This window comes from Serratia sp. JSRIV004 (assembly GCF_019968705.1).
GTDB classification, from domain to species: Bacteria; Pseudomonadota; Gammaproteobacteria; order Enterobacterales; family Enterobacteriaceae; genus Chania; species Chania fonticola_B.
Map to the genome: position 1 here is coordinate 5,967,301 of NZ_CP074140.1, position 57,671 is coordinate 6,024,971.

Below are 57,671 nucleotides of genomic sequence, written 5' to 3' on the forward strand. Positions count from 1 at the left end.
TCCCGCCCTGACTATTGAGGGTCCATTTTAGGGATAAGAACATCTCTAGTTTTTCTCCTTGATGGATTTCATACCAGGCTGCCAATATAGGATCGTGTTGTTTTTTTCTTCAACTATTGTCAAAGATTTCAAACCTGCTTTATCCGCCATTGCAGCAATATCACCTTTGCAAAAACCACACACAGGCTCTAGTGATACTGTTAATGTCATATCACGACCTTTAGTGATACCTTGTTCAAAAGCTTGTTGAATAACACCAACTTCCGCATGAGCTGTCGCCATATTTCCATTTGGGAAAGTTCTACCTTCACTTTCAATTTTTGCAACAATCCTCCCGTTAATCAGTGTTGGTCGACTTGCATCACCCAGGAAAAAGTCAGGCCTACCGCCTTGGTTCGTATCCGTAAAGATTGTACCTGTTTGTGAGTCAGTTAACTCTGCTGTCACTTTAGGATTTGCAGAAGGTGTTTTGGGATCAAGTGGTTGAGAACTATTTGTCCATCCTGATTCTTTATTCGGAGAAAAAATGCCAGTTTCTCCTTTCGATATAACATTATTTCCCACAACACCACCAAAGATAGCCGCTGTCCCTAAGCCGATATTCAGTGCACCTTCGCCGTAGTTGCCATCAACTACCTGGCCGATCCCTGTACCGGTTTGATAACCCCCACCGGCTGCCAGCGTTGAACGAGCAATAATCCCCGGAGCACCAGGCAAAGCGAGTAAAGCATCGGTTCCTAATGCAGCCTGGCCGGATTGTACGCTATACCCTTTCAGATAACTCAGCGCCTCGTTGTACGCTTTGGTATCTCCTGTTGAGGCAACAAACGCCTTGCCTGCAACCAATGACTGAATAGCGTCAGCCGCTTGCTGTGGGGTATATCCGTACATAGACTGAAGTTCATAACCATACTGGTTAAGCAATCCAGCTAGCTCTTGCTTCTGGCCTTCTGTCAGTGGTTGGCCTGATTGGAACTGTTGCAGCAACACATTGCTGGCTCGATCTTCATTCGTCAGCCTGACGATATTCTGTGAAGCCTCTAGCAGGTTTTTACCAGCTTTCTGATCCTCAATAGACTTATTCAGCGTTTCAGCTTGTTGTGGGCTAAGGAAGTTATTCTCCACAACAACTTTATCCAGTGCGGAGTCCGCCATCGTTCGGCATTTTTCCTAGTACACTCAGCAGATTACAACCACTTTTTCCCTGTGCATTCTGGCCCGGGCAACTTTTTGCCCAGACACGCTTTTTCAGCCCGTTACGCCATTTTCCCCAACGCTGTTAAAGAGCAATCAACCATAGCATCATAAGTCAGAATCAGTCACACACCAAGCTAGCAAGACGACCATTCTCGGCTACCGCCCCTAATGGCGGCAAGCCCAGCCAGTTGCCACAGTTCACTCTCAATGGCAATTGGCTGAAACAGATAGGCTTTTATGCCAGTCGGGCGGCTATAATCAACATTAAACGCGACCAGTTATCTATTAGTAGCTAAATCTATAGCTATAGACAATGTTAATTTAGATGATTTATCTTTAACCTTTTTCGAGTATTCTTTTAATGGTTTTATATTTACATCACTTATTGAATCATCTATTCGAGATAACTCAAACTCGATAACGAACTCACCATTAACCAATAAGGTATATATATCCTCAGCTTGTTCTATAACTTGGCTCAAGCAATAGACACTATCAATTTCTGAAAAATTTCGAACTAATAAATCATGTATCACATTATTTTCAATAATAATGTTCTCATATTTTTCTAACCGCTCCCGTATTAAGCTTTCCGTTCTAGAGCCTATTAGTCTCATTTAATCCTTCCTGGTGTTGTTGTGATCAAGTTACCCTTACCATCAGTTAAAATTGTCATAGTATTTGTTGGCTTACCGCTAAACTTATCAATACCTATACTTTTGTCAAGTGTAATAACTCGTTCATAACGAGGGCCATCTGCACTATCAATTTTCCGACTAATTGGCACTTTTGAGACATCTTTACTTTGAAGGATCGTTTTTACCTCAGACTGACTAATGGTAAATTGGCTAGCATTTTTATCGGAAAAATGTCGTTGGACAACATGCTCCCAGCCTTGCTTTGAATTGCCGTTTTGAACATTGATACGAGACTGAACAATAGGATGCTCTAATTCTGTCTTAGCAACTACCTTATCTGCACCGTTAGAGACCTTATATCCATTGGTGGTTGTTCCCGTCGTCCCTTTTCCAACTTTGGAACCCTTGGCATTAATCAACGCAGGTATTGTGGCCGCCATCGCTGTCGCTGTATCCTTGTCTATCCCCAGCGCTTCGAATTTCTGCTGCCATCCTAAATTGGCAACTGTCCCTTCCGCCTCCATACCAGAAGAGTAGACCGCCGACAGGTAATTCTTGAACTCGTTAGGTAGCTTATTATCTGCATCTAACTGCTTGATAGTTTTATCGAATATATCCCATTGCTCAACAAGATAGCCATAATCATCAGCACACTGCGCTGGCTGGCTGCTACAGAGTTCCAGCATTTCCTTCTGCTGCTTCAGGTTGGTTTCTACCATGTCCTGAATCACTTGCTGACAGACTGCACCTTCACAGGTTTTGGCTTTCTGCGCGAAGTTATCAAGCTGAGTCACACTCAGGAAGTTATTCTCCACCGCATTCTTGCCGGCCTGAGCCCCCGCCAAAGCATTCGCAGTGCTATCGCCCGTCACGCCGCCAGCTAAACCTGCTGCCAGCGTCGACAGCGCACTGAGACTCTGCTTCTGCTCCTCACTCAGTTTAGCAATTTTTTCCGGCGTGTCTGCACCATATAACTTCTCTGCCAGATAACGCGCGGCCAATTCACCACCAGCAGCCCCCGCAGCACCAGCGGCGGCCGAGTTGCCACTCACTTGTGCCGCTATCGCCCCCCACACCGCATGGGCAAGCGCGTTGGCCGTTTCATTCGTGCCGGTATACTTCTTGATTTGCTCTGCCGCGTACGGGCTCAAACCACCAGTAAGAGCCTGGGAGATATTTCCCCCTGCCAGGCCCTGCAACGCAGCCGTTACCGCCTGCGCCGCTTTCTGCAAGTCACTGCCCGTACCATACTGCTTCATGGCCTCTTTATACGCAGTGGTGTCTTTCAGGATGCTGACATACTGATCAATCTCTTCCTGCTTGGCATTTTTTCCCGGCTCCGGCGGCAGTTTCCCATCTTTCGCCAGATCGGCCTTCGCCGCATTCAGACCGTTTATCTCACCCTGCGTGCGGATGATATCCGCTGCCTGCCCACCGATCTCGCCGATCAGCTGCGCCTGTTTCAACCGGTTCTGCTCTTTCTCCTTGTCGAAGATTGGCGCAATGCTGCCGTTGGCATTCTCCGTATCCCGGCTCAGGTCGGCGACATTTTGTTGCTGGTTGTCCTTGTCACGGACAGTGATGTTACCTTCGCTCACCGCCGCCTGCGTGGTGCCGCTAGCATGGCCGCTGCCGTTCAGGCCCGATAGCATCCCGCCCGCCAGGTTGCCCTGGAACTCCTTACCACCAAAGTCGCCGCCGCCACTTATCCCAACCCCGACATGTTCGACGTTGTAGTCCGCCTTATTGTGCAGGTCACTGAAGCCCAACGTCCCGGTATCCAGGCTGTTTTTGTCCGCCGTGCCCGTTGAACTGATTACCGCGCCATCCAGTTGGGTATGCTCGCCGACCTTAACGTCAAAGCCGCCCTTGCCCGCAAAGATCCCAGTCTGCTCCTGCACCGAGTCGTAGTTGCTGTGCATTTTGTCCTGGCTCAGGTTCAGGTAGCCAGAGCCGCTCATCGAGCCCCAAGTGAAGCTGCCACCCGCACTGGCGTTCTGCTGCTTCATGTCGTAGAGATCGCTGTCCTGCTGGCTGGAGAGCGTCAGGTTGCGCCCGACGTCAACATCCACCTTGTCACCGCTGACCTGTGCACCGGCCAGGGTGGTATCGCGCCCACTGTTCATGGCCAGCGTCTTACCGCTGTCGATGGTTGTCTCTGTCCACTGCGTACCGGTGCCTTTCTCACTGCCTTTGCCAGCGTTGACGTTGGCGAACACCTTGATACCCGTGTCTTTACCCAGGCTCAGGCCGATACCGATTTCACCGCCGCTGCTCTTGTTACTCCCCGTCTGCTGCTGGGAATTAGCAGCCCCGGTAAGCAAGATGTCGCGAGAGGCATCGATGGTGGTATCGCCACCCGCCTTCAACTGGCTACCCGCAATCACCACATCGCCACTGTTGGCACCACTGCCTTTGCCGGTTGCGGTCACCGACAAATTATTACCCGCCGTCAACGTCGAACCGGTAACATTATCAGAGACCTGTTTTTGCGTGGATGACGACTTTTGGGCCCCCAGGGAAAGGCTGATACCAATCGCATTACCCGCATCGCCCTTGGTATTATCCAACACCGCGGCCTGCCCTGCCTGCACCCCAGACAACGCGGCTTTGGTGCCCTGCAAGGCAGCCAAACGGCCATCGCTTTCACTTTTGGCACTCTGCGCTGCCGCTATTGCTGAGTTGGCCGCTGCACCTGCTGCACCGGACAACGCCACCGTCAGGCCACTCTGCTTCTGCTCAAACCGCTCTTCTACCGTACGCAGGTCATGCCCCGGTTCGATAACGACGCTGTCGCCAGTAACGCTGAGATTTTTACCGGCAATCAGATCCGCACCGCCAATGTGTGCCTTGCCGCCCGCAACGATATTCACATCGCCACCGGTCGAGCCGATAGTGCTCACACTCTGGCTCTGCGTGGTACCGTCTTCGTTCACCTGATGGCGAGAGCTTGAGCTACCAATCGTCACCCCGATACCACCGGTGCCCATCAGCCCGCTCTTTTTCTTCTCATCCAACCGGTAGCTGGACTGCTCTTCCGTCGCCGCTACGATCTCGACGTTGTTACCTGCTTGCAGGTTTACTTTGCCGTCACCAACAACCGAAGACCCCTTCACCGTCAGATCGTTACCCGCAGACAGAGACACGTTATCGCCGCTCAGCAGCGTGCCTTTTTCCTGCGTGGCGTAATCTTCCCGCACCGTATGGGTGGTGGTCTTCGACAGGAACCCTTTCTTGGTCTTGGTTTCTTCGAAGAAGGAGTAGTCGCTTTCGGTGGCGCTGTTGAGCGTCAGATCGCGTCCGGCGCTTACCGCCACATCACCACTAGCCTGCACCTGTGCCGCATTCAAGGTGGCATCTCGATCGGCGCGAATGGTGGTGTTGCCCCCGCTGGCGATCTCCGTTCCTTGCTGGCGAATGGACTCATCTACCTGCTGGCGTTTACCTTCCTTGCTCTCGCGGTATTCGCTGGTTTGCTGGGTGTTGAGGTTCACGTCACGCCCGGCGTTCAGGTTGACGTTGTTGTCTGCCACCATCGCTGCGGCCTGCGAGTTCACATCCCGGCCTGCATCCAGCGTTAAATCGCCGCCGCTGGTGAGGGTGGAGCGCGTGGCATCGTTACTGCGCTGTTCGGTGCCGTTATCTTTCTGCCGGGTGCTCGCTTCCTGCGTTTGCAGGTTGATATCGCGCCCAGCCATCACGGTAGTATCAGTCTGGCTGCCAACCTGGCTGGCCTTCACGTTGACATCACGGCCTGCATCGACCGTCAGCGGTCCACCAGCGCTAATTTCGCTGCCCTGGCTGCTGTGAGTTTCGCTCTCTCTTACGTTCCGCCAGCTCTGATATTTATCGGCGCTGTAGGTGGTGTTGGCCAGGACGTTGATATCGCCCCCCGCCAGCAAGTCCATCGCACCACCGGAAGTCAATTTGGCTCCCAGGATATCGATGTTGTTGCCAGCGCTCAGGCTCAAGCTGTCCAAGGCCTGGATGGTGCCGATATCGCCGATTTCCGTGCGTGACAGCGACAGGCTTTGTGGCATCCAGCCCCCCAGAGAACCCTGGGTATTCCACTGATTCGTCAGCGTCTGGTTGATGATGCTGCCATCAAGGCTTTCCAACTGTACCGTTTTGCCGCTGATGATTGAGCCGATATTGTTGATATCGCCAATCGCGCTCAGTTGCAGGTTGCCACCCGCATTGAGCAGGCCAGCATTGAGATTGCTGATGCTGTTCTGGCTATCGAGCGTCAGCGCGTTCTGTGCGGTCAGCGTGCTGCCGCTGTTGGTGATATTACCGGCGGTGAGCGAGACGTTTTTCCCGGCAATCACGCTGCCGTTATTGATAGTCACATCTTTTGGTGACAGGTAGAGCTTCGGTACCATCACCGTCTGGCCATTGATGCTGGTCGCTTCCCACCACAAGATGCTGTGATCCAAAGAGGCGATCTGCTGCGCCGTCAACGAAACCCCAAACTTCAGCCCCAGAGACTGTTGTGCCCTGGCGGCGTTGTCCATCAGGGTTTGCATCTGCTCCAGGTCTGAACCTATCCCGTTCAGATAACGGCTGCCCGTCTGATTCAGCATGGCATTGCTGACGTAACGGGTATCAAAGGCCGCATCCCCCAGGAAACGGTAGTCGTAATCCGGGTGGAGGTTCAGGCGGTCAAGGAAATAGGAAGAGCCAATAAATTTGTCTTCTACCGTGAACTGTTCGTTGGTTTCACGCGGGCTCTGGCCTGGTTTGATCCCCAGCAATGCATAGAGTTCGCCAAACAGGCTCGGATCGAGTTGCCCCAGCCCGTTAAGTTTCGGGTTGGTGGTGATCAGATACGGGCTGTCCGGATCGGTGGATGCGACAAAATAGCCGTTCTCGCCCGTAGGCAGAGGATATGCACTGGTATCAACCGTTTTGCCTTGATACTGGTTTAAGGCCTTACCATCCGTGCCGATCAGGTCCTTCCCATCGGTGGTGGTGTTTTGTAACTTGGCTCCATCACCCAGATTGGCGTTACCCTGGTCACCTTCGCTGTATTTTCCTAACCCGGTGAGCTCAGGCGTAACGTTATCCAGGCCGCTGCCCCCGTTAATCTGTTGCAAGGCATTTTGCAGGCTGTCTTGCCATTCAGGCGAATTGACCGCCGCCTTATCACCGGCTGACAGCGCCTGTTTCTCTACGGCACCGCCGATAGTCTGTTGGCTCAGGGTACTGAGAGTAGGCGTAGCAAGGGTGTTGCTTACTCCACCCGCGTTAGCCAAGGTGTTGGTATTACTGATGTCATTAGCAAAGTTTGCCGAGACGTTACCGCCAGCCTGAATAACGGCGCGGTAGATTTCACCTTCTCCACGTTCATAGCGTACCTCGCCCGTCGCCGTGTAGACGATGTAGTTGGATGTAATCTCCCCTTTAGAAACGCTGGTTTCTGGTACCGGAACTGTGCTCAGGCCATAACCATACTGATACGTTTGATAGCGGGTTTCACTGCCCGAGAACCAGGATTGGTTATTCAGGTTACTCCCTGAAAGATAGGCATTGTTGTTGGCCAAAATATTGCTGGCCTGATTGTCCAGTTGGCCGGCATAAAGGCTGAGATCGCGCCCGGCCGCGATACGGGCTGCGCCACCGTTTGCCGTGACGGTGACCATCGAAACGCCAGAGGCAAACTCCTTAATCCGTTGATTAAGATAAGGCGTTGGCGTTGAACTGTAATACCTTGTCGGAGACGCTCCGTGGCCAGGGCTGCCGCCGCCGGATTCCCAAGACTTGATGACATAGCCGTAGTCGCCTTTGTTGAAGAAGGTTAACGGGATTTTGGCCTCAAAATCTGTCACCCAGGAATACTGCGGTGCGCTACTTTCAGAGCTAACCACACTCAGCCCATCACGCTGATTCAGCAAATGGGCGGTGTTAATGGTGAGATCACCATTTTGTGTCTCAATGGTGCCAGAGCTGTTCACCACCTCGGCGTTAGCATTGCCCGCCATATCACGCTGCATCCACAGGCTATTGCCCGCCAGGATGTCACCGCGCAGGTTTTTGATGCTGTTGGCCAGCAAGTACAGGTTGTTACCGGCATACAGCAAGGCGGTGTTAATCAGGCTGCCAGCCGCATTCAGCGTCATTGAGCCCAGCGTGCCGGTAAACCCGTCCACGGTGATATCGCTCTGGCTGTTCAGGGTCACGTCGCCCCCTGATTGCAGGGTTCCGGCCGCGTTCATGGCAATAGCACTGCCACTTAGGGTGCTGGCCCCACTTCCACCAGTGATTTGCCCATTGTTGGTCAAGATGCCGTACGCCGTGAGGTTGACGCTCTGCCCCTGCAGAGTGCCCTGGTTGGTCAACGCCCCTTGGCTGTTAAGGTTCAGGCTCTGGCCTGCGGCAATCACGTTCTGGTTGGTAAAGGCGTTCACCAGTTGCAGCGTCAGGTTGCCCAACGCCACGACCTGGCCACGTTGGTCAAAATCGCCACTGCTCAGCAGTAAATCGCCCCCGCTGAACATTTTTCCTGTCTCTTGAAGCGCCACCTGACCGGCATTGATGCCAAGCCCGGAGGTGCCAAGCAGCGTGCCACCGTTAGTCAGTTGCTGGGTATTCAACGCCAGGTTGCTTCCCTGGACCGTGCCCTGATTGTTCAGGCTACCTGCGGTCAACGTTCCCTGCCGTTCTGCCAGCAAGGTACCGCTGTTGTCCAACGCATCCGCATTCAGTAACAGGGAGCCTGCCTGCAACCAACCGGTGTTGGTAAATTGCGAGCCATAGAGTGACAGATCGGAGCCAGCAAGCAGGCTACCGTCATTACGCCCTGATATCGTCCCCTCAAACCGGGTGTCAGCACCGCTTTGCATCAGGCCGCTGTTGACCCAGTACGGCGAGGTAATGGTGAGTGCGTTCTGGCTGAGAAGGGTACCCGTAGCGTTATTGGTCAATCCACCGGTAAGGTTCAGCGTTAGACCTGTTTCACCTTGCACACGACCGCTGTTGGTTAGCGTACCGCTGTTAACCCACACGCCGTTCCCCTGGATACGCCCAAGGTTGGTGACCGAGGCCGCATCCAGTTTCAAGTCCCCCGCCGTCAGCAGGGTTTTATCTTGCTGCTGGGTGAAATCTCCGGTCAGCGCGACCGTCAGGCCGTCAACGCCGCTGATTTCGCCCTGATTATTCAGGGTGTCAGCGCGTAGGGTGAGATGTTTTGCCAGCCACTGCCCGGCGTTGGTCAACGACTGTGCCTGTAATACAGTTACACCATTGGCGGTAATTTTGCTGCCAGCCGTCGAATTCAGTGCCCCAGACAGAGCCATTTGCAGCGCATCCGCACTCTGGATTGCGCCACTGTTATTCAACGTCTGAGCATTCAGCAGGATCTGTTGTCCCTGCCAGCGGCCGTCATTGGTCACCGTACTGCCATTCACAGAAAGCGTTCCCTGCGTCAGAAGTGAGCCCTGGCTGCGGTTCACCAGCGTCAACAACGGGACGGAGAATGCCTGAATGCCTAACGTCAGCGACTGCAGTCCGATCAGCGTACCGGCGTTATTCACCAAGTTCTGCGTCAGGTTGAGGATGTTACCCTGTACGGCACCTTGGTTGTTCAACGTAGCGCCCGCCAAAGACAGACTTCCGTCGCTCAGGACGGCACCGTCATTGGTCAGCGTCTGCGCCTGTATTTCGCTGTTACCTTTGCTAAGCAGTGACCCTTCATTCACCAGTTCATCGGTGACGTTGACGGTCAGAGAATCGCTCCCCAGCAGGCTGCCACTGTTCATCCAGCTAGTGGCCGTGACGTGGGTTTGTCCACCCTGAACCAGCCCATCTGAGGTCAGTTGCCCGGCATTCAGCGACAACGCGCCCCCAGCCAACGTACGGCTTGACGTACCCAGCGTCAGCACATCACCGTGGGCATTCAACCACTCGCTACCTTGCCATAATCCCGTGTTATTCAGCGTGGCGGCATCCAGCGTCAACCGGTTGGCCACCAGCTTGCCGCTGTTGGTCAGATAGTCGCCGCTCAGGTTCAGCGTCCCCAGGCTGCCCATCTGCCCGCTGTTTTGCAGCGTGTTAGCCACGGTGCCAGTCAGGCCCGCAACCGCGTTTATCGATCCGCTGTTATCCAGGCTATCGACGCCAAAGGTCAGGCTATTCCCCTGCCAGGATCCGGCGTTGGTGACTGCGCCACCTTTGATTGCCAGCTCCCCCCCGCTCAGCAGTTGTGCACCGGCCAGCACGTTCAGCGCGGTGCTGTTCAGAGTCAGCCCGGCATTGCCCTGCATGATGCCGCTGTGAGTCACGGTGCCACTGTCCACCGCCAGCGTATTACCCGCCAACACCCCGGCATTGTTCACCGATTGGCTGCGGAAGGTGGCATTTTCACGGGCCACCAGTTGGCCGCCTTGCTGGTTTACCAAGGCACCCTGCACATTCAGGTTCAGGTTGTTCGCCAGGATGCTGCCCTGGTTGGTGAACTGCTGGCCGATGAGAGACAAATCATCGTTCACCTGCAATAGGCCAGCGTTCTCCAGTTGATCGAGCGCCAGCTCCAGCGCACCGCCGCTGACCAGCTTCGCGCTGGCAAGGTTACTGATATTCGGGATAGCCAGTTGCAGATGGCTGTTGCCCTGTAGCAGGCCGCTGTTGGTCAGCTGTGGCGCGGTCAATACCACCTTGTCTGCCGCCAGGGTGCCCTGGTTCAGAATATGGGCCGCCGTGAGGTCAAACCGATCCTGGCTCAGCAACAGGCCACTGTTGAGCATGTCACCGGTCAGGTCTGCCGTCAGGCGATCTTGCGCCTGGGCACTGCCACTGTTCTGCCAGGTCTGGGCTTTCACCGCCAGTTGTTGCCCCTGCAGAGCGCCCTGATTGAGCAACTGCTGGCCTTCAAGGCGTAACGCCCCGCTTGATAACATCTGGCCGGTGGCTGCGTTATTGAGATGAGTGCCGGAAAGTTGCAGGGATTGGCTACCCTGCACCAGCCCCTTGTTGATAACGTCGCCCACGACGGAGAGCACGGTGGCCGCCAGCCATCCCGCGTTGTCCACTGAGCCCGCAGAGACAGTCATCCCTTGCTGGCCGAGGATCTTCCCTTGGTTGGTCAACGTATTGGCGACTGTCAGGCTCGCCGTTTGTTCACTCAGCGCATTGCCGTTGTTAAGCCACTCTTGGGTGGACAGATCCAGTGTCTGGCCCTGAAGCAATCCGCTATTGGTCAGCGAATCTGCCCGTATTGTCAGTGCTCCGCCACTGAGTAAAACACCATCGAGCTGGTTGTCTAACGTGGAGGTGCCGATATTGAGCTGACGGCTGCCTTGCAGAGTCCCCGTATTGAACAGGGCCGTGGTATCCAAGGTCAGCGTCGTTGCGGCCAGCAGGCCGTCATTACTGAACTGAGGGGTGGCCAGCGCCAGCGAACCAGTCACGTTGACGGAGCCGTTTTGCTGGTTGCTGAACTGTTTGGCCAGTGACAAGACCATCATAGCCGCCTGCATCGTCCCGGCGTTGGTCAAGGTGTCTGCAATCAGGTTTAGCGAACCGCCGGTGAGTACACGCCCACGGTTGGTGACTTCCGTAGCCTTGATAGCCAGGGCGCTGTCGCCCTGCAACGTGCCGCTATTGGCGATGCTGTTGGTGTTCAGGGTCAGTTGATCGGCAGCCAGTTGCCCGGCATTGGACAACGCCATACCGTTCAGTGACAGCTTATCTTTCGCCAGCAGTAAACCGCTCTGCTGGTTATCGATCCGCTGGGTTTTGGCCGTCAGGTTCACGGCATTGATTTCACCGCTGTTGAGCAGTTGATCGCCACTGAGCACCAAATCCCGATCGGTGGTGATCAGTCCGGCGTTTTTCAGCGTCGGGATGGCCAGTGACAGGGCATTGGCCGTATACACGGTGCCGCCCTTCTGGTTGTCCATCAGGCGGGCGATAAGATCCAGGGTCTGGCTGCCTTGTAGCAAGCCGCTGTTGGTCAGCGTCTGGCTGTTGATCTTCAAGACAGGAGCGACCAGCGTACCCTGGTTGGTCAGGGTGTCCGCCTTCAGGGCCAGGGTTGCGGCATGGCTTTTACCACTGTGCAGCAGTGAGCCAGCCTCTACCGTTAATGCCCCTTTCGCCGTTTGGGTTCCCGCCAGCGTGGCTTGTTGGGCCTGGAGGGTGAGATTGCCCCCGCTTTGTATCTGGGCACCCGGCTGCGTGTTCAACGTCGTGCCATGCCAGGCCAGATCGCCACCCGCATTCCATTCCCCGCCTAACGTGGCGTTACCCGCGTTAACCGTGATCTTGCCTTGGCTGGTGGTGAGGGAATCTGCCGCCGTGCTCAGCGTATCGCTGTTGAGGGTTAACCCCGTCGCGCCAGAGAGCAGGCCGTTCTGCTGCAGCGTTCCAGCCCACAGCGTCATGCTGTCGTCACTCAGCAACTCGCCGTAGCGGCCATTTCGCAACGTATCGCTGACGGTAAGATCGGCTTTGCCTTTGGCACTCAAGGTGCCGTCTTGATCCAACGTCTGGCTGGTAAGGACCAGCGCCCCTCCACCCAGTATCTTGCCACTGTTGGTGAGAGACTGACCGCTCAACGACAGGTTGCCCTGGCTCTGAACTGTTCCACTATTCGCCAAGTTGGAAAGGGTGCTTTGTATCGCCCCATTGGCCGCCAGCGTGCCGCTGTTGACCAAGCTGGCACCGCTGAGGGTCAGGTTTTGCCCGGCAGTCACTTGCCCCTGCGTCATGCCGCTATTGAACAATGTCATGTCGACATGGCGGGCTGCATCAATCTGGCTGGAACTGTCCACCCGCGCGTCACGAGCCCGCAGGGTGACATCGTTGCCAGCGGTCAGCTTGCCGCTGCTCATCTGCAACGTACCGCCGCTGGTGAGAGCGATATTCTGGTCGCTAACCAGTGTTCCTCCCTGTTGAGTGAGGTCCCCCTGGCTGTTTAACGTGATGGACTGGCTGGCCTTGTGGTCGCCCGACATGCTGATACTTTGCCCTGTCGCCGTTAATGCACCGCCTTGCGCCAGCGAATTATTGAGCGTCAATTTACCGTTGGCATCCAGGGTGATATCCCCGGCACGGGCATTGAGGTTACCGAGGTTGACGCCGACGCCTTTGTCGCTGGAAACCAGATGGATACGGTTGGCATACATGCCCCCCAGCGCACCGGTATCGACCGCCACTTTTGGCGTTTCGCCTTGGCCCGCGATCGGGGTCGCATTACCCTGCGCATCCACACGGTTGGCACCCAACGTAATGGTGGCATCCTGGGCATACAGCTGTGCGTTGATCTCAGTGGCACGGGCAATCAGGGCAAATTTCCCGCTCTGGCTGGCATCCAGCCCTTTGCCCTGAATGCTGATGGCCCCTTGCGTCACTTCCAGCGCTTGCAGTTTGCCGTCTGGCCCTAACACCGGTTTACCGGTCGTCAGCGTCGCATTCGGGGTGTTGATGAAGCCGCAGCCGTCGCAGGTGATACCGTAAGGGTTGGCAACCATCACGTTGGCCTGCTTGCCCGCCACTTCCAGATAACCTTGCAGTTGGGAGCGGTTCGGGGCGACAACCTCGTTAATGATGCCTTGGGCTTCCTGCCCGGCTTTCAGGTTGGGGTTGTTCTGGATCAGGCCGCCAAGCTGGGTCTGATTGAGCTGCCCGGTGGCGTTGTTGAGGATCAGCCCCTCTTTGCCCACGTTGAATTCATTGTATTTATTATGGGAAATGCCCGCCTGATTAGGCGTAGCGATATTGACCACCGGCACGCCATTGCCAGCCTGATCGAGCCGGGTATTCCCTTCGGCGACGTTAACACCGTTCGCCAAGGCGGGCAGCAACGGCTGCCAAGCTAGCAAGCTGCACAGGGTATAGCTCAACCAACGCTGGCTGGCATGAATGGGCCGATCGTCTTTTTGCGTCATCCTTGAAACCTTTCCCTGTAAATTAAAGAACGATGTTAATACGGTAGTAAATCGACACCCGATCCGGCTCTAACCAACTCGGATGCGCCAGCGGCCAGCCCACGGTAAATTGGCTGCTGAAATAACGGTTACGGCTGCCCAGCCCCACCGCGCCGCCCCACAACGTGCCAGAAGCGTAGGCGTCCACGGAGTCGTGGCGCAGATAACCGCCATCTACGGCAGCCAATACGGAAATATTCCCCAGATACGGCAGGCTGAACGGCGACCAGTTGACCTCGTTACGCCAGTAGCCACCTTTGTCGCCGGAGAGATACTGTTCCTTGAAGCCACGCACCGAACTTTCGCCGCCGAGGGTCAGGCGCTCGCTGCCGTAAAGGCGATCGGGCGTCCACTGGCCGTACAGGCTGGTGAGGTAGTTCCAGTTCTGCGCCAACGGCAAGTAATAGCTGCCGGAGAGTGTGTATTTATTAAACTCCGCCTTGGGAGCCTCGCTGGCTTTACCGCTGTCATCTTCCGCGCCTAACCAGGGTACGCCACGGCTGTAGGAGGGGTTGAGCGTGGCAAAACCGCCCCACAGTTTTTGGCTATGGCTCACGCCCAGAGATACGCTGGTCAGTTTACGGCTGCTGCTGTCCAGCCGGGTGTCATTCAGATAGTTGCGGTTGATACGGTGGGTCAGGCCCAGCGCCAGGCCGGTTTTCATGTCACTGTTACGGAACAATACGCGCGAAACGTTGAAGCGATGGGTCTGGCTGTCGCCGGTGGATCGCCAGTCAAAGCCCTGATTGTCGATCGTCGAGAGGTAGTCGCTGTAGGAGTAGTTGTAATCCATCAGCCAGTAGCCATAAGGCAGGCTGACACCAGCCTGGACGCTGCGGGCGTCGTGATCGTTGGCGAAATCGCTGCTGCGCGCGCCGGTCACAAACCACTGATCCGCCAGCCCCAGCAGGTTATTGCCGGTCAATGAGCCGTTGATCTGTCCGGTGCCGGTACTTTTCTGCCCGCTGTTGTCAAAACCCAGCCCCAGCATCACCGGGAACTCGGGCTTGGCAGTCAAATTGACCACCGAATAGCCCGGTTGGCTGCCGGGCAGGATTTCAATCTGCACCGGTTGCTGGCGCAGGCGGTTGATCTGCTCCATGCCCTGTTCGATATCGCGCAGGTTCAGGATGTTGCCCACCAGGCCAGGGAACGCCATCTTCAGCATTCGGTCATCCCGTTGGTCCAGCAAGATCTTTTCCAACTGCCCTTCCAGCACCAGCAGCTTCAACTCCCCATGGGACAGGTCTTGCTCGGTCAGAAAAGCGCGGCTGGTGATATAGCCCCGTTCGATATACCAATCGGAAACCTGCTGCACCAGGGTGTTGATCTGGGTCAGATTCAGACAGCGTTGCAGATAGGGTTGCGTCAAGGCTTGCCGCGCACGGGCGGGCAGATGGCTGGCACCTTCAAGGCGAATGGTCGTAATGGTGAAGCACGGCCCGCCGGGGGCTGTGGCTGCTGGCGTTTGTGGCAGCACCGGCGTCAGGCTGCGTTGCAATTCCTGACGTTGTTGTTGGTTTTGCTGCAACAATTCACGTTGTTGCTGTTGGATAGTATCTCGATCCGCAGGGCTGAGCATATTGGCGCCAACAGCCGAACTGAGAGAAAGAAACAATAAGGATACTGCCAACCGCTGAGCTACTGAGTCCATTCAGATAAACCGCCTTAATGATTTTGCGGCATTCTAGCGACATAATTCGGCATCAGACAAGCAAGAGATCGTGACTTTACGGGACTTCGAGGCATCTGAATTGGCATAAATCTCAGAGTGAGGCGGGGTAAATGTTCTGAAATTGTTTTAATCCATTCACTTTATTTGCTGCATGCAAATTAAACAGTCAATTATGCCAAATAAACACAGATTTTTCTGGTTGAAAAAATAATCGGCAACAGTGTCCATTTTCTACGACAGATTAAGCTATCAATTAAGCCCTACCGTTAAGTGGGCGCAGCATGCGCGCCCACCAGGATAGGTTTGGTCACAGAATCTATTCTGAGCTTGATGCTCAGCTCGCTATCGGCTCTGAACCGCCCTTGTCCAACGGCTCTTCCGGTTCGGCTGGCAGCACCATATAGGTGCCCTCAAATACTGCACCTTCGTCATCGTCACCGAATAAATGTACCTCTGCCTGCACGCGCGCCCGGCGGCCACGCGCCAAACGGGCCAGATCGCCACTCAATGAGCTCAGATCGGCAACGGCTCTCGGCCTGCCGGTGATCGGTTTGCTGTAGCGAATGTGGGCGTCTGCCAGAATAATCGTGCCGCCCAGGTGACGCTCACGCAGCAGCAGCCAGATCAGCCCCCAGGCGGTCAGCGTTGCCAGGGAGAACAGGCTACCGGCAAACAGCGTATGGTGTGGATTCTGATTACCCACTTCCGGCATCGTGGTAACAAAGCGTTGGCCGGTATATTGGCTGATGCGCACGCCCATTTTTTCACTGAGCGGGATATGTTCATACCAGGCTTGTTGCAACTGCCCGCACCAGTCGGGGCGATGCAGAATATCGTCCAGCGTGGCCACGGGTTTGATCATCAGGTAATGGCGGATCGGCGTAGTTTGCGGCGCAGTGATTTCGCCCTGGTTGATAAAGCCCAGCTTGGCAAAGAAGTCCACCGCGTCCTCACGGGCGCTACACACCACCCGCTTCACTCCTTCCTGGCGCGCTACCGACTCAAGGGTCATTGCCACCAGAGTTCCCAGGCCTTTGTCCTGCACAGCTGGATCGACCGCCATAAAGCGGATAGCGGCTTCGTTATCGGCATTGATATACAGACGGCCAATCGCCACTATCCGGCCGTTCTCATCCACCACCATCTGATGGTGCGCCATGGCGTCGTAGGCATCCTTTTCCGAACCCACCGGCTGGTGTAATGGCTTGCGCAGCATCTCCCAGCGAAACTGGTAATAGTCTTTCAGTTCTTGTTCTGTAACGGGTACTCGTAGGTGATACATAGACGCCTTCTCTTGTGATCTTTAAACCTGCAGCCAGAACGTCACCGGGCCATCGTTCACCAATGCCACCTGCATATCGGCGGCAAACTCACCGGTCTGGGTTTCAATACCCCGTTCCTGGCACTGTCCAACAAAATAGCGGTATAGCCGATCGGCCTCCTGCGGCACCGCACCGTGCGAAAAACTTGGCCGCATGCCTTTCTGGGTATCGGCTACCAGGGTGAACTGCGACACTACCAACAGACTACCACCAGCCTGCTGAACGTTGAGATTCATCTTGTCATCCTCGTCGCCGAAGATGCGATACCCCAGCACCCGCTCACACAGGCGTTGGGCTTTTTGCTCGTTATCGTCCTGCTCAACGCCCAATAACACTAACAAACCGGGGCCAATCTTGCCTACTGTCTGACCTTCTACCGTAACGCTGGCGTTTAATACCCGTTGAATTAACGCAATCATAACGATCCTTCCTGCTCCTCTTTTTGCTGTTGTTCTGCTTTCTGCTGCTGGTAAAGGCGGTGCTCACCCAGCGTAACGGTGATTTCGGCGCCCAATAACACGATACACCAGCTCCAGTAGACCCATAAAAATAAAATCGGGATCACCGCCAGCACGCCGTAGATCAGCTGGTAGGAAGGGAACATGGTGACATACAGCGCAAAAGCTTTCTTACCCAGCTCGAACAACACCCCGGCCACCAGCGCCCCGATCAACGCATCTTTCGCAGGCACGCGTACCGTGGGCACCACGCTGTATAACAACCAGAAAGAGACCCAGGACAGGAGCAGCGGGAAGATGCGCAGCACCTCATCCACCAGGCTGTTAACGCCGCTTTGCGCTAACCAGTTTAGCGACAACAGATAGGAGCTGATCGCCATACTGGCCCCCACCAACAGCGGGCCGAGGGTTAGCACCATCCAGTAAACGGCAAAGGAAACCACGATTGGCCGCTGGTTCTTACTGCGCCAGATGGTGTTCAACACGCTATCCACCGAATAGATCAGCAGCAGCGCGGTGACGATCAGGCCGCAGATCCCCACGGCGGTCATCTTGCTGGAGTTGGCAACAAACTGCTCCAGATAACGTTGCAGCACGTTACCGGCGGCAGGCATAAAGTTGGAGAAAATAAAGCTTTTTAACTGCACGCTGATATCCGCAAACATCGGGAAAACGGCAAACAGCGCAAACACCACGGTGATCAGGGGCACCAGGGAAAGTAGCGAGACATAGGCCAGATGGCCCGCCAACATGGTCAGGCCATCCTCATCAATACGTTTAATCAGCAACCGCCCGAAGGTTATTCCGGGTTTGATCGACGATGGCAGCTTTTTGCGGCGGAAAAACGACATAGCTTTATCCTAAATGTCAGTCTGGACGCCTTAAGCTTAACGTACGCTGATCATTGAGCAAAATAAGCCGGCACAACCTGGCGATCGATGACGTGTACCGCCTTAATCCCCAGCGCTGCGGCCGCTTCTACGTTCGCCGCCACATCGTCAAAGAATACCGCCTGATCCGCCGGAGTGTTTTCCGCCTTCAGTACGTGCTGATAGATGTTGGCATCGGGTTTGCGCATGCCTAGATCCTGCGACAGATACATGTGGTCGGCCGCTTCAGCGACCTGAGGGTAATGCTGAGGCCAATAATTGCAGTGCAGACGGTTGGTATTCGATAACACCACCACGCGATGCCCTTCGTTGCGCAGACGGTGCATAATCTCGATCACTTCAGGGCGCAGGGCGACAAATACCGCCTGCCAGCCGGTGGCAAACTGCTCGAAGCTGAGCGCTATCCCCATCTCTTCACAGAGCTTGGCCGCAAAGTCTTCGTCGCTCATCTCGCCGCGCTCGTGCTGTTGGAATACCTCACCCATGCTAAAACGTTCGGACAACGTCGCCAGCGGTGTGCCGCTCAGGTTGCTCCACACGCCCAGTACACGTTTGAAATCGATATCGACAATCACATTACCTAAATCAAAGATATACAGCATAGTCCTCTCCCATGGGCCAGTGAGATTTCACTGTAACGGGAAAAGTTAAGGCTGAACAGGGAGCAGTGTGAAAAGCGCATGGCGCGCCGCAGAAAGGGGGAAAGACAGAGGAAAAAACTCAGGGCGCTGTGACACGCCCTAAGTATTGCGGATTAAATCGGCGAATTAAGCTTCTTTAGGACCGCGGTTGGCACGCTTACGATCGTTTTCCGTCAGGTGACGCTTACGGATACGGATCGAGATTGGCGTCACTTCTACCAGTTCGTCATCATCGATGAATTCCAGAGCTTGCTCCAGAGACATTTTGATGGCCGGAACCAGGGTAGTCGCTTCATCGGTACCCGATGCGCGCATGTTGGTCAGTTTCTTACCGGTCAGGCAGTTCACGGTCAGGTCGTTAGAACGTGAGTGGATACCGATGATCTGGCCTTCATACACTTCAGCACCGTGGCCCAGGAACAGCTTGCCGCGATCTTGCAGACCGTACAGAGCGAACGCTACCGCTTTGCCCTGGCCGTTAGAGATCAGCACGCCGTTCTGACGCTGGCCCACTTCGCCCGGACGCACATCGTCGTAGTGGCTGAAGGTGGAGTACAGCAGACCGGTACCAGAAGTCATGGTCATGAATTCGTTACGGAAACCGATCAGGCCACGGCTTGGGATCACGTAGTCAAGACGCACACGGCCCTTGCCATCTGGATCCATGTTTTTCAGGTCAGCTTTACGCTCACCCATCGCCTGCATCACAGAACCCTGGTGCTGTTCTTCGATATCCAGCGTCACGTTCTCGAACGGCTCTTGCTTGCGGCCATCGATTTCACGGAAGATAACTTTCGGACGGGAAACCGCCAGTTCAAAACCTTCACGACGCATGTTTTCGATCAGAACCGACAGGTGAAGCTCACCACGGCCTGAAACACGGAATGCGTCAGCATCTTCGGTTTCTTCAACGCGCAACGCCACGTTGTGTACCAATTCCTTGTTCAGACGCTCAAGGATTTGGCGTGAAGTCACGAACTTGCCTTCTTTACCACAGAACGGTGAGGTATTGACGTTAAAGAACATGCTTACGGTAGGTTCATCAACCGACAGTGCTGGCAACGCTTCAACCGCGTTCACATCACAAATGGTGTCGGAGATGTTCAGCTCGCCCAGGCCGGTGATGGCAACGATGTCGCCCGCTTCGGCAACGGTGGCTTCGATACGTTCCAGACCCATATGGGTCAGCACTTTACCGATTTTACCGTTACGGGTTTTGCCTTCGCTGTCGATCAGGGTGATCTGCTGGTTAGGCTTCACTTTACCACGCTTGATACGGCCGATGCCGATAACGCCCACGTAGTTGTTGTAGTCCAGCTGCGAGATCTGCATCTGGAAAGGTGCTTCCAGCTCAACCTGCGGCGCAGAGACGTGATCGACAATCGCCTGGTACAGCGGAGTCATGTCTTCGGCCATATCGTTATGGTCAAGACCAGCGATACCCATCAATGCGGATGCATAGATGATTGGGAAGTCGAGCTGTTCGTCGGTAGCGTCCAGGTTAACGAACAGGTCGAAGACCTGATCCACAACCCAGTCAGGACGCGCGCCAGGGCGGTCAACCTTGTTGATTACCACGATCGGTTTCAGACCATTAGCAAACGCTTTCTTGGTCACGAAACGGGTTTGCGGCATTGGGCCATCCATTGCATCCACAACCAGCAGCACCGAGTCGACCATTGACATCACGCGCTCTACCTCGCCGCCGAAGTCGGCGTGTCCTGGGGTGTCTACGATGTTGATGCGGTAGTCTTTCCAATTAATGGCGGTGTTTTTTGCGAGGATGGTAATCCCACGCTCTTTCTCCAAATCGTTGGAGTCCATTACGCGTTCTGTCGCTTCTGAACGCTCTCCGAAAGTACCGGATTGTTGCAGCAACTTGTCAACCAGGGTGGTCTTACCATGGTCAACGTGGGCAATAATGGCGATGTTACGCAAATTTTCGATCACAGCTTTGCCTCAGGCATTAGAAATAGCGCGCTATTGTACACGTATTAAGCGAGGTACTAAACAAGATCACAACACTCTCTTATAAACAACTGTGTACAGGCTAGTTTGTGATCCCTTTCACGGTGCAAAAAGCAGCAATCGATGATGTTTTGCACCATTCCAGTGCCCTACCGCAGGTTATTTGCACCACCATAGTGCATTGCATCGCTAATGGTGCATACTGGCAATGAGCAAAACCCGCACAAACCGGCGATTTTTTCGCTTTTTAAAAGTTGGCACAGTTTTCGCTTTAGTCTATACAAGGCAAAACAGGCCAGTTACACAGATTCGTTCCACGACGATGACAACGATAAATCCGGGAGAGTTAAGTATGTCCGCTGAACACGTTTTGACGATGCTGAATGAGCATGAAGTGAAATTCGTAGACCTGCGTTTCACTGACACCAAGGGTAAAGAACAACACGTCACCATCCCTGCTCATCAGGTAAATGCCGACTTCTTCGAAGAAGGTAAAATGTTTGACGGCTCCTCAATCGGTGGTTGGAAGGGCATCAACGAATCTGACATGGTCCTGATGCCAGACGCCAGCACGGCGGTTCTGGATCCGTTCTTCGAAGAGTCTACCCTGATCATTCGTTGTGACATCCTCGAGCCAGGCACCATGCAGGGCTACGATCGTGACCCACGCTCAATCTCCAAGCGTGCTGAAGACTTCCTGCGCTCTTCCGGCATCGCCGATACCGTGCTGTTCGGGCCAGAACCAGAGTTCTTCCTGTTTGACGACATTCGTTTCGGTAGCAGCATCCGTGGTTCTATGGTTGCTATTGATGATATCGAAGGTGCCTGGAACTCCAGCACCAAACTCGAAGGCGGCAACAAAGGCCACCGTCCAGCGGTCAAAGGCGGTTACTTCCCAGTGCCACCGGTCGACTCTTCACAGGACATCCGTTCTACCATGTGTCTGACCATGGAAGAAATGGGCCTGGTGGTTGAAGCTCACCACCACGAAGTGGCAACCGCAGGTCAGAACGAAGTGGCTACCCGCTTCAATACCATGACCAAGAAAGCCGACGAAATCCAAATCTACAAATACGTGGTTCACAACGTGGCTCACGCATTTGGCAAAACCGCGACCTTCATGCCAAAACCGATGTTCGGCGATAACGGCTCAGGTATGCACTGCCACATGTCACTGTCCAAGAACGGTACCAACCTGTTCGCTGGCGACAAGTACGGCGGCCTGTCTGAAATGGCGCTGTTCTACATTGGCGGCATCATCAAACACGCTAAAGCGATCAACGCCCTGGCCAACCCGACCACCAACTCCTACAAGCGTCTGGTCCCAGGTTACGAAGCGCCGGTTATGCTGGCTTACTCTGCCCGTAACCGCTCTGCGTCTATCCGTATCCCAGTGGTTGCCAGCCCGAAAGCGCGCCGTATCGAAGCTCGTTTCCCGGACCCAGCGGCTAACCCATACCTGTGCTTCGCTGCACTGCTGATGGCTGGCCTGGACGGCGTGATCAACAAGATCCACCCTGGCGATGCCATGGATAAAAACCTGTATGACCTGCCGCCGGAAGAAGAAGCTGAAATTCCAAAAGTGGCTGGCTCACTGGATGAAGCAATGGCCGCACTGAACGAAGACCGTGAATTCCTGACCCGCGGTGGCGTATTCACCGACGACGCGATCGATGCCTACATCGAACTGCGTAAAGAAGAGATGGATCGCGTGCGCATGACGCCACACCCAGTTGAGTTCGAACTGTATTACAGCGTTTAAGTCATACCCGCGCTGTCTACGGATGGGGCGTCCTAAGTATTAGTAGCCGTTTTTTTGTTGCCGTGGAAACTTTTAGCCCATCTTCGGATGGGCTTTTTTCTCCACCGTATATTCTGCAAAACTATTTCATACCGTGATGGTTGCGGATGGAGTAGGATGGATGCACTAAAAAGGTGCAGGAGACTGCTGTATGGCAACCGGCAAGCTGCCCGATGCTGGGCAGATCCTCAATTCTCTCATCAACAGCATTTTGCTGTTGGATGACACACTGGCGATCCACTACGCCAACCCGGCGGCACAACAGCTGCTGGCACAGAGTTCTCGTAAACTTTTCGGTACACCGCTGCCCGATTTACTTGGCTATTTTTCGCTGAATATCGATCTGATGCGCGAAAGCCTGCATGCCGGCCAGGGCTTTACCGATAACGAAGTGACCCTGGTGGTCGACAGCCGCGCCCATATCCTCTCCCTGACCGCTCAGGCGCTGCCAGATGGCTTTATTCTGCTTGAGCTGGCCCCAATGGACAATCAGCGTCGCCTCAGCCAGGAGCAGTTACAGCACGCCCAACAGGTTGCGGCTCGCGATCTGGTGCGCGGCCTGGCGCATGAAATCAAAAATCCGCTCGGCGGTTTGCGGGGTGCCGCGCAGTTGCTGGCCAAAGCTTTGCCAGACCCTTCGCTGACGGAATACACCAAGGTGATCATCGAACAGGCCGATCGGCTGCGTAATCTGGTAGATCGCCTGCTAGGGCCACAGCGCCCCGGCCAACATATTACCCAGAGTATCCATCAGGTAGCGGAACGGGTCTTCCAACTGGTGTCGTTGGAGAAACCCGATAACGTCACGCTGGTGCGTGATTACGACCCTAGCCTGCCGGAACTGGCGCACGATCCCGATCAAATCGAGCAAGTATTGCTCAATATCACCCGCAACGCGCTGCAGGCGCTGAGCGAAACCGGTGGCACCATCACGCTGCGCACGCGTACCGCGTTTCAGATCACCCTGCACGGCACCCGCTACCGGCTGGCGGCACGGATCGATGTTGAGGATGACGGCCCGGGCGTACCGGCCCAGTTGCAAGACACTCTGTTCTACCCAATGGTCAGCGGCCGCGAAGGCGGTACCGGCCTGGGGTTATCCATCGCCCGTAATCTAATCGATCAGCATTGCGGAAAAATTGAATTTAACAGTTGGCCAGGTCACACCGAATTCTCGGTTTTCCTGCCTATTCGCCAGTGAGGTTTGTGCTATGCAACGAGGGATAGTCTGGATCGTCGATGACGATAGCTCCATCCGCTGGGTGCTAGAGCGTGCGCTCACCGGAGCCGGGGTGAACAGCGTCACCTTCGACAGCGGCAATGCCGTGTTGGAAGCATTGGCCACGCAAACTCCCGACGTGCTGCTATCAGATATCCGCATGCCGGGTATGGATGGCCTGGCGCTGCTCAAGCAGATCAAACAGCGTCACCCGATGCTCCCGGTCATCATAATGACGGCACATTCGGATCTGGACGCGGCGGTTAGCGCCTATCAACAAGGGGCATTCGATTACCTGCCAAAACCCTTTGATATTGATGAGGCCGTTGCTCTGGTAGAACGTGCCATCAGCCACTATCAAGAGCAGCAGCAACCCGCTCGCAGCCAGCCTGCCAACGATCCTGTCGCCGATATTATTGGTGAGGCCCCGGCAATGCAGGATGTGTTCCGCATTATCGGCCGCCTGTCACGTTCCTCCATCAGCGTGCTGATCAACGGGGAGTCGGGAACTGGGAAAGAGCTGGTCGCCCATGCGTTGCATCGCCACAGCCCACGCGTCAAATCTCCGTTTATCGCCCTGAACATGGCCGCGATCCCCAAAGACCTGATCGAATCTGAACTGTTCGGCCATGAGAAAGGGGCGTTTACCGGCGCCAATCAGATCCGTCAGGGCCGTTTTGAACAGGCCGACGGTGGTACGCTGTTCCTGGATGAAATCGGGGATATGCCGCTGGATGTGCAAACCCGCTTGCTGCGCGTATTGGCGGATGGTCAGTTCTATCGCGTGGGTGGCTATGCGCCGGTAAAGGTAGACGTGCGTATCATTGCCGCCACGCACCAGAACCTGGAGTTGCGCGTTCAGGAGGGCAAATTCCGTGAAGATCTGTTCCACCGCCTGAACGTGATCCGCGTACATCTGCCGCCGCTGCGTGAACGCCGTGAGGATATTCCGCGCCTGGCGCGCTATTTCCTTCAGGTGGCTGCGAAAGAGTTGGGTGTGGAGGCGAAGAACCTGCATCCGGAAACCGAAACCGCCCTCACTCGCCTGCCGTGGCCAGGCAACGTACGCCAGTTGGAAAACACCTGCCGCTGGCTGACCGTGATGGCCGCCGGGCAAGAAGTGCTGATCCAGGATCTGCCCTCAGAGCTGTTTGAAACCGCCGCGCCGCAAGCCAGTAGCCACGGCTTACCGGACAGTTGGGCCACGTTGTTGGCACAGTGGGCCGACCGCGCGTTACGTTCCGGTCATCAAAACCTGTTGTCCGAAGCTCAGCCGGAAATGGAGCGCACTTTGCTCACCACCGCGCTACGGCATACCCAGGGGCACAAGCAGGAAGCTGCCCGCCTGTTGGGATGGGGCCGGAATACCTTAACGCGTAAGCTGAAAGAATTAGGGATGGAGTAAGAGAGGGGGCGCTAGATGATTAAAAATACAATCCAGCGCACAAAAAACCAGCGATTTAAGGCTTTTACCGGATATGCGACAGCAGTATGATCGAAACGCAAACTCAGGAGGCTTTTGATGCTGGATACACTCATCGTCTTTCTTACCCAAGGCGCAGACGTCGGCTCTGCCGTCAGCCATTCACCGCAGGCGGCCGTTGCCACGGTGCTGTGCGCCGCACTGATCAATTTCTTCAGTTAACAGGGCGCAGCACGCTGCGCCCCTACACATCCACCTTGGTGTTGGCGTCAGATAACCCGGGAAAACTGTTGGGCGCGGGCCTGTTTACGCAGGTAGATATCGAAGCACATGCAAATATTACGGATCAGCAAGCGCCCACGAGGCGTGACGCGAATGCCATGCTCATCGCGCTCCACCAGCCCGTCACGTTCGAACGGCGCCAGTAATTCCAGATCGGCGGCAAAGTAATCCGCAAACGCAATGCCGTATTGCTGCTCAATCGGTTGATAGGCCAGTTGGAAATTACAGATTAGCGTCTTGATCACATCACGACGCAGGCAGTCATCTTCCGTCATCGCCAGGCCACGCCACAAGGCGTTCCCCTGCTCTTCCACGTTAGCGTAATACACCTTCAGCTCTTTCTGGTTCTGCGCGTAGCTGTCACCCAGCATGCTGATGGCAGAAACCCCCAGGCCCAGCAGATCGCTGTCCCCTTGGGTGGTATAACCCTGGAAATTGCGGTGCAGTTTGCCTTCGCGCTGGGCAATGGCCAGCTCATCGTTCGGCCGGGCAAAATGGTCCATACCGATAAACTGATAGCCCGACTCCGTTAGCGAAGCGATGGTTTGCTGCAGAATATCGAGTTTCTGCTGGGCGCTAGGTAGATCGGCGTCCTTGATTTTACGTTGGGCAGCAAACAGGTTCGGCATATGGGCGTAGTTAAATACGCTCAGGCGATCCGGGTTCAGCTCCGCCACCCGTTGCAGGGTGAAGGCAAAACTCTCTGGCGTCTGCTTCGGCAGGCCGTAAATCAGATCGATATTGGTCGAGTTGAAGCCAAGCGCTTTAGCCCGGGCGATCAGGGCAAAAATGAACTCTTCATCCTGCTCGCGGTTAACCAGACGCTGCACTTCTTTATTGAAGTCCTGCACTCCCATGCTGAGGCGGTTGAAGCCTTCGGCACGCAGGTGGTCCAGCACGTCCAGCTCGATTTCACGCGGGTCAACTTCGATCGACATCTCCATTGCTGGCTGGAAATCAAAGTGCTGGCGTAGCATGGCGACCAGCCGACTGATTTGCTGCTTATCCAGATAGGTTGGCGTACCGCCGCCCCAATGCAGTTGGCTGACCTTGCGGCCGGCAAACAGAGGGGCACGAGCGATGATTTCCCGCTCCAACACGGCCAGGTATTCATCGGCCTTGTGAGTCTGGCGTGTGACCAGCTTATTGCAGCCGCAGAAATAGCAGAGCTTATGACAGAAGGGAATATGGACATACAGCGACAGCGGGCGCTCAGGGTAGCGCGTAGCCGCGCGTTGGAACGCAGCTTCGTCATAGCCCTGGTTAAACTCCAGCGCCGTGGGGTATGAAGTATAACGCGGGCCTGAATAGTTATATTTTTGGATCAGGGCCAAATCCCAGACAATGGTCTGTTCTGACATGCTTGCTCACTCCTTCCGATATTTTTTCCTACCGGGCCGGGAAATGGGCAGTTGTCTACGCTGTCTGGCCGCGGAAGCGCTGCGAAAACGCGTTTTGCGCTTCGACAGCCGCCACAGTTTACCGAATAACCACAGTAGATAACATGTCAACAGTAGGGCTATTGCCGGGATCAGCCACATAACCGCTTAAAATACGTCTTTCGGGTTACCGCCTTTCAGCAGTTTCAGAATATCTTCCTGCTTCTCTTCCTGCTCTTCGTCGTCTTCATCACCCAGTTCGATGCCCAGCTGTTCCATCAGCGCATCAATACGATCCAGGGTTTGATCAACGTACGCCTGATCTTCCGCGCTCAGCGTGGCGCCTTCATCCAGGCGATCCAGCAAGGCATCCAGACGTTCATCGTTTTCCAGCTTGGTCAGTTCTTCTTCTGGCGTGAGGCGCGGTTTTTCTGCCTTCGGTTTTGGCTGTGGCTTGGTCGCCTTCACTTTAGCGTCGACCACCAGCGCAACCGGCACTTTACTGCCGAGACGAGGATCTTTGGGTTGCGCGCCAGTTTTATTTTTCTGGCTGGCAGACTCAACCTGGGTACGTGAACCGGAAGCCAGGCCACGGCGCTTTTTCAGGCGCTTGCGCTCGCGCGCTTCCTGATCGAGCTCCACACGACTTTTCTTTTTACTTTTTGACGTCGCCGCGCTGCTGCGTGGGCCGCGAGGTGCTTTTGATGGCTGGTTCATGGCTTTTACTCTTAGGTATGTAGATCCAGTATAGAATTGCTATACGGTTGCGGCGGAATCTAGCAGAAAGCAGACAAAGAAAAAAGGCGGCAGGTTAAAACCTGCCGCCTATTTCGCACCTTCACTCGAAGGATATTCCTGCTCCGCGCTCCATGCGCACACTCAACATCCCGGTTTTTCCATCTGCGATAACCGCGCTCCCTGCTACTACGTCTTTCATCCTGAAAGAAAAAATCATCCGTGCTGCGATCCGTTCGCTTCCACTCTTCCTGAGTGCGCTTCCCGCGGGCGTCCCAATTGCAGTCACTTCATCATCCGTGTACTATTCGTGCGCTCCGGCACCAATAGTTTCAATTCCATCTGACATCATCCTGGTACTCATTACACTGCCTGTGTATTCCCTGAGATTTTTCACCCTTCCTGGATGTTCCTGTTTCCTTGGCCTCCTGCCTTGCAACCTACTTTACGCTTTTATGGGATGTGCTCAAGATACCTACAGGTGGCTTACGACGATCTTTTACTTAACGAAATTACAATGCCCTGTTTTATAACAAATAAAATATTTACAGCTTTCGAATAAAGCGACATTACCCCCAATTCGAATGGTCAATGTCTCACACGGCGGTCGACCTTTTGCCACAAGGGCTCAGTGGTTAAAACGCTTAATAACCGAGAAACACACCCTTTTAGCGCTGATGCAGTTATAATCGCCCACCAGATAGCCATCCTCACGGAGACGAAAATTTTGACCAGCAAGAACTACAATTACCATGTGACCCATTTCGTCACCAGTGCACCCGATATTCGCCACCTACCGGGGGATGAAGGTATTGAAGTTGCGTTCGCCGGCCGTTCCAACGCCGGTAAGTCCAGCGCACTGAATACCCTGACCAATCAGAAAGGCCTGGCACGTACCAGTAAAACGCCGGGGCGTACCCAGCTGATTAACCTGTTCGAGGTCGAAGAAGGCATTCGCCTGGTCGACCTGCCAGGCTATGGCTATGCCGAAGTGCCGGAAGAGATGAAGAAGAAATGGCAGCGGGCGCTGGGTGAATACCTGCAAATGCGTAACTGCCTGAAAGGCCTGGTGGTGCTGATGGATATTCGTCATCCGCTCAAAGACCTGGACCAACAGATGATCCAGTGGGCCGTCGACGTTGGCACGCCAGTGCTGGTCCTGCTGACCAAGGCCGATAAGCTGGCCTCTGGTGCCCGCAAGGCACAACTCAATATGGTGCGTGAGGCCGTGCTGCCATTTATGGGTGATATTCAGGTGGAAGCCTTCTCGTCACCGAAAAAGATCGGTGTCGATAAACTGAGCCAGAAGTTGAATACCTGGTTTAACGAGATCCCACCGGAAGTGCTGCCGGAAGACGATATCGGCGGGGAATGATAACCGCTGCGGGTATTTCGTAGTGGGCCGCATGCAGAGCCGATGCTAAAACATCGGCTTTTTTACGCCCGTTATCACCCTACACGAGGCCGCATTTCGTTATCTAATTACAATTTTGACTAAAAGCCATCATAAAAACTTATGGTAGATAGTGCGCTGTCAGGAGATACATGCAGATAAATCAGCCAAAGGAACGGCAGGAGAAGAGCAGGCGGGGATAACGAAAATCGATGCTTTTGCTTTGTTTTTACAATAAAAAACGCCCCAGTCAATACTGACTGGGGCGGCTAAATATTCAGCCAAATCCGATTACGTGAAGTAAAAGGTCTGAAAGATAGAACATCTTACCTCTGTACCCTACGTCTGTAACTCTACATCATTTTTTCACGCTGCAAAAGAATTTTTTGTAGTTTACTTACACGATCCGGGCACTAACAACGCCAATTTAGTCGAAACAATCACCGAAGGATGTTGCTCAATTACCAAAAGTGCTTAGGTTTTCGCCAGTTAGCGAAAACTGGCCATAACGTATCACCCAGGGTAATCAGTGAGCCTCATCCCAGTTTTTACCTACGCCGATGTCCACCCGCAGCGGAACAGCCAGCTGCATACTGTTTTCCATTAACTCATGAATGCGCAGGCTGGCCTCTTCGATGGCGGACTCGTGGATTTCAAACACCAGTTCATCGTGTACCTGCATGATCATGCGCACCAGCGGCTTCTCAGGCCCTTGCAGCCAGGCATCCACCTCAATCATCGCACGTTTGATGATATCCGCAGCAGTGCCCTGCATAGGGGCGTTAATCGCCGCTCTCTCGGCCGCCTTGCGACGCATACCGTTACTGGAGCGAACGTCCGGCAGATACAACCGGCGGCCATCCAGCGTGCTGACGTAGCCCTGCTCGGCGGCCTGCTGACGGGTGCGCTCCATATACTCCAGCACGCCAGGGTAGCGCTCGAAGTACAGATCCATATAGCGCTGCGCTTCGCCGCGCGGGATCCCCAACTGGCGAGCCAAACCAAATGCGCTCATGCCGTAAATCAGACCAAAGTTAATCGCCTTGGCACTGCGACGCTGTTCGTTGGTGACCTTCTCCAACGCCAGACCAAAGACTTCTGCCGCCGTTGCCCGGTGTATGTCCTTACCTTCAGCAAACGCTGTGAGCAAGCCTTCGTCCTGCGATAAATGGGCCATGATGCGCAGTTCAATCTGCGAGTAGTCCGCCGCGACAATACGGTAACCCTCAGGCGCAATAAATGCCTGACGGATACGGCGCCCTTCATCGTTACGTACCGGAATGTTTTGCAGGTTTGGATCGCTGGATGACAGGCGACCGGTGGCGGTGACGGCTTGGTGATAGGAAGTATGCACCCGCCCGCTAACCGGGTTGATCATCAACGGCAGTTTGTCGGTATAGGTGGTTTTCAGCTTCGCCAGACCACGGTATTCCAGGATCACTTTCGGCAGCGGATAATCCAGCGCCAACTCGGCCAGCACTTCCTCATTGGTTGAAGGAGCACCGCCAGGGGTCTTTTTCAGCACCGGCAGCTTTTGCTTTTCATACAAAATGGCCTGCAACTGCTTGGTCGAGGCCAGATTGAACGGCTCTTCTGCCAATTCATGGGCCTGCACTTCAAGCTCGCCGAGGCGCTTGGTCAACTCAATGGAGTGAGCAGCCAGAATGTTAGGATCGATCAGCACCCCGGTGCGTTCGATATGGGAAAGCACCGGCAACAGCGGCATTTCAATCTCATTGAATACCGTCAGCAGGCCTTCACTCTCTTTCAACTGCGGCCACATCGCCAAATGCAGCTGTAGCGTAACGTCGGCATCTTCTGCCGCATAAGGGCCCGCCTCTTCAAGGGCGATCTGGTTAAAGGTTAACTGTTTTTTGCCTTTGCCCGCGATCTCTTCGAAGGTAATGGTTTTATGGCCCAGGTAGCGATCGGCCAGGCTATCCATATCGTGACGGCCACTGACGCTGTCGAGTACGTAGGACTCCAGCATGGTGTCGTAGGCGATACCGCGTAGATCGATGTCATAGCGGGCCAGCAGGCTTTTATCGAACTTCAGGTTCTGCCCCACCTTCAACGCCTTTTCGTCTTCCAGCAGCGGCTTCAGGATGGCCAGCACGTGGTTACGATCCAGCTGTGGGGGAGCATCCAGATAATCGTGTGCAACCGGCAGGTACGCCGCCACGCCAGGCTCAATGGCGAAGGACAGACCGATCAGGTTAGCCGTCAGGGTATCCAGGCCGTCAGTTTCGGTATCGAAGGCGAAAACTTCGGCCTGTTTCAGGCGCTGCATCCAATCGGCGAAGGTTTCCTCATCCAGAATGGTGACGTAACCTTCCTGCGACAGGGTAGGCTCTGCGGTGGCTCTTGGTGCTTCTACCGTTGAGGCTGGCTTGGCTGCAGCGCTGGCCTTACGACCTGACCCTTTGTTTTCTAACCAGGTCCCGGCTTCTACATCGGCCATCCAGCGTTTGAACTCGTAGCGCTTAAACAGTGCCTGCAGCTGATCGACATCCGGCGGGCTCACTTCCAGCTCACTGCATTTCAGATCCAGTTCAACATCGGTTTTGATCGTCGCCAGTTTGTAAGAGAGGTAGGCCACCTCTTTGTTCTGCTCCAGCTTGGCCGCCATGGTCTTGGCACCGCGGAAGCTCAGCGTGGCAATGCTATCCAGATTGGCATAGAGCTGATCCAGGCCCCCTAACCCTTGCAACAGCGCCTGGGCCGTTTTCTCACCCACCCCAGGTACGCCAGGGATGTTATCTGACGAATCCCCCATCAGCGCCAGGAAATCGATGATCAGTTCAGGAGGAATACCGTATTTATCACAGACCTCCTGCGGGCCGAGGATGGTGTTGTTCATGGTATTGATCAGGGTAACATTCGGCGTCACCAACTGAGCCATATCTTTGTCACCGGTGCTGATCAACACGGCATGACCCGCTTTCTCAGCCTCTAGCGCCAGAGTGCCGATTACGTCATCGGCCTCTACGCCAGGTGTAACCAGCAACGGTAACCCCATGGCTTTAACCATCTGGTGCAGCGGTTCGATCTGCGCTCGCAAATCGTCCGGCATCGGTGGCCGATGTGATTTATATTCGGCAAACAGCTCGTCACGGAAGGTCTTCCCTTTGGCATCAAACACCACCGCCACATGGCTGGGGGTATACTGCAACAGCAGGCTACGCAGCATGTTCAGCACACCGTACATCGCTCCCGTCGGCTCACCGACCGAGTTTGTCAGCGGTGGGAAGGCGTGGTAGGCGCGGTAAAGGTAAGAGGAACCATCCACCAGGATTAATGGGTTTTCTGCAATCTGGGCCATAACGTTTCTTTTTCGTGAAAAGGACTGGGGTAAGGATGCCATAGCTAGCCGCTGGTGACGAACCTTAGCGTGCAATATGGCCAAATTAGATGAGATCCTGTGAAGCGATCCGCAAGATCCTGCCTGTGGATAACTTTGTGCATAGTTTAGCAACTGAATTATAACGAAGGTAATATCGTTATAATGGAGAATAAAATTCCTAGACAAATCACACTGTTGAAAGAGGGGATTGGCGGTTTTGCTATTTATCGTGTTTCAGTTAATTTGTGGATATAACTGGGGCCGAAGTTTAATCGCACGTTTAATCAATTTAGGCACCTCAATGACCATAGCACAAGATTGAAAATCTGCACGCCAACGGCTAACAACTGGCAATTTCTACCAGGTTAAAATCGCTTACTTATAGCCGCGTATTCTTGGCCAGGATTCTGTTAAAATATTTTTTTGTTGGTACGTACTGACGTATCTAACCATGTTTCCTTCAACCGTCAGCACTAAACCCATGCCAAAATTGCTAGCCCCTGTTATTTTTATCTTTTCTGCGCTGCTTGCCATTGGCGTAACGATGCTGTGCTCCATCCCCATTGTTTTGGCCGGTATCATTAAGCTTTTGATCCCCATGCCCGCCGTTTGGCGATACATTTCAGCCTTTGCTGACCTGACGATGTGGTGCTGGTGCCAATGCCTGGCAGTATTGTTACGAATTAATCCCCGCTTGCAGTGGGATATTCAAGGGCTGCACGGGCTGGAGAAAAAGAATTGGTATTTGCTGATCAGCAACCATAAAAGCTGGTCGGACATTGTAGTGCTGTGTGTGTTATTCCGTCACCATATACCTATGAATAAGTACTTCCTGAAACAGCAACTGGCCTGGATCCCCTTCGTCGGCCTGGCCTGCTGGGCGTTGGATATGCCCTTTATGAAGCGCTACTCGCGGGCCTATCTGCACAGACATCCAGAGAAAAGCGGGCAGGATATCGAAACCACGCGGCGTTCCTGCGACAAGTTTCGCCTGCGCCCGACCACCATCGTCAATTTCGTTGAGGGGTCTCGTTTCACCGAGGCCAAGAAAATTAAAACCCGCTCACCCTACCGCAATTTGCTCGCCCCGAAAGCTGCCGGGATCGCCTTTACGCTTAGTGCGCTTGGCCAGCAATTTGATAAGATCCTGAATGTCACCTTGTGCTATCCGGATAACCGTGAGCATCCCTTTATGGATATGTTGTGTGGCCGTTTGCAACGGGTTGTCGTCAGGATTGAATGCCTGCCGATTGATGAGTCGCTGCACGGGGATTACTTCAATGACAAACTGTTTAAACGTAAATTCCAGATTTGGCTGAATACGTTGTGGCAGGAAAAAGATGGTTTGCTAGACAGGCTCAAGCGTGAATAAGTTAAAAAAAACGCCGGATTAACCGGCGTTGATTTCTTGCTGCAGGTTACTTTTGTTCGGTCAGGAACTTAACGACATCAGCAAATTGCTTGACGTAAACGTCCATGCTGCTGGTATCCAGGCCATCGTTTTTCACCATGTATTTGCCATTAACAAATACCGCTGGCACGCCGCGCAGTTGCAAATCTTCTGCCGCTTTCTCTTGCTGAGCCACCAGAGATTTCACCACGAAGCTGTTTAAAGCCGCGTCATAGTCTTCACCTGCTACGCCTGCATTGACGAATACCTTGCGGATATCGTCAGGCGTTTGCACGGTTTGAGTTTTCTGAATCGCTTCAAACATTGGCTGAGTAATTTTGTCTTCTACACCCAGAGCCATGGCAACTGCCCAGGCCTGAGTTAATTGCTTACCCAATGGACCCAGGAATTCCACATGGTATTTGGTCATCTTGGTGCCTTCAGGCAGCGCTTTTTTGACCGCATCAGAAATATGGTATGTCTCTTCAAACTGGTAGCAGTGCGGGCAGTAGAAAGAGAAGAACTCCAGCACCTGTGGTTCGCCAGTTACCGGCTTATCCAAAGTGATGTATTGCGTACCGTCACTGAATTGCGCAGCGGAGGCACTGAATGCCATCACCATACCAACGAGTGCCAACCAAATTTTTTTCATAACACTAAACTCTCCATTATGTTAATGCTTCAATACATTGGCATGAGCTGCAGAGGGGGTTCCTGCAACAGCTTAACCTGTTCAGTAAATGCCGCAGTCTGAGATAACCAGAAATCAGACTCCGCCATCCACGGGAAACTTTTTGGAAACGCGGGATCCTGCCAACGGCGCGCTACCCATGCCAGGTAATACACCATGCGCATGGCCCGCAAGGGTTCGATCAACGCCAACTCGCGCTGATCAAATTCGGCAAATTCGCCATAGGCCTCCAGCAGGATATCCAGCTGCATCAGCCGATCGCGACGTTCGCCGTGTAACAACATCCACAAATCCTGTATTGCCGGCCCGTTGCGTGCATCGTCAAGATCGACGAACAGCGGACCATCACGCCACAAGATATTGCCTGGGTGGCAATCGCCATGCAAACGCAGCGGTTGCCAATCCAGTTGCCAGTGCGGTTTGATAGCGTCAATCAACGTATCCGTAGCCCGCAGGAAAGTCTCGCGCTGGGCCTTGGGAACTAAATCACAGCTGGCCAGAACCTGCCGGGGCTCTGTGAGATACTCTTCAATGCCAATGGTCGGCCGCTCGGTAAACAGGCTTTCGCTACCCACCTGGTGGATGCGGCCAAGAAAACGCCCGACCCACTCCAGCTGTTCCAGATTATCGATCTCGTACTGTCGGCCACCGACGCTCGGAAATACGGTAAAGAAAAAGCCTGCATGGGTGTGCAGCGTATTTCCCTGTAATACCAGCGGCGCGACCGCCGGAATTTCGTTGTGCGACAAATCCAGCGCGAACCGGTGTTCTTCACCGATTTGCTCTGCACTCCAGCGTTCTGGGCGATAAAATTTCACCACGTAACGCCGACGATCTTCGTCCATAAACTGGTATACGCGGTTTTCATAGCTGTTGAGCGCCGTCAGCCCTGAATCAACACGCAAACCTATCCCTTCCAGCGCATCCATTATCAGATCGGGAGAAAGGGTTTCAAAATTAAATGCAGAGTTGTTCATAACAACCGTTCAGTTCGCCAGATGACAACAGCGTGCCAAGAATAAGAAAGAGTAGCACTAATCACCGCCACTGATGATCGCACCGCATGAATGCTAATCTTTTATCACGCCACGGGCACGCAGCAACGCCGTTTTAAAGTCTTCTTCGTAGTCTTTCTTCAAGCCTGGGATCTGTTCTGTGCCCGCACTGCCGCGCATTTTCAGATGATAGATCAAGATATCATCGCTCAGATCGCCTAACTCACCCTGAAAACCCGCTTCCTGTGCCAGCTTTTGCAGAAACTGAATCAGGTTGAGATCGGGATCCTGCTGCCAGGCCGGGTGCAAAAGCTCAATCAGTTCGTTTACGCGATGCGTTTTCATAGCAACATATCATCCAATGAAGTGATAAACCCACAAAGTAGCAGGCTTGACTACGTAGTGAAAGAACCAGCGTGTCAATAAAGGTAAATCATGATGTCTGAACAGGTTTAGCGCTACAATCAGGGCATTGGAGAGGGGTTGGATGATGACTATGCATGCAAATATAACCGGCGTTATTCTGGCCGGTGGGCGCTCTACCCGCATGGGAGGGAAAGATAAAGGATTGGTGCAAGTGGGGGATAAAACGCTGTACCAGCACGTCCTGGGCCGATTAACACCACAAGTGAGCCAGGTGATCATCAGTGCCAATCGCAATCAGCAGTGCTATCAGCAAAGCGGCTTAGAGGTCGTCGGCGATCTGACGGCAGATTACCCTGGCCCCTTAGCCGGTATATTGGCTGGCCTCACTTATGCCAACACACCATGGATTGTCTGCGCCCCCTGCGATGTACCCGATTTCCCTCTCAACCTGGTAGAACAGCTTTGGCTGCATAAAGGCAATGCCCTGGCCGCCTATGCTTGTGATGGCGAACGTGAGCATCCTACCTTCACTTTACTGCATACTAGTCTGACAGAGGAACTCACCCGTTATCTAGCCCGGGGGGAACGCAAATTGATGCTGTTCATGGCGGCTGTCGGTGCACAACAGGTGGTGTTCCGTGGGCAGCAAGACGCCTTCCGTAATTTGAATACCCCGGAAGATTGCCAACAGTGGCAGCAGGAAAAGGGGGGCGATCAATGACGGAGTTATTGCCACCCTTGCTGGCTATCGCCGCCTATAGCGGCACAGGTAAAACCACGCTGCTTAAGCAATTGATCCCACTATTAAAACAGCAACAGGTGCGCGTTGGCCTGATCAAGCATACCCACCATGATATGGATGTTGATACGCCTGGTAAGGACAGCTATGAACTGCGCAAGGCCGGTGCAGACCAGACGCTGGTTGCCAGCGATCGGCGCTGGGCATTAATGACCGAAACACCTGAACAACAGCCTTTAGATCTCCAGTATCTGGCTGGCAGATTCGATCGCAGCAAGGTGGATTTGATCCTGGTGGAAGGGTTCAAGCATGAACAGATCAGCAAAATTGTTCTCTATCGCGAGGAAGTCGGTAAACCGCTTGCAGATATGTTGGATCAGCACGTCATTGCCGTAGCCAGCGATAGGAAGATAGAAGGTGTTGCGCCGTTACTAGATATCAACCAGCCTGAAACGATCGCTGGGTTTATTGTTCAGTGGCTGAAGCAGACAAAGGCATAGTCCCCTCACCCTAACCCTCTCCCACAGGGAGAGGGAACCGATCGAGCTCGCGGATCTCTCTGTGTAATACTTCATCTTTCTACTTACTTCCAACGTCCTGAAGCGGTACGGGCAAACCCAACCTCTCCCCACTTTCCGAAGCAGTACGGGCTCATCCACGACGCCGGACGGCTCCCTCTCCCCGCGCACGGTGTTCAGGATGTTCTCGTCTGGTACTCTGGGAGAGGGCTGGGGTGAGGGGCATTTCTGTTTTCTGCGCATAGCAAAAAGGCCATCCTTGCGGATGGCCTCTTGGCTTAATTGATGCCTGGCAGTGTCCTACTCTCGCATGGGGAGACCCCACACTACCATCGGCGCTACGGCGTTTCACTTCTGAGTTCGGCATGGGGTCAGGTGGGACCACCGCGCTATTGCCGCCAGGCAAATTCGTTTCATTCTTGGCCGTTACTTTCGTAACTACCAGAACCAATCTCGGAACGTCGCTGAAAATTGTCGTCTACTCTAAAACACCTTCGGTGTTGTAAGGTTAAGCCTCACGGATCATTAGTACTGGTTAGCTCAATGCATCGCTGCACTTACACACCCAGCCTATCAACGTCTTAGTCTTAAACGTTCCTTCAGGGACCTTAAAGGCCCAGGGAAGACTCATCTCGAGGCAAGTTTCGCGCTTAGATGCTTTCAGCGCTTATCTTTTCCGCACTTAGCTACCGGGCAGTGCCATTGGCATGACAACCCGAACACCAGTGGTGCGTTCACTCCGGTCCTCTCGTACTAGGAGCAACCCCTCTCAATCTTCCAACGCCCACGGCAGATAGGGACCGAACTGTCTCACGACGTTCTAAACCCAGCTCGCGTACCACTTTAAATGGCGAACAGCCATACCCTTGGGACCTACTTCAGCCCCAGGATGTGATGAGCCGACATCGAGGTGCCAAACACCGCCGTCGATATGAACTCTTGGGCGGTATCAGCCTGTTATCCCCGGAGTACCTTTTATCCGTTGAGCGATGGCCCTTCCATTCAGAACCACCGGATCACTAAGACCTACTTTCGTACCTGCTCGAGCCGTCACTCTCGCAGTCAAGCTAGCTTATGCCTTTGCACTAACCTCACGATGTCCGACCGTGATTAGCTAACCTTCGTGCTCCTCCGTTACTCTTTGGGAGGAGACCGCCCCAGTCAAACTACCCACCAGACACTGTCCTCACCCCGGATCACGGGGCCGAGTTAGAACATCAAACATTAAAGGGTGGTATTTCAAGGTTGGCTCCATGCAGACTGGCGTCCACACTTCAAAGCCTCCCACCTATCCTACACATCAAGGCTCAATGTTCAGTGTCAAGCTATAGTAAAGGTTCACGGGGTCTTTCCGTCTTGCCGCGGGTACACTGCATCTTCACAGCGAGTTCAATTTCACTGAGTCTCGGGTGGAGACAGCCTGGCCATCATTACGCCATTCGTGCAGGTCGGAACTTACCCGACAAGGAATTTCGCTACCTTAGGACCGTTATAGTTACGGCCGCCGTTTACTGGGGCTTCGATCAAGAGCTTCGCCTTGCGGCTGACCCCATCAATTAACCTTCCAGCACCGGGCAGGCGTCACACCGTATACGTCCACTTTCGTGTTTGCACAGTGCTGTGTTTTTATTAAACAGTTGCAGCCAGCTGGTATCTGCGACTGGCTTCAGCTCCGAGAGCAAGTCTCTTCACCTACGCGCCAGCGTGCCTTCTCCCGAAGTTACGGCACCATTTTGCCTAGTTCCTTCACCCGAGTTCTCTCAAGCGCCTTGGTATTCTCTACCTGACCACCTGTGTCGGTTTGGGGTACGATTTGATGTTACCTGATGCTTAGAGGCTTTTCCTGGAAGCAGGGCATCAACTACTTCTGCACCGTAGTGCATCGTCATCACGCCTCAGGGTTGGTAGCGTTCCGGATTTACCAGGAACACCCCCCTACACGCTTAAACCGGGACAACCGTCGCCCGGCTAGCCTAGCCTTCTCCGTCCCCCCTTCGCAGTAACACCGAGTACAGGAATATTAACCTGTTTCCCATCGACTACGCCTTTCGGCCTCGCCTTAGGGGTCGACTCACCCTGCCCCGATTAACGTTGGACAGGAACCCTTGGTCTTCCGGCGAGCGGGTTTTTCACCCGCTTTATCGTTACTTATGTCAGCATTCGCACTTCTGATACCTCCAGCAAACCTCACAGTTCACCTTCAACGGCTTACAGAACGCTCCCCTACCCAACAACGCCTGAGCGTCGCTGCCGCAGCTTCGGTGCATGGTTTAGCCCCGTTACATCTTCCGCGCAGGCCGACTCGACCAGTGAGCTATTACGCTTTCTTTAAATGATGGCTGCTTCTAAGCCAACATCCTGGCTGTCTATGCCTTCCCACATCGTTTCCCACTTAACCATGACTTTGGGACCTTAGCTGGCGGTCTGGGTTGTTTCCCTCTTCACGACGGACGTTAGCACCCGCCGTGTGTCTCCCGTGATAACATTCTTCGGTATTCGGAGTTTGCATCGGTTTGGTAAGCCGGGATGGCCCCCTAGCCGAAACAGTGCTCTACCCCCGAAGATGAGTTCACGAGGCGCTACCTAAATAGCTTTCGGGGAGAACCAGCTATCTCCCGGTTTGATTGGCCTTTCACCCCCAGCCACAAGTCATCCGCTAATTTTTCAACATTAGTCGGTTCGGTCCTCCAGTTAGTGTTACCCAACCTTCAACCTGCCCATGGCTAGATCACCGGGTTTCGGGTCTATACCTTGCAACTATTCGCCCAGTTAAGACTCGGTTTCCCTACGGCTCCCCTATACGGTTAACCTTGCTACAAAATATAAGTCGCTGACCCATTATACAAAAGGTACGCAGTCACACCACGAAGGTGCTCCCACTGCTTGTACGTACACGGTTTCAGGTTCTATTTCACTCCCCTCGCCGGGGTTCTTTTCGCCTTTCCCTCACGGTACTGGTTCACTATCGGTCAGTCAGGAGTATTTAGCCTTGGAGGATGGTCCCCCCATATTCAGACAGGATGTCACGTGTCCCGCCCTACTCATCGAACTCACAGTTAATGCATTTTAGTGTACGGGGCTATCACCCTTTGCTGCGCGACTTTCCAGACGCTTCCACTAACACAAGAACTGATTCAGGTTCTGGGCTGTTCCCCGTTCGCTCGCCGCTACTAGGGGAATCTCGGTTGATTTCTTTTCCTCGGGGTACTTAGATGTTTCAGTTCCCCCGGTTCGCCTCGTATGGCTATGTATTCACCATACGATAGTGTGTCGAAACACACTGGGTTTCCCCATTCGGGTATTGCCGGTTATAACGGTTCATATCACCTTACCGACACTTTTCGCAGATTAGCACGCCCTTCATCGCCTCTGACTGCCTAGGCATCCACCGTGTACGCTTAGTCACTTAACCTCACAACCCGAAGGTGTTTCTGTAAACAGAGACACTGTCGTGCTGTTTATTTGAGAGACTCTATGACAGGTTAATCCTTACCCCAATACTTCTACGGAGGGATAAGTTTCAGCTGTCATGTTTCAATTTTCAGCTTGTTCCAGATTGTTAAAGAGCAATATCTTAAACACGACTCGCAAGAGTCATCTTTAAGATAATCAGTCACGAATGACCGGTGATAATGTCTTTCACTCATTATCGGATGGCGTCCCCAAGGGGATTCGAACCCCTGTTACAGCCGTGAAAGGGCAGTGTCCTAGGCCTCTAGACGATGGGGACACAAAATCCGATTAAACCCAGGGTTTAACCGTTTCTCGTATCAGCATGAGTCCAGAAGACTCATTACATCAACAGGTAGCGCTTTGCTCATTACTTTTCATCAGACAATCTGTGTGGACACTGCACGCAACTGCATATCTTTAGGTAAGGAGGTGATCCAACCGCAGGTTCCCCTACGGTTACCTTGTTACGACTTCACCCCAGTCATGAATCACAAAGTGGTAAGCGCCCTCCCGAAGGTTAAGCTACCTACTTCTTTTGCAACCCACTCCCATGGTGTGACGGGCGGTGTGTACAAGGCCCGGGAACGTATTCACCGTAGCATTCTGATCTACGATTACTAGCGATTCCGACTTCACGGAGTCGAGTTGCAGACTCCGATCCGGACTACGACATACTTTATGAGGTCCGCTTGCTCTCGCGAGTTCGCTTCTCTTTGTATATGCCATTGTAGCACGTGTGTAGCCCTACTCGTAAGGGCCATGATGACTTGACGTCATCCCCACCTTCCTCCGGTTTATCACCGGCAGTCTCCTTTGAGTTCCCGCCATTACGCGCTGGCAACAAAGGATAAGGGTTGCGCTCGTTGCGGGACTTAACCCAACATTTCACAACACGAGCTGACGACAGCCATGCAGCACCTGTCTCACAGTTCCCGAAGGCACCAATCCATCTCTGGAAAGTTCTGTGGATGTCAAGAGTAGGTAAGGTTCTTCGCGTTGCATCGAATTAAACCACATGCTCCACCGCTTGTGCGGGCCCCCGTCAATTCATTTGAGTTTTAACCTTGCGGCCGTACTCCCCAGGCGGTCGACTTAACGCGTTAGCTCCGGAAGCCACGCCTCAAGGGCACAACCTCCAAGTCGACATCGTTTACAGCGTGGACTACCAGGGTATCTAATCCTGTTTGCTCCCCACGCTTTCGCACCTGAGCGTCAGTCTTTGTCCAGGGGGCCGCCTTCGCCACCGGTATTCCTCCAGATCTCTACGCATTTCACCGCTACACCTGGAATTCTACCCCCCTCTACAAGACTCTAGCTTGCCAGTTTCAAATGCAGTTCCCAAGTTAAGCTCGGGGATTTCACATCTGACTTAACAAACCGCCTGCGTGCGCTTTACGCCCAGTAATTCCGATTAACGCTTGCACCCTCCGTATTACCGCGGCTGCTGGCACGGAGTTAGCCGGTGCTTCTTCTGCGAGTAACGTCAATGAACAGTGCTATTAACACCGAACCCTTCCTCCTCGCTGAAAGTGCTTTACAACCCGAAGGCCTTCTTCACACACGCGGCATGGCTGCATCAGGCTTGCGCCCATTGTGCAATATTCCCCACTGCTGCCTCCCGTAGGAGTCTGGACCGTGTCTCAGTTCCAGTGTGGCTGGTCATCCTCTCAGACCAGCTAGGGATCGTCGCCTAGGTGAGCCATTACCTCACCTACTAGCTAATCCCATCTGGGCACATCCGATGGTGTGAGGCCCGAAGGTCCCCCACTTTGGTCCGAAGACGTTATGCGGTATTAGCTACCGTTTCCAGTAGTTATCCCCCTCCATCGGGCAGTTTCCCAGACATTACTCACCCGTCCGCCGCTCGTCACCCAGGAGCAAGCTCCTTGTGCTACCGCTCGACTTGCATGTGTTAGGCCTGCCGCCAGCGTTCAATCTGAGCCATGATCAAACTCTTCAATTAAAAGCTTGATTTGCTGCAACTCGTGCAGCGATGCTCGAAAATTAACTTTCGTAATCATTCATTCGCATGAATGACTGCTTGGTCACTCTTCAAGACTTGATATTTTTTTGCTACCGAAGTAGCTGGATATCGTCTTGTGAGTGCCCACACAGATTGTCTGATAAATTGTTAAAGAGCGTTCGTTACCGGGAAGTTTCTCGGTAACGCGGGAGGTGCATATTACGCTTTCCCGCTGAAGAGTCAACCTTTTTCTCTTACGAGACGCGGTGTTTTCACCGGGTTGCTTCTTCCTGGCTGGGCGACTTGTTCGTCGTTGTTCCCGGTCAGTGGAGGCGCATTATAGGGAGTTCTCAGAAGGGCGCAACCCCTAAATTCAAAAAACTTTTCAAGCGCGGCTTTTTTCGGCAAAACGCTGTCTTGTTCGTCGTTTTTGACACTTTTCCTCGAAAACAGCCGTAAAAGCTGGCGCTCCCTGGCGTAAAATGAAAGATAACAATGCAGTTAAAAGGAACCGCAGCCATGCAATTCGATGCTCAACAACAGGCGGCACAGCGTAATCTTTCTTATCTGCTGGCAGAAAAGCTCGGCCAACAGATCCTGGCCGGTGAATATCAAGCCGGCAGCATCCTGCCAGGCGAGATGGATTTGGCAGAACACTTTGGCGTCAGTCGCACTGCAGTACGTGAAGCAGTAAAAATGCTGGCGGCCAAAGGCATGCTGTTGCCGCGCCCCCGCATCGGCACCAGGGTCATGCCGCAAAGCCAATGGAACTTCCTCGATCAGGATCTGCTGACCTGGTGGATGACCAGAGAGAACTTCGACCAGGTCATGCAGCACTTCCTTATTCTACGCACGTCGCTGGAACCTCAGGCCTGTTCATTGGCAGCCATCAACGCCACCCAGGAGCAAAAGACGCGATTGGTCACGCTGATGACAGAAATGCAGGCGCTACACGTGGATTTTGACCGCGAACGCTGGATTGAGGTCGATACCCAGTACCACCAGCTAATCTATGAAGCCAGCGCCAATCCGTTTCTCACCTCGTTCGCCAACCTGTTCAGCTCGGTGTATCAAAGCTATTTCCGGGCGATCACCGGTAATGAAGTGATCAAACTGCAACACCATCAGGCCATTGTGGATGCCATAGTCGCCAGTGACAGCACCGCAGCCCTCACTGCATGCCAAACATTGTTGCAGGGCAATGCGTAAACTCCGCAGCTATATATAGAAGGAAAATGGGATCACGATGACAAAATCTGCACGCAGCATGGCAGGGTTGCCTTGGATCGCCGCGATGGCGTTCTTTATGCAGGCGTTGGATGCCACTATTCTCAATACCGCCTTACCGGCGATAGCCCACAGCCTCGACCGTTCCCCCTTGGCAATGCAGTCGGCGGTGATCAGTTACACCCTGACGGTTGCGATGCTAATCCCGGTGAGCGGCTGGCTGGCCGATCGCTTCGGCACCCGGCGGGTGTTTATTATCGCCGTATCCCTGTTTACCTTTGGCTCGCTGTTGTGTGCCTTGTCCCCGACGCTGAGTTTCCTGGTCGCCTCACGTATTTTACAGGGGATTGGCGGCGCGATGATGATGCCGGTGGCACGCCTTGCCCTGTTGCGGGCCTATCCGCGTAGTGAGCTGTTGCCGGTACTGAACTTTGTCACCATGCCTGGCCTGGTTGGGCCAATAATGGGCCCGCTGCTTGGCGGCTGGCTGGTGACCTACGCTACCTGGCATTGGATCTTCCTGATTAACATCCCGATAGGCTTACTCGGCATCATCTACGCCCGCAAATACATGCCGGACTTCACCACGCCAAAACGGCCGTTTGATTTCATCGGTTTTATACTGTTTGGCCTTAGCCTGGTACTTATCTCCACCGGCCTGGAGCTGTTCGGCGAGCAGGTACTGGCCAATTACATTTCTCTGGGAGTGTTCCTGAGCGGCTTTGTGATGCTGTTTGGCTATATCATTCACGCCCGCCGCCACGCTCAGCCACTGATTGGGCTGGATCTGTTCAAGACCCGTACCTTTTCCGTCGGCATTGCCGGTAACGTGGCCTCGCGGCTAGGGACTGGCTGCGTTCCCTTCCTGATGCCGTTGATGCTGCAGGTGGCCTTTGGCTATTCGGCGATTGTCGCCGGTTGCATGATGGCACCGACGGCGGTGGGTTCTCTGATGGCCAAGTCTACCGTTACCCAGGTGTTGCGCTGGTTCGGCTATCGTAAGACGTTAGTAGGTATCACTATCATTATCGGCGTATTGATTGCGCAGTTCTCTCTGCAAAGCCCAGGTATGCCGCTGTGGCTGATGATTTTGCCGCTGTTTGTTCTAGGGATGGCGATGTCGACGCAGTTTACCGCCATGAATACCATCAGCCTGGCAGACCTGAACGATGGCAACGCCAGTTCCGGCAATAGCGTATTGGCAGTGACGCAACAGCTGTCTATCAGCTTTGGCGTTGCGATCAGCGCCGCCGTGTTGCGCTTCTATGGTTCAATGGGGATTGGCACCATGATCGATCAGTTCCACTACACCTTTATTACCATGGGGATAGTGACCGTTGCTTCGGCCTTCGTCTTTATGCTGTTAAGAAGAAAAGACGGCAATAACCTGATCACCGGCAAAGAGAAATCACGCAAAGAAGCGAAGGCTACCAGTTAACGGTAACCGACGGAGTCTCTCTCCACCAGCTCTGGCGTCAGCACCAGGATCTGGGCATCCCGTTCAGGGTTTTGCAGGCGATTGATGAGCGCATCGATCGCCAGTTCCCCTAGCGAATCTTTGGGCTGATGAATGGTGCTGAGCGGTGGAGCCAGATATTTGGCCAGTTCGATATCGTCGTACCCCATCACGGCCATATCCTGTGGTACCACCAGCCCGGCCTGATACAGCGCCTGATAAACGCCGACGGCGACGGCATCGTTGCCAGCAAACACCGCATGAGGAGGTTCGGCTAACGCCAGCAACTGCTTCATGGCATGCACGCCCCCTTCAAACTCAAAGTCGCAATACACCTCATAGCCCGGCAGGATTTCAAGGCCGGCACGCTTCATGGCGCGGCGATAGCCTTCCAAACGATGGCGCGCGGTCGTTTTATCCAGCGGCCCGGCGATACAGGCGATTTGGCGATAGCCGCGAGCGATCAGATGATCGGTAGCCATTTCGCCCCCCAGCAACGAGTTATCCTGAATGATATCGTTGGCCCCTTCGAACGGCGACCAGTCCATCATCACGATCGGCAAAGAGGGGTAGCGGCTTAGAGCATCCTGCGAGGGGCGATGGTTTTCGGTACACATCACCAGCAGGCCATCCACCCGCTTTTGCAACAGCGTTTCCATGCTGCTGTTCATACGCGCCACATCTTCCTCTGTGTTGCACAGGATCAGGCTGTAGCCACGCTCGTAGCAGCTGCGTTCCACGCCGCGCACCACTTCGGCATAAAACGGGTTATTACTGGAGGTCACCAGCATACCAATGGTGCGCGTCGTATTGAGTTTCAGGCTACGCGCCAGTGCGGAAGGGGCATAGTTTAGCTGTTCCACGGCCACCATGACTTTGTCACGCACGCTGTCGCTGACAAAGCGATTGTTATTGATCACGTGCGAGACCGTCGAGGTTGAAACACCCGCCAGGCGGGCGACATCTTTCATGGTAGCCAAAGCGTTATCCCTGTTGCTGCAAAAAGGCGTCAATCTCTTCACGCCATGGCACGGAAGGCTGTGCACCCGGCCGGGTAACGGCAATGGCCGCCGCCGCATGGGCGAAACGCACCGCATCGCTCATCACTTTACCTTCGAGCAAAGCAGTAACCAGAGCACCGTTGAACGTATCACCGGCCGCGATGGTATCCACCGCTTTGACCTTAAAGCCCGGAACCAGTTTGCCTTTACCGTTTTCGCTCAACCATACGCCACGACTACCGAGGGTGATAATCACGCAGCCAATACCTTTATCATGCAGGATGCTGGCGGCACGTTCGGCGTCAGCGTCATTATTCACCGCGATACCGGTCAGCCGCTGGGCTTCGGTTTCGTTCGGGGTGATCATGTCAACCATGGCTAACAATTCGTCAGGCAGCTCACAGGCCGGAGCCGGGTTGAGGATCACCTGGGTTTGGTGCTGCTTGGCCAGTTTGGCGGCGGCAATCACCGTCTCCAGCGGTGACTCAAGCTGCATCAATAGCGCATCGGCATCGATAACCCGTTGCCGATAGCGGTTGAGATATTCGGGAGTGACCGCCGCGTTGGCACCGGCATCGATACCAATCACGTTTTCGCCTTCGGCATTGACGAAAATCAGCGCTACGCCGGTAGTACTGTCGGCAATAGCTTCAATCGGTTGGGTATCAATGCGATCGGTTGCCAGCTGTTGGCGAATACGTTCACCAATATCGTCTGCACCTACGCAGGCAATAAAAGCAATGTCCGCACCGCTGCGCCCGGCAGCCACCGCCTGGTTAGCCCCTTTGCCACCAAAGGCAACCTTATACTGCTGGCCGATCACCGTTTCGCCCGGCTGGGGAAACTGGTTGATATTGAGGATATGGTCGGCATTGATGCTGCCCAAAACCACCAGCTTTGCTGTTTCCATCACAGGGTTCCCTAAAATTGCGCGCCATCGTCACGCCCCGTTCCGATGGCGCTGGAGATGACTTACTTGGTAACCAGTTTCAAATCAACCGGGATAGTCGCCGGTACTTTCTCGCCTTTCAAGATCTTATCTGCCGTTTCTACGCCAATCACGCCGATTTGATCCGGACGCTGTGCCACGGTGGCAGCCAGTTTACCGCCTTCAACCGCTTTCACGCCGTCTGCGGTGCCGTCAAAACCAACGACGATGACATCCGTTTTACCAGCGGTTTGCAACGCACGCAGCGCGCCCAGTGCCATTTCATCGTTCTGTGCAAACACCGCCTGCACGTCTGGATGCGCGGTCAGCAGGTTCTGCATCACGTTCAGGCCCTTGGTACGATCGAAGTCCGCCGGCTGGCTGGCCAGCAGTTTAAATTTGTTCTGCTCCAGTGACTGTTGGAAGCCTTCGCCACGTTCACGGGCAGCAGATGTCCCGGCAATGCCTTCCAGCTGGATCACTTTAGCGTCAGCCCCGGCTTTCTGGGCAATAAAGTCACCGGCCATTTTACCGCCCACGCGGTTGTCGGAAGCGATATGGCTAACCACTTCGCCTTTCGCTGCCATACGGTCGAGCGTAATGACCGGGATCTTGGCCTGGTTGGCCATCTTGATGGCGTTACCTACCGCGTCAGAATCGGTTGGGTTAATCAGCAGCAGTTTCGGGTTCTGCACCATCAGATCCTGCACGTTGGCCAACTCTTTCGCCGGGTTGTTCTGGGAATCCAGCACCACCAGGTTGTAACCCAGTTTGTTGGCTTCCAACTGCGCCCCTTCTTTCATCGAAACAAAGAACGGGTTGTTGAGCGTAGAAACCACCAGCGCGATGGTGTCTTTTGCCAGGGCGTTAGCACTCAGGGTGGCGGTTAACGCGATGGCCGAAACTAAGGTTGCCAGTTTTTTCATTTTCATGGTCGTGATTCCTGTAGGGGAGAGGTTACTTGTTACTTTTGTTGTCTACCAGAACCGCCAGCAGAATAACGGCTGCTTTCACGATCATTTGGTAGTAGGAAGAAACACCCAGTAAATTCAAACCGTTGTTCAGGAAGCCAAGGATCAGCGCCCCGATCAGGGTACCGACGATGCGCCCTTTACCCCCAGCCAGGCTGGTACCACCCAGTACCACCGCAGCGATGGCATCCAGCTCATAGCCGGTACCCGCAGTAGGTTGCGCAGAGGACAGGCGCGCCACTTCAATGACCCCAGCCAGTGCCGCCAGCAGGCCGCACAGGGAGTAAACGATGATTTTAACCCTATCAACGCTGATACCGGAAAGGCGGGTAGCCGCTTCGTTGCCGCCCAGCGCATAGATATAGCGGCCAAGACGGGTATGATGCAGCATATACCAGGCGGCGACAAACACGATGGCCATGATCCAGATCGGGGTAGGAACGCCTAACGGGCGGCCAATCCCGAACCAGCCGAAGGCGTCGGCAACGTCGGTAAAGCCGGTATTGATCGGGCTACCGTTGGTGTACACCATGGTCACGCCGCGCAGTAACAGCATCATCACCAGGGTGGCGATAAACGCCTGAACCTTGCCTTTGGCCACGATTATGCCGGTGCAGGCTCCTACCGCAGCCCCCAATGCCAGCGCAGCTGCCACAGCCACCACCGCATTGACTTCAAATCCGACAATCGAAGCGGCTACCGCCCCGGTCAGCGCCAACAGCGAGCCGACCGACAGATCGATGCCGGAAGTCAGGATCACCAAGGTCATGCCGACCGCCATAATGGCATTCACCGAGGTTTGCTGCAGAATATTGAACAGGTTATTAACGGTGAAGAAATTCGGGCTCATCGAAGACACCACGGCAATCAGCACCAGCAGGGCAATCAGCGATTTCTGCTCCAACAGCCACTCTTTACTGAACCAGCGCTTAGCTGCAACACTTTGTGAACTCATATCTGATTACTCCTGCTTTACGCCGTATTGCTTGCCAACGGCTGCTGCCATCAGCACTTCCTGGGTGGCCTGTTCAATCGGGAATTCGCCGCTGAGGTGGCCTTCATGCATCACCAGGATGCGGTCGCTCATGCCCAGCACCTCCGGCATTTCCGAAGACACCAATATGATGCTCAGCCCTTCCTGCTTGAACTGGTTGATTAACTGGTAGATCTCTTTTTTGGCCCCGACGTCGACGCCGCGTGTCGGTTCATCGAGGATCAGCACCTTTGGCCGGGTCATCAAGCCACGGGCAATCGCCACTTTTTGCTGATTGCCGCCGGAAAGCAGGCCAATCGGCTGCTCCATCGACGGCGTTTTGATATTGAACAGGCGGATAAAATCGCTGACGGCGATCTGCTCGTCGGCATGTTTCAGGCCACCACCGGCGCGGCTGAAGTAGCGCAGCGCGGTCAGCGACATGTTTTCCTTCACCGACATCCCCAGCACCAGACCATCACGCTTACGGTCTTCGGAGATATAGACAATGCCGTTAGCCAGGCCGTCCTGAGGAGTACGAGTCACCACCTCATGGCCGTCCAGATTCACGGTGCCGCTTTTACGTGGCGCCGCTCCGTACAGGATCTTCATCAGTTCGGTACGCCCAGCCCCCATCAGGCCAGCCACACCCAAAATCTCACCGCGGTATAAAGTAAAGCTGACGTCATGCACGCCAGGGCCGGAAACGTGGCTCACCTGCAGGCGTTTTTCACCGCGCGGCAGGTTCAGACGTGGATACTGCTCTTCCAGCTTGCGACCCACCATCATTTCAATCAGCGAATCTTCATTCAGTTCGGCAACCGGCCGCTCGGCAATAAATTGCCCGTCACGGAATACGGTCACATCGTCGCAGATTTCGAAGATCTCTTTCAGGCGGTGGGAGATATAAACAATACCGCGGCCTTCGGCTTTGAGCTCGTTGATCACTTTAAACAGCGAGGCGGTTTCGGTATCGGTCAGGGCATCGGTCGGCTCATCCATGATGATCACTTTGGATTCAAAGCTCAGCACCTTGGCGATTTCCACCATTTGCTGATCGCCGATCGACAATTCCCCCACCAGCCGGTGGCTGCTGTAGCGCAGGTTCAAACGCGCCAGCAGTTTGTCCGCTTCGGCATACATGCGTTTCCAGTCGATGCGGCCAAAGCGGTTAACGAACTCGCGGCCAAGAAAGATGTTCTCGGCAATGGTCAGCTGCGGGATCAGGTTCAGTTCCTGGTGGATGATGCCGATACCCGCGTCCTGCGAATCCTTCGGCCCGTTGAAGGCCACTTCCTTGCCGAGGAAATATTGGCTGCCCGCATCTTTGTTATAGATACCGGTCAGCACTTTCATCATGGTGGACTTGCCAGCACCGTTTTCCCCCACCAGCGCCATCACCCTGCCGGGATAAACGCTCAGGGCGGCCCCAGAAAGCGCCTTCACGCCGGGAAAGGCCTTATCGATCCCCTTCAGTTGCAGTAAAGGTTGCATAGGCGCCTCAGAAAGTTACGCCGGAGCACAGGATCACGTTCGCGTAGGGCGAACATTCTCCGCTGCGGATCACGGCCCGGCTATGTTCGGTTTGCGCTTTAAACGCGCTGTGGCTGATATAGCTGATGCTGATGGTATTGCCCTGGTGTTGGCCAAGCTGAGTCAGTTGAGCCAGTAATGCCTCGTGGAGCGACGGGTTATGCTTGACGATCTCTTCCGCCAGGATGGCGCTCTCTACCTGCATTTCCTGCGTCACCACGCCTACAACCTGCAAGAATGTCGGCACCCCTTGGGTCAGCGCCAGATCGATACGCGGCGTCACGGCCGGGATCGGCAAGCCTGCATCGCAAATCGCGATCTGATCGGTGTGGCCGAGACGAGAGACCACCGCAGAAACGTCAGAATTCAGTAGTACGCCTTTTTTCATGAGTAAACTCCAGCAGCGAAACGTTTCGCTATTGAGTCAGTGTAGAAAATCAGCAGAGGAAGACAACCCTGTCATAGCGGAAATGTGATCGCCATCGAAACGTTTCGCTCACGTTTGATAAAGCGTAGCTAAAAAAGAAGGGCCCAGCAAATGCTGAGCCCTCTCTTTTAGATTTCGACCTGGGTTCCCAGTTCGATGACCCGGTTGGGCGGGATCTCAAACTGGTCGGCAGCCCGCAATGCGTTGCGGCTCAGGGCGATAAACAGCTTGCCGCGCAGGAACAGATACCACGGCCGTTTGGTGAGGATCAGCGATTCATGGGACATAAAGAACGACGTCTCCATCATCCGGCATGGCAGCCCTTCCAACCCACAGCGGTGGAAGACTTCCTCAACGTTCGGCGTTTCACGCCAGCCATAGCTGGCTACCACTCGCCAGAAGGTCGGTGACAATTGCTCAATCGTCACACGCCGGACGTTATGCACATAAGGGGCATCTTCGGTACGCAAGGTCAGCAGCACTACCCGCTCATGCAGCACTTTGTTGTGCTTGAGGTTATGCAACAGGGCAAACGGGATCACGTTAATCGCCCGCGACATAAACACCGCAGTGCCCGGCACGCGAACCGGTGGCGATTTTTCCAGTGAGGCAATCAGTGCTTCAAGGGAGTTACCGTGCTCATGCATCCGGCGCAGCAGGCGGAAACGTTCACTCTTCCAGGTGATCATGATCAGGAACATCACCAGGGCCAACATCAGTGGCAACCAACCGCCAGAGAACAGTTTCAAGGCGTTCGCCGAGAACATCGGCACATCGATAATCAGCAGCATCACCAGAATGCCTCCCACCAGGAAGCGATTCCAATGCCAATTCTTGATGGCGACGGAAGTGATCAGGATGCTGGTCAATACCATGGTGCCGGTCACCGCAATACCATAGGCCGCGGCCAGGTTACTGGAGTGTTCGAAGCCCACAATCACCAACACCACGGCGATATACAGGGTCCAGTTGATCACCGGGATATAGATCTGGCCGGACTCCATTTCCGAGGTATGAATGATGCGCATCGGTGACAGATAGCCCAGACGAACGGCCTGGCGGGTCAACGAGAAAACGCCGGAAATGACCGCCTGCGAGGCAATAACCGTGGCCAGCGTAGCCAATATCAACAGCGGGATCAGCGCCCAATCGGGGGCCAACAGGAAGAACGGGTTCTTGATCGCTTCCGGATTTTTCAGCAGCAATGCGCCTTGGCCGAAGTAGTTAAGCACCAGCGAAGGCAGCACCACGGTGAACCAGGCCAGGCGGATCGGGAATTTGCCAAAGTGGCCCATATCGGCATACAGCGCTTCCACACCGGTAATCGACAGTACCACCGCACCGAGCGCGAAGAACGACACCTTCTTATATTCAACAAAGAAGTTGAGGGCCCATTTAGGGTTCAGCGCCTGCAACACTTCCGGGTTGGCGATAATGCTGCGCGCCCCCAGGACCGCCAATACGATAAACCACAGCAGCATCACCGGGGCAAACAGTTTGCCCACGCTACCGGTGCCATGTTTTTGGATGGCGAACAGTAAGGTCAGTACCAGAATAGACAGCGGGACGATGTAGGGATCAAGCGACGGGGCTGCAATCTCCAACCCTTCGATCGCCGACATCACCGAGATCGCCGGGGTGATCACTACCTCGCCATAGAAGAAGCTGCCACCAATCAGGCCCAGGATCACCAGCAAAGAGGTCGTACGTGCCGAGGTATGGCGCCCAGCCAAAGACATCAACGTCAGTATCCCGCCTTCACCGGCGTTATCCGCACGCATGACGTAGGTGAGATACTTCAAGGAAACGATGACGATCAACATCCAGAAGATTAAGGAAAGAAAACCAAACACCACGTCGGGACGGACATCAAAACCGTAATGACCGGAAAAACATTCTCGCAAGGTATAGAGCGGGCTGGTGCCGATATCACCGTAAACGACCCCAATAGCCGCCAGGGTAACCGCCGATAAAGACTGTTTATGTTCTGTGCTCATAGTTTGCTTCTTTTGCTAGATCATCCGTCAACCGATGCATCAGCATCAGGTTAAAGATACGGGCTCCAAGATCCGTCACACCCGGTAAAAGGCGCACAGTATGCATCATTTATAGCACTTGCCTACTCTACTATCTGACCCCAAAAATAAACAAAATGTGAATCACCCCCCTTGTTGAGCATAGAAAAATTTTACTAATCAACCAGCTATAGGGCTAAAAATAATGATGGTTTATCATCGGATTCTCTAGCAAGATTGGCTGTCGGCCTGGGTGGCAGGCTCTAACCTCCGGACAACGCGAGCTATTTTATGGCGTCATCAACACTTCTGGCAGAACGGATCGCCCGCCTCAGCAGTGCGCTGGAGAGCGGCCTTTATGAACGGCAAGAGGCTATCAGGCTTTGCTTGCTGGCAGCCTTGTGCGGCGAAAGCGTGTTCCTGCTGGGCCCGCCGGGGATCGCCAAGAGCCTGATCGCCCGCCGGCTGAAATTTGCCTTCCGCAGCGCTCGCTCCTTTGAATACCTGATGACGCGCTTTTCCACGCCGGAAGAGGTGTTTGGCCCGCTGTCGATCCAGGCTCTGAAAGATGAAGGCCGCTATCAGCGTCTGACTGCGGGTTATCTGCCCGAAGCCGAGATTGTCTTTCTTGATGAAATCTGGAAGGCTGGCCCGGCTATCCTCAATACCCTGCTGACCGCGATCAACGAGCGCCGCTTCCGTAACGGTAATAGTGAAGAGCCCATTCCCCTGCGCCTGCTGGTCACCGCCTCCAATGAATTACCCGAGGCCGATAGCAGCCTTGAAGCGTTGTATGACCGTATGCTGATCCGGCTGTGGCTCGATAAGGTGCAGGATAAGCAGAATTTTCGCTCGCTGTTGGTAGCCCGGCAGAATGAAAACGACAACCCGGTGCCCGAGGCACTAAGCATCAGCGATGAAGAGTTCCACCAATGGCAACCGCTGATCGATAAGGTCAAACTGCCGGAAAACTGCTTTGAACTGATCTTTCTGCTGCGCCAACGGTTAGACGCCTTGGAACAGGCGCCTTATGTTTCCGACCGGCGTTGGAAGAAATCCCTGCGCTTACTGCAAGCCTGCGCCTTTTTCAGCGGCCGCGACACCATTGTACCGTTGGATTTAATGCTGTTGAAGGATTGCCTGTGGCACGATCGGACATCATTAAAGTTGTTACAGCAACAAATCGATCAGTTGCTGACCGAACAGGCCTATCAGCAGCAAACCTTGTTGATCCAGCTACAGCAGATCCACACCCGCTGGATGCAGCATCAACAGCAGCAGAGCCATCGTCAGGCAATCCAACTGGTGAAAAAAGGCGGCATGTTCAGCCGCAAGCCACAATACGTGCTGGAGCATCCGCTCACTGGCACCACTTTGACGCTGCTGCTGCAAAAACCGTTACAACTGCACGACATCCAGGTTAACCACCTGAGTATCGAAAGCAGTATGCTGGAAAACTGGCTGCAAAAAGGGGGCGAGGTACGCGCCAAGCTTAACGGCATTGGTTTTGCCCAGCAGATCGATCTGGAAGTCGATGAGCAACTGCATCTGACCGTGCTGGACGTCAGCCGCCAGCCCTCCCTGCTGGCCCTGCCGGGTAAACCGACCGGGGGAACCCCGCCAGAATTCCTGGACGAAATAGAAACGCTAAGCCAGCGCCAGGCAGAGCAGCGGCGGTTATTCAGCCAGCATCAGCCTTGCCTGTTCACCCCTGCCGCCGGGTTGGCGAAAATTGAAGCCAGCCTGTTGCAGGTGGCCGAGCAGATCAAACAGCTGTCCCAGCAAATGCGCGGACAGTAACCATGCTGAGCCTCGAAACGCTCGATATGCTGTTGTCGATCTCCGAAGGCGAGCTGATCGAAGAACTGATCATTGGCATGTTGGCAACGCCGCAATTGGCGGTGTTTTTCAATAAATTCCCGGCAATACGTCGGGCGATCAACCGCGATCTGCCTCAATGGAAGCTGCAACTGAAGGATCGCATTCAGCAAGCCGTGGTGCCGCCGGTGCTGGCGCAAGAGTTTTACCGCTATCAGCAGTGCCAGTTGGAAAGCCACGGCCAGTTCTCGCAAAACCTTAACGACACGCTCGATCTGCTACGCCAATGCGCATCGCCGTTTTACGCCCAGGCACGGAGCATGGTGGACGCCGCCGACCTCCCCGCTCATCCGCTCGATGGCAGCTTCCAGACCCTGTTTCTGCAACGCTGGCGCATTAGCCTGACGCTGCAGGCCACGATGCTGCACCATAAGTTACTGGAGCAGGAGCGTGAACAACTGATGGCCGAGCTGCAAGAGCGGCTGGCACTGAGCGGCGCACTGGAACCTGTGCTGGCAGAGAACGACACGGCCGCAGGCAGATTGTGGGATATGAGCAAAGGCCAGTTACAACGCGGTGACTACCAACGGCTGGTGGAGTACGGTGACTTCCTGCAACAGCAGCCAGAGCTACAAAAGCTGGCACAGCAACTGGGCCGCAGCTATGAAGCCAAAGCTGTGCAGCAACAAGATGCGCAACCTGAACCGTACCGGGTAATGGTGCAGGTACCCGCCATTCAGCCGGAAGAGGTCAGCGGTATACACCAAAGTGACGACATCCTGCGGCTACTGCCACCCGAACTGGCGGCGCTGGGCATTGAAGAGTTGGAGTTTGAGTTTTACCGGCGGCTGCTGGAAAAACGGTTGCTGACCTATCGCCTGCAAGGGGATGCCTGGCAGGAACAGATCATGATGCGTCAGGTCACTCATCAGCAGCAGGACCGGCAGCCACGCGGGCCATTTATTGTCTGCGTAGATACTTCCGGCTCAATGGGCGGCTTTAATGAACAATGCGCCAAGGCCTTTTGCCTGGCACTGCTGCGCATCGCACTGGCAGATAACCGCCGCTGCTACATCATGCTGTTTGCCAGCCAGATTGTGCACTATGAACTGACGGCCGCCAGCGGTATCGAACAGGCAGTGCGGTTCCTGGGCCAGCATTTTCGTGGCGGGACGGATTTGGCCGCCTGCCTGAACGCCACTGTCGGCAAAATGGCGGAAAGCGACTGGTTTGACGCCGATGCGGTGATTATTTCCGATTTTATTGCCCAGCGGTTGCCGGAAGAGGTGATCAAGAAGGTGAAGTCACAGCAGCACAGCCACCAGCAACGCTTTCATGCGGTGGCTATGTCAGCCTATGGCAAACCCGGCATCATGCGCATCTTCGATCATATCTGGCGCTTTGATACCGGGTTAAAAAGCCGTTTACTGCGGCGTTGGAGTCGCTAGCTGTTACAGCAGCCCAGCAACGCTCTCGCGTACTTCTGGTCCCCACACGCCACACTGAACCTGCCCAATATGCGACAGTTGCAGCAGCAGCATCACCAGGCGTGATTGGCCAATACCGCCACCAATCGTCTGAGGCATTTCACCACGCAGCAGGGACTGGTGCCATTCCAGCTTCAGGCGATCCAGATCGTCGGTTAACGTCAGCTGATGTTGCAGCGCCGCCGCATCAACGCGGATGCCCATTGAAGAGAGTTCAAACGCATCCTGCAGCACCGGGTTCCACACCACGATGTCACCGTTCAACCCTTTCAGCCCTTCGATACCTGGCGTGGTCCAGTCATCATAATCCGGTGCACGTACGTCATGGGATTTGCCATGTGAGAGTTTGCCACCAATACCAATCAGGAATACTGCTCCCAATTCTTTGGCGATCGCACGTTCACGGCCTTTGGCATCCAGCTCAGGGTAACGTTGCAGCAGCGTTTCGCTGTGAACAAAGTGGATCTGTTCTGGCAGGAACGGTGCCAGACCAAATTCACGGCTCACCGCGGCTTCCGTTTCTTTTATAGAGGCATAGATACGCTTAACGGTATCTTGCAGGTAAGCCGGGCTACGTTCGCCATCTCCCATTACACGTTCCCAATCCCACTGATCGACATACACCGAGTGGATCGGCGTCAGGCGATCTTCATCCGGGCGCAGCGCTTTCATATGGGTATACACACCTTCACCCGCGCTGAAATCGTGCTCGCCCAGGGTTTTACGCTTCCATTTAGCCAGCGAGTGCACCACTTCAAACGTCGAGTCCGGTAGGCTTTTGACCTTCACCTGAACGGCTTTTTCACTGCCCGAAAGGTTATCTTGAGTACCGTCACCCAGTCGGCTGAGGATCGGAGCCTGCACTTCAATCAGGCCAAGCTGCTGTTCCAACTGGCGGGAGAAGAAGGATTTCACGAAGCTGATTTGTTGTTGTTTTTGGATAAACTGCTTTTTCATTGCCGTATCTCTTGAATAACCTGTCTAGTTGCCAATGATTAAGCAACAGAATGGCATCTAAATTCAATATCCATCAATCAATATTGCCTTTTCGCTTTTAATCAGTCATTTTTAAGCGGTGATAATTCAACAAACGGCAATTAAAGGGGCATTTAATGGCAGAAATTTATCAGATCGATAATCTCGATCGCGGCATCCTCAACGCGTTAATGGAGAATGCCCGCATGCCTTACGCCGAACTGGCGAAGAATTTTGCCGTCAGCCCCGGCACCATTCATGTGCGCGTGGAGAAGATGAAACAGGCCGGGATCATCACCGGAACGCGGGTTGATGTGAACCCAAAGCAGCTGGGTTACGACGTCTGCTGTTTTATCGGCATCATATTGAAGAGTGCCAAGGACTACCCTTCGGCGCTGAAAAAGCTCGAAAGCCTGGAGGAAGTAGTGGAAGCCTATTACACCACCGGCCACTACAG

The 57,671-nt window shown here is 54.2% G+C and carries 38 protein-coding genes, 1 tRNA gene and 3 rRNA genes (2 of these 42 only partly in view); 13 read left to right on the plus strand and 29 right to left on the minus strand.

Translation table 11 applies throughout. The annotated features are described in order from the left end of the window. The 10 genes from KGP21_RS28455 to typA form a co-directional block, all read right to left on the minus strand. Positions 1 to 43: the 5' portion of a hypothetical protein gene (locus KGP21_RS28455; protein WP_223500557.1), read on the minus strand. It extends 341 nt beyond the left edge of the window; the window shows 43 of its 384 coding nt (coding positions 1-43); it begins with the start codon at positions 41 to 43; its stop codon lies beyond the left edge, outside the window. Positions 44 to 45: 2 nt separating this feature from the next. Further along, positions 46 to 1,155, minus strand: coding sequence for a hypothetical protein (locus KGP21_RS28460; RefSeq protein ID WP_094981544.1), 1,110 nt, complete (start codon positions 1,153 to 1,155; stop codon positions 46 to 48). A gap of 320 nt (positions 1,156 to 1,475) precedes the next feature. Further along, positions 1,476 to 1,814, minus strand: a complete 339-nt coding sequence (locus tag KGP21_RS28465) for a hypothetical protein (RefSeq protein WP_094981543.1) — start codon at positions 1,812 to 1,814, stop codon at positions 1,476 to 1,478. Continuing rightward, positions 1,811 to 13,720 carry a hemagglutinin repeat-containing protein gene (locus KGP21_RS28470; protein WP_223536722.1) on the minus strand — a complete coding sequence of 3,970 codons (11,910 nt, stop codon included), beginning with the start codon at positions 13,718 to 13,720 and terminating at the stop codon, positions 1,811 to 1,813. The genes KGP21_RS28465 and KGP21_RS28470 overlap by 4 nt, the downstream gene beginning before the upstream one ends. A gap of 22 nt (positions 13,721 to 13,742) precedes the next feature. Continuing rightward, positions 13,743 to 15,413, minus strand: a complete 1,671-nt coding sequence (locus tag KGP21_RS28475; protein ID WP_223536724.1) for a ShlB/FhaC/HecB family hemolysin secretion/activation protein — start codon at positions 15,411 to 15,413, stop codon at positions 13,743 to 13,745. A gap of 355 nt (positions 15,414 to 15,768) precedes the next feature. Continuing rightward, a complete protein-coding gene (gene fabY, locus KGP21_RS28480) occupies positions 15,769 to 16,716 on the minus strand; it encodes a fatty acid biosynthesis protein FabY (RefSeq protein ID WP_059199305.1) in 948 nt (315 codons plus the stop codon). A 21-nt stretch (positions 16,717 to 16,737) separates the two neighbouring features. Continuing rightward, positions 16,738 to 17,175: a D-aminoacyl-tRNA deacylase gene (gene dtd / locus KGP21_RS28485; RefSeq protein ID WP_223536726.1), complete on the minus strand. Its 438-nt coding sequence runs from the start codon at positions 17,173 to 17,175 to the stop codon at positions 16,738 to 16,740. Further along, complete coding sequence (locus KGP21_RS28490; protein WP_179247296.1) at positions 17,172 to 18,065, minus strand: virulence factor BrkB family protein; 894 nt, start codon at positions 18,063 to 18,065, stop codon at positions 17,172 to 17,174. The genes dtd and KGP21_RS28490 overlap by 4 nt, the downstream gene beginning before the upstream one ends. A 50-nt stretch (positions 18,066 to 18,115) precedes the next feature. Next, entirely contained in the window at positions 18,116 to 18,706 is a 591-nt protein-coding gene (gene yihX, locus KGP21_RS28495; RefSeq protein WP_115159573.1) for a glucose-1-phosphatase, read from the minus strand. Positions 18,707 to 18,871: 165 nt separating this feature from the next. After that, positions 18,872 to 20,695, minus strand: coding sequence for a ribosome-dependent GTPase TypA (gene typA, locus KGP21_RS28500; RefSeq protein WP_059199303.1), 1,824 nt, complete (start codon positions 20,693 to 20,695; stop codon positions 18,872 to 18,874). 370 nt (positions 20,696 to 21,065) lie between these two features. On the opposite strand from typA, the gene glnA reads away from it, so the two are divergent. The 4 genes from glnA (at position 21,066) to KGP21_RS28520 (ending at position 25,378) form a co-directional block, all read left to right on the plus strand. After that, positions 21,066 to 22,475, plus strand: coding sequence for a glutamate--ammonia ligase (gene glnA / locus KGP21_RS28505; RefSeq protein WP_024482962.1), 1,410 nt, complete (start codon positions 21,066 to 21,068; stop codon positions 22,473 to 22,475). A 190-nt stretch (positions 22,476 to 22,665) separates the two neighbouring features. Continuing rightward, positions 22,666 to 23,715, plus strand: a complete 1,050-nt coding sequence (glnL, locus tag KGP21_RS28510; protein ID WP_065683705.1) for a nitrogen regulation protein NR(II) — start codon at positions 22,666 to 22,668, stop codon at positions 23,713 to 23,715. A gap of 10 nt (positions 23,716 to 23,725) precedes the next feature. Further along, positions 23,726 to 25,138 carry a nitrogen regulation protein NR(I) gene (glnG, locus tag KGP21_RS28515; RefSeq protein ID WP_024527821.1) on the plus strand — a complete coding sequence of 471 codons (1,413 nt, stop codon included), beginning with the start codon at positions 23,726 to 23,728 and terminating at the stop codon, positions 25,136 to 25,138. Positions 25,139 to 25,255: 117 nt separating this feature from the next. Next, positions 25,256 to 25,378, plus strand: a complete 123-nt coding sequence (locus KGP21_RS28520) for a YshB family small membrane protein (protein WP_137751101.1) — start codon at positions 25,256 to 25,258, stop codon at positions 25,376 to 25,378. A 47-nt stretch (positions 25,379 to 25,425) separates the two neighbouring features. Here KGP21_RS28520 and hemN read toward each other — a convergent pair whose 3' ends face one another. Together hemN and yihI are read right to left on the minus strand one after the other, a co-directional pair. Further along, positions 25,426 to 26,799: an oxygen-independent coproporphyrinogen III oxidase gene (gene hemN / locus KGP21_RS28525; RefSeq protein ID WP_094983256.1), complete on the minus strand. Its 1,374-nt coding sequence runs from the start codon at positions 26,797 to 26,799 to the stop codon at positions 25,426 to 25,428. 186 nt (positions 26,800 to 26,985) lie between these two features. Next, on the minus strand, positions 26,986 to 27,534 hold the full coding sequence (gene yihI / locus KGP21_RS28530; RefSeq protein ID WP_223498636.1) for a Der GTPase-activating protein YihI: 549 nt from the start codon (positions 27,532 to 27,534) through the stop codon (positions 26,986 to 26,988). Positions 27,535 to 28,279: 745 nt separating this feature from the next. Between yihI and yihA the strand changes: the two genes are divergently transcribed. Further along, entirely contained in the window at positions 28,280 to 28,927 is a 648-nt protein-coding gene (gene yihA, locus KGP21_RS28535) for a ribosome biogenesis GTP-binding protein YihA/YsxC (protein WP_024482967.1), read from the plus strand. Between the two features lie 544 nt (positions 28,928 to 29,471). Here the strand turns inward: yihA and polA are convergent. Both polA and KGP21_RS28545 read right to left on the minus strand, forming a co-directional pair. Further along, a complete protein-coding gene (gene polA / locus KGP21_RS28540) occupies positions 29,472 to 32,267 on the minus strand; it encodes a DNA polymerase I (RefSeq protein ID WP_115159570.1) in 2,796 nt (931 codons plus the stop codon). A 396-nt stretch (positions 32,268 to 32,663) separates the two neighbouring features. Then, on the minus strand, positions 32,664 to 32,909 hold the full coding sequence (locus tag KGP21_RS28545; RefSeq protein ID WP_223501588.1) for a hypothetical protein: 246 nt from the start codon (positions 32,907 to 32,909) through the stop codon (positions 32,664 to 32,666). Between KGP21_RS28545 and KGP21_RS28550 the strand changes: the two genes are divergently transcribed. Next, positions 32,821 to 33,660, plus strand: a complete 840-nt coding sequence (locus KGP21_RS28550; protein WP_245398330.1) for an acyltransferase — start codon at positions 32,821 to 32,823, stop codon at positions 33,658 to 33,660. The genes KGP21_RS28545 and KGP21_RS28550 overlap by 89 nt on opposite strands. 46 nt (positions 33,661 to 33,706) lie before the next feature. Here the strand turns inward: KGP21_RS28550 and dsbA are convergent, their stop codons facing one another. The 3 genes from dsbA to KGP21_RS28565 form a co-directional block, all read right to left on the minus strand. Then, entirely contained in the window at positions 33,707 to 34,330 is a 624-nt protein-coding gene (gene dsbA / locus KGP21_RS28555) for a thiol:disulfide interchange protein DsbA (RefSeq protein ID WP_024482970.1), read from the minus strand. Between the two features lie 29 nt (positions 34,331 to 34,359). Next, positions 34,360 to 35,346, minus strand: a complete 987-nt coding sequence (locus tag KGP21_RS28560) for a serine/threonine protein kinase (protein ID WP_071683787.1) — start codon at positions 35,344 to 35,346, stop codon at positions 34,360 to 34,362. Between the two features lie 93 nt (positions 35,347 to 35,439). After that, a complete protein-coding gene (locus tag KGP21_RS28565; RefSeq protein ID WP_059199298.1) occupies positions 35,440 to 35,709 on the minus strand; it encodes a YihD family protein in 270 nt (89 codons plus the stop codon). Positions 35,710 to 35,860: 151 nt separating this feature from the next. Here KGP21_RS28565 and mobA point away from each other — a divergent pair, with 151 nt between their 5' ends. Further along, positions 35,861 to 36,451, plus strand: a complete 591-nt coding sequence (mobA, locus tag KGP21_RS28570; protein ID WP_115159618.1) for a molybdenum cofactor guanylyltransferase MobA — start codon at positions 35,861 to 35,863, stop codon at positions 36,449 to 36,451. Continuing rightward, positions 36,448 to 36,969 carry a molybdopterin-guanine dinucleotide biosynthesis protein MobB gene (gene mobB / locus KGP21_RS28575; RefSeq protein WP_094983259.1) on the plus strand — a complete coding sequence of 174 codons (522 nt, stop codon included), beginning with the start codon at positions 36,448 to 36,450 and terminating at the stop codon, positions 36,967 to 36,969. Before mobA ends, mobB begins: the two co-directional genes overlap by 4 nt. Before the next feature lie 305 nt (positions 36,970 to 37,274). Here the strand turns inward: mobB and rrf are convergent. The 4 genes from rrf to KGP21_RS28595 form a co-directional block, all read right to left on the minus strand. Then, positions 37,275 to 37,390, minus strand: a 5S ribosomal RNA gene (gene rrf / locus KGP21_RS28580). A 101-nt stretch (positions 37,391 to 37,491) separates the two neighbouring features. Next, a 23S ribosomal RNA gene (locus KGP21_RS28585) occupies positions 37,492 to 40,399 on the minus strand. A gap of 242 nt (positions 40,400 to 40,641) precedes the next feature. Beyond that, positions 40,642 to 40,717: transfer RNA gene (locus KGP21_RS28590), tRNA-Glu, on the minus strand. Between the two features lie 145 nt (positions 40,718 to 40,862). Then, positions 40,863 to 42,403, minus strand: a 16S ribosomal RNA gene (locus tag KGP21_RS28595). The 16S, 23S and 5S rRNA genes sit together here with 1 tRNA gene alongside, the layout of an rRNA operon. A gap of 519 nt (positions 42,404 to 42,922) precedes the next feature. On the opposite strand from KGP21_RS28595, the gene KGP21_RS28600 reads away from it, so the two are divergent. Together KGP21_RS28600 and mdtD are read left to right on the plus strand one after the other, a co-directional pair. Then, positions 42,923 to 43,612: a FadR/GntR family transcriptional regulator gene (locus KGP21_RS28600; RefSeq protein WP_115160461.1), complete on the plus strand. Its 690-nt coding sequence runs from the start codon at positions 42,923 to 42,925 to the stop codon at positions 43,610 to 43,612. Positions 43,613 to 43,649: 37 nt separating this feature from the next. Then, positions 43,650 to 45,068 carry a multidrug transporter subunit MdtD gene (gene mdtD / locus KGP21_RS28605; protein WP_223498637.1) on the plus strand — a complete coding sequence of 473 codons (1,419 nt, stop codon included), beginning with the start codon at positions 43,650 to 43,652 and terminating at the stop codon, positions 45,066 to 45,068. On the opposite strand, the gene rbsR is transcribed toward mdtD, so the two are convergent. The 7 genes from rbsR to kup form a co-directional block, all read right to left on the minus strand. Beyond that, a complete protein-coding gene (gene rbsR, locus KGP21_RS28610; RefSeq protein WP_021181450.1) occupies positions 45,065 to 46,066 on the minus strand; it encodes a ribose operon transcriptional repressor RbsR in 1,002 nt (333 codons plus the stop codon). The genes mdtD and rbsR overlap by 4 nt on opposite strands. A 4-nt stretch (positions 46,067 to 46,070) precedes the next feature. Then, on the minus strand, positions 46,071 to 46,997 hold the full coding sequence (rbsK, locus tag KGP21_RS28615; protein ID WP_059199294.1) for a ribokinase: 927 nt from the start codon (positions 46,995 to 46,997) through the stop codon (positions 46,071 to 46,073). 62 nt (positions 46,998 to 47,059) lie between these two features. Further along, positions 47,060 to 47,947 carry a ribose ABC transporter substrate-binding protein RbsB gene (gene rbsB / locus KGP21_RS28620; protein WP_024484669.1) on the minus strand — a complete coding sequence of 296 codons (888 nt, stop codon included), beginning with the start codon at positions 47,945 to 47,947 and terminating at the stop codon, positions 47,060 to 47,062. Between the two features lie 25 nt (positions 47,948 to 47,972). Further along, the gene (gene rbsC / locus KGP21_RS28625) at positions 47,973 to 48,941 is read right to left on the minus strand and encodes a ribose ABC transporter permease (RefSeq protein WP_059199292.1); all 969 of its coding nucleotides are present in this window, start codon (positions 48,939 to 48,941) and stop codon (positions 47,973 to 47,975) included. Positions 48,942 to 48,947: 6 nt separating this feature from the next. Then, on the minus strand, positions 48,948 to 50,453 hold the full coding sequence (rbsA, locus tag KGP21_RS28630; RefSeq protein ID WP_094982448.1) for a ribose ABC transporter ATP-binding protein RbsA: 1,506 nt from the start codon (positions 50,451 to 50,453) through the stop codon (positions 48,948 to 48,950). Positions 50,454 to 50,460: 7 nt separating this feature from the next. Continuing rightward, positions 50,461 to 50,880: a D-ribose pyranase gene (gene rbsD / locus KGP21_RS28635; RefSeq protein ID WP_021181445.1), complete on the minus strand. Its 420-nt coding sequence runs from the start codon at positions 50,878 to 50,880 to the stop codon at positions 50,461 to 50,463. A gap of 167 nt (positions 50,881 to 51,047) precedes the next feature. After that, positions 51,048 to 52,916, minus strand: coding sequence for a low affinity potassium transporter Kup (kup, locus tag KGP21_RS28640; protein ID WP_059199291.1), 1,869 nt, complete (start codon positions 52,914 to 52,916; stop codon positions 51,048 to 51,050). A gap of 309 nt (positions 52,917 to 53,225) precedes the next feature. Between kup and ravA the strand changes: the two genes are divergently transcribed. Next, the gene (gene ravA / locus KGP21_RS28645; RefSeq protein WP_115160455.1) at positions 53,226 to 54,734 is read left to right on the plus strand and encodes an ATPase RavA; all 1,509 of its coding nucleotides are present in this window, start codon (positions 53,226 to 53,228) and stop codon (positions 54,732 to 54,734) included. 2 nt (positions 54,735 to 54,736) lie between these two features. Then, a complete protein-coding gene (viaA, locus tag KGP21_RS28650) occupies positions 54,737 to 56,200 on the plus strand; it encodes an ATPase RavA stimulator ViaA (RefSeq protein ID WP_223500562.1) in 1,464 nt (487 codons plus the stop codon). Between the two features lie 3 nt (positions 56,201 to 56,203). Here viaA and asnA read toward each other — a convergent pair whose 3' ends face one another. Then, complete coding sequence (gene asnA / locus KGP21_RS28655) at positions 56,204 to 57,196, minus strand: aspartate--ammonia ligase (RefSeq protein WP_021181441.1); 993 nt, start codon at positions 57,194 to 57,196, stop codon at positions 56,204 to 56,206. 155 nt (positions 57,197 to 57,351) lie between these two features. On the opposite strand from asnA, the gene asnC reads away from it, so the two are divergent. Next, positions 57,352 to 57,671, plus strand: partial view of a transcriptional regulator AsnC gene (gene asnC, locus KGP21_RS28660; RefSeq protein WP_021181440.1) — the 5' portion only. The gene runs 142 nt beyond the window's last position; only the first 320 of its 462 coding nucleotides appear in the window; it begins with the start codon at positions 57,352 to 57,354; the stop codon falls past the right edge of the window.

Excerpts from the sequence above, each read along its gene's own strand:
- KGP21_RS28475 (WP_223536724.1), bottom strand. The coding sequence starts at position 15,413 with ATGGACTCAGTAGCTCAGCGGTTGGCAGTATCCTTATTGTTTCTTTCT.
- KGP21_RS28465 (WP_094981543.1), bottom strand. The coding sequence starts at position 1,814 with ATGAGACTAATAGGCTCTAGAACGGAAAGCTTAATACGGGAGCGGTTA.
- ravA (WP_115160455.1), top strand. The coding sequence starts at position 53,226 with ATGGCGTCATCAACACTTCTGGCAGAACGGATCGCCCGCCTCAGCAGT.
- asnA (WP_021181441.1), bottom strand. The coding sequence starts at position 57,196 with ATGAAAAAGCAGTTTATCCAAAAACAACAACAAATCAGCTTCGTGAAA.
- polA (WP_115159570.1), bottom strand. The coding sequence starts at position 32,267 with ATGGCCCAGATTGCAGAAAACCCATTAATCCTGGTGGATGGTTCCTCT.
- KGP21_RS28560 (WP_071683787.1), bottom strand. The coding sequence starts at position 35,346 with ATGAACAACTCTGCATTTAATTTTGAAACCCTTTCTCCCGATCTGATA.
- rbsA (WP_094982448.1), bottom strand. The coding sequence starts at position 50,453 with ATGCAACCTTTACTGCAACTGAAGGGGATCGATAAGGCCTTTCCCGGC.
- KGP21_RS28470 (WP_223536722.1), bottom strand. The coding sequence starts at position 13,720 with ATGACGCAAAAAGACGATCGGCCCATTCATGCCAGCCAGCGTTGGTTG.
- KGP21_RS28600 (WP_115160461.1), top strand. The coding sequence starts at position 42,923 with ATGCAATTCGATGCTCAACAACAGGCGGCACAGCGTAATCTTTCTTAT.
- KGP21_RS28460 (WP_094981544.1), bottom strand. The coding sequence starts at position 1,155 with ATGGCGGACTCCGCACTGGATAAAGTTGTTGTGGAGAATAACTTCCTT.
- glnG (WP_024527821.1), top strand. The coding sequence starts at position 23,726 with ATGCAACGAGGGATAGTCTGGATCGTCGATGACGATAGCTCCATCCGC.
- fabY (WP_059199305.1), bottom strand. The coding sequence starts at position 16,716 with ATGTATCACCTACGAGTACCCGTTACAGAACAAGAACTGAAAGACTAT.
- yihX (WP_115159573.1), bottom strand. The coding sequence starts at position 18,706 with ATGCTGTATATCTTTGATTTAGGTAATGTGATTGTCGATATCGATTTC.
- rbsD (WP_021181445.1), bottom strand. The coding sequence starts at position 50,880 with ATGAAAAAAGGCGTACTACTGAATTCTGACGTTTCTGCGGTGGTCTCT.
- rbsB (WP_024484669.1), bottom strand. The coding sequence starts at position 47,947 with ATGAAAATGAAAAAACTGGCAACCTTAGTTTCGGCCATCGCGTTAACC.
- mobA (WP_115159618.1), top strand. The coding sequence starts at position 35,861 with ATGCATGCAAATATAACCGGCGTTATTCTGGCCGGTGGGCGCTCTACC.
- dtd (WP_223536726.1), bottom strand. The coding sequence starts at position 17,175 with ATGATTGCGTTAATTCAACGGGTATTAAACGCCAGCGTTACGGTAGAA.
- hemN (WP_094983256.1), bottom strand. The coding sequence starts at position 26,799 with ATGTCAGAACAGACCATTGTCTGGGATTTGGCCCTGATCCAAAAATAT.
- KGP21_RS28520 (WP_137751101.1), top strand. The coding sequence starts at position 25,256 with ATGCTGGATACACTCATCGTCTTTCTTACCCAAGGCGCAGACGTCGGC.
- glnL (WP_065683705.1), top strand. The coding sequence starts at position 22,666 with ATGGCAACCGGCAAGCTGCCCGATGCTGGGCAGATCCTCAATTCTCTC.
- KGP21_RS28490 (WP_179247296.1), bottom strand. The coding sequence starts at position 18,065 with ATGTCGTTTTTCCGCCGCAAAAAGCTGCCATCGTCGATCAAACCCGGA.
- kup (WP_059199291.1), bottom strand. The coding sequence starts at position 52,916 with ATGAGCACAGAACATAAACAGTCTTTATCGGCGGTTACCCTGGCGGCT.
- mobB (WP_094983259.1), top strand. The coding sequence starts at position 36,448 with ATGACGGAGTTATTGCCACCCTTGCTGGCTATCGCCGCCTATAGCGGC.
- yihI (WP_223498636.1), bottom strand. The coding sequence starts at position 27,534 with ATGAACCAGCCATCAAAAGCACCTCGCGGCCCACGCAGCAGCGCGGCG.
- KGP21_RS28545 (WP_223501588.1), bottom strand. The coding sequence starts at position 32,909 with ATGTATCGCCAAACGGCGGGCATGGGGATCAAAAGCTTAATGATACCG.
- dsbA (WP_024482970.1), bottom strand. The coding sequence starts at position 34,330 with ATGAAAAAAATTTGGTTGGCACTCGTTGGTATGGTGATGGCATTCAGT.
- glnA (WP_024482962.1), top strand. The coding sequence starts at position 21,066 with ATGTCCGCTGAACACGTTTTGACGATGCTGAATGAGCATGAAGTGAAA.
- rbsK (WP_059199294.1), bottom strand. The coding sequence starts at position 46,997 with ATGGAAACAGCAAAGCTGGTGGTTTTGGGCAGCATCAATGCCGACCAT.
- KGP21_RS28565 (WP_059199298.1), bottom strand. The coding sequence starts at position 35,709 with ATGAAAACGCATCGCGTAAACGAACTGATTGAGCTTTTGCACCCGGCC.
- mdtD (WP_223498637.1), top strand. The coding sequence starts at position 43,650 with ATGACAAAATCTGCACGCAGCATGGCAGGGTTGCCTTGGATCGCCGCG.
- rbsC (WP_059199292.1), bottom strand. The coding sequence starts at position 48,941 with ATGAGTTCACAAAGTGTTGCAGCTAAGCGCTGGTTCAGTAAAGAGTGG.
- viaA (WP_223500562.1), top strand. The coding sequence starts at position 54,737 with ATGCTGAGCCTCGAAACGCTCGATATGCTGTTGTCGATCTCCGAAGGC.